The organism is Streptomyces sp. NPDC055815, from assembly GCF_053616475.1.
Genome location: NZ_JBSHDU010000005.1, coordinates 1 through 57,671, shown reverse-complemented (window position 1 = coordinate 57,671; position 57,671 = coordinate 1). Strand labels below are relative to the sequence as shown.

At 71.7% G+C, this 57,671-nt stretch carries 41 protein-coding genes and 1 pseudogene; 18 read left to right on the top strand and 24 right to left on the bottom strand.

The window, feature by feature from the left end:
* Positions 1-22: 22 nt before the first annotated feature.
* Complete coding sequence (locus ACWGN5_RS05585; protein ID WP_453511533.1) at positions 23-1,690, bottom strand: protein kinase domain-containing protein; 1,668 nt, start codon at positions 1,688-1,690, stop codon at positions 23-25.
* Between the two features lie 287 nt (positions 1,691-1,977).
* On the opposite strand from ACWGN5_RS05585, the gene ACWGN5_RS05580 reads away from it, so the two are divergent.
* On the top strand, positions 1,978-3,585 hold the full coding sequence (locus tag ACWGN5_RS05580) for a protein kinase domain-containing protein (protein ID WP_453511531.1): 1,608 nt from the start codon (positions 1,978-1,980) through the stop codon (positions 3,583-3,585).
* Between the two features lie 25 nt (positions 3,586-3,610).
* On the opposite strand, the gene ACWGN5_RS05575 is transcribed toward ACWGN5_RS05580, so the two are convergent.
* The 3 genes and pseudogenes from ACWGN5_RS05575 to ACWGN5_RS05565 all read right to left on the bottom strand — a co-directional run bounded on the left by ACWGN5_RS05575 (position 3,611) and on the right by ACWGN5_RS05565 (position 5,993).
* A complete protein-coding gene (locus ACWGN5_RS05575; RefSeq protein WP_453511529.1) occupies positions 3,611-4,627 on the bottom strand; it encodes a phosphotransferase in 1,017 nt (338 codons plus the stop codon).
* Between the two features lie 150 nt (positions 4,628-4,777).
* Positions 4,778-5,200, bottom strand: a pseudogene (locus tag ACWGN5_RS05570) (pyridoxamine 5'-phosphate oxidase family protein); the annotation flags it as partial.
* 133 nt (positions 5,201-5,333) lie between these two features.
* Positions 5,334-5,993: a response regulator gene (locus ACWGN5_RS05565; protein WP_453511528.1), complete on the bottom strand. Its 660-nt coding sequence runs from the start codon at positions 5,991-5,993 to the stop codon at positions 5,334-5,336.
* 339 nt (positions 5,994-6,332) lie between these two features.
* Between ACWGN5_RS05565 and pdhA the strand changes: the two genes are divergently transcribed.
* From pdhA to ACWGN5_RS05530, 7 genes are all read left to right on the top strand, one after another.
* Positions 6,333-7,517, top strand: coding sequence for a pyruvate dehydrogenase (acetyl-transferring) E1 component subunit alpha (pdhA, locus tag ACWGN5_RS05560; RefSeq protein ID WP_351176671.1), 1,185 nt, complete (start codon positions 6,333-6,335; stop codon positions 7,515-7,517).
* Between the two features lie 2 nt (positions 7,518-7,519).
* Positions 7,520-8,500: an alpha-ketoacid dehydrogenase subunit beta gene (locus tag ACWGN5_RS05555; RefSeq protein ID WP_453511527.1), complete on the top strand. Its 981-nt coding sequence runs from the start codon at positions 7,520-7,522 to the stop codon at positions 8,498-8,500.
* A 13-nt stretch (positions 8,501-8,513) separates the two neighbouring features.
* On the top strand, positions 8,514-9,902 hold the full coding sequence (locus ACWGN5_RS05550) for a dihydrolipoamide acetyltransferase family protein (protein WP_453511526.1): 1,389 nt from the start codon (positions 8,514-8,516) through the stop codon (positions 9,900-9,902).
* A gap of 138 nt (positions 9,903-10,040) precedes the next feature.
* Positions 10,041-14,759 carry a DUF6531 domain-containing protein gene (locus ACWGN5_RS05545; protein ID WP_453511525.1) on the top strand — a complete coding sequence of 1,573 codons (4,719 nt, stop codon included), beginning with the start codon at positions 10,041-10,043 and terminating at the stop codon, positions 14,757-14,759.
* 52 nt (positions 14,760-14,811) lie between these two features.
* Positions 14,812-15,306: a hypothetical protein gene (locus ACWGN5_RS05540; RefSeq protein WP_453511524.1), complete on the top strand. Its 495-nt coding sequence runs from the start codon at positions 14,812-14,814 to the stop codon at positions 15,304-15,306.
* 81 nt (positions 15,307-15,387) lie between these two features.
* Positions 15,388-16,062: a GntR family transcriptional regulator gene (locus tag ACWGN5_RS05535; protein ID WP_453511523.1), complete on the top strand. Its 675-nt coding sequence runs from the start codon at positions 15,388-15,390 to the stop codon at positions 16,060-16,062.
* Positions 16,059-17,351 carry an MFS transporter gene (locus tag ACWGN5_RS05530; protein WP_453511522.1) on the top strand — a complete coding sequence of 431 codons (1,293 nt, stop codon included), beginning with the start codon at positions 16,059-16,061 and terminating at the stop codon, positions 17,349-17,351. Before ACWGN5_RS05535 ends, ACWGN5_RS05530 begins: the two co-directional genes overlap by 4 nt.
* Positions 17,352-17,375: 24 nt before the next feature.
* On the opposite strand, the gene ACWGN5_RS05525 is transcribed toward ACWGN5_RS05530, so the two are convergent.
* On the bottom strand, positions 17,376-18,203 hold the full coding sequence (locus tag ACWGN5_RS05525; RefSeq protein ID WP_453511521.1) for a maleylpyruvate isomerase family mycothiol-dependent enzyme: 828 nt from the start codon (positions 18,201-18,203) through the stop codon (positions 17,376-17,378).
* A gap of 155 nt (positions 18,204-18,358) precedes the next feature.
* Here ACWGN5_RS05525 and ACWGN5_RS05520 point away from each other — a divergent pair, with 155 nt between their 5' ends.
* Positions 18,359-19,156, top strand: a complete 798-nt coding sequence (locus ACWGN5_RS05520; protein ID WP_369145240.1) for a carbon-nitrogen family hydrolase — start codon at positions 18,359-18,361, stop codon at positions 19,154-19,156.
* Positions 19,156-20,304 (top strand): SMI1/KNR4 family protein, encoded by a 1,149-nt coding sequence (locus ACWGN5_RS05515; protein WP_453511519.1) that lies wholly within the window; start codon positions 19,156-19,158, stop codon positions 20,302-20,304. The genes ACWGN5_RS05520 and ACWGN5_RS05515 overlap by 1 nt, the downstream gene beginning before the upstream one ends.
* A gap of 6 nt (positions 20,305-20,310) precedes the next feature.
* Here ACWGN5_RS05515 and ACWGN5_RS05510 read toward each other — a convergent pair whose 3' ends face one another.
* Positions 20,311-20,703: a hypothetical protein gene (locus ACWGN5_RS05510; protein ID WP_453511518.1), complete on the bottom strand. Its 393-nt coding sequence runs from the start codon at positions 20,701-20,703 to the stop codon at positions 20,311-20,313.
* Positions 20,700-20,918 (bottom strand): hypothetical protein, encoded by a 219-nt coding sequence (locus ACWGN5_RS05505; protein ID WP_453511516.1) that lies wholly within the window; start codon positions 20,916-20,918, stop codon positions 20,700-20,702. Before ACWGN5_RS05505 ends, ACWGN5_RS05510 begins: the two co-directional genes overlap by 4 nt.
* Before the next feature lie 118 nt (positions 20,919-21,036).
* Between ACWGN5_RS05505 and ACWGN5_RS05500 the strand changes: the two genes are divergently transcribed.
* On the top strand, positions 21,037-22,221 hold the full coding sequence (locus ACWGN5_RS05500) for a trans-sulfuration enzyme family protein (RefSeq protein ID WP_453511515.1): 1,185 nt from the start codon (positions 21,037-21,039) through the stop codon (positions 22,219-22,221).
* Here ACWGN5_RS05500 and ACWGN5_RS05495 read toward each other — a convergent pair.
* From ACWGN5_RS05495 to ACWGN5_RS05485, 3 genes are read right to left on the bottom strand one after another with little or no spacing between them, the layout of a single operon-like run.
* Positions 22,218-22,709, bottom strand: a complete 492-nt coding sequence (locus ACWGN5_RS05495) for an LURP-one-related/scramblase family protein (protein WP_453511514.1) — start codon at positions 22,707-22,709, stop codon at positions 22,218-22,220. The two genes, ACWGN5_RS05500 and ACWGN5_RS05495, sit on opposite strands and share 4 nt — an antisense overlap.
* Positions 22,710-22,740: 31 nt before the next feature.
* Positions 22,741-23,490 carry a bestrophin-like domain gene (locus ACWGN5_RS05490; RefSeq protein WP_453511513.1) on the bottom strand — a complete coding sequence of 250 codons (750 nt, stop codon included), beginning with the start codon at positions 23,488-23,490 and terminating at the stop codon, positions 22,741-22,743.
* A gap of 2 nt (positions 23,491-23,492) precedes the next feature.
* Positions 23,493-24,809 (bottom strand): DUF7507 domain-containing protein, encoded by a 1,317-nt coding sequence (locus tag ACWGN5_RS05485; protein WP_453511512.1) that lies wholly within the window; start codon positions 24,807-24,809, stop codon positions 23,493-23,495.
* 142 nt (positions 24,810-24,951) lie between these two features.
* Here ACWGN5_RS05485 and ACWGN5_RS05480 point away from each other — a divergent pair, with 142 nt between their 5' ends.
* On the top strand, positions 24,952-26,745 hold the full coding sequence (locus tag ACWGN5_RS05480) for an NHL domain-containing thioredoxin family protein (protein WP_453511511.1): 1,794 nt from the start codon (positions 24,952-24,954) through the stop codon (positions 26,743-26,745).
* Between the two features lie 59 nt (positions 26,746-26,804).
* On the opposite strand, the gene ACWGN5_RS05475 is transcribed toward ACWGN5_RS05480, so the two are convergent.
* Positions 26,805-28,112 (bottom strand): M18 family aminopeptidase, encoded by a 1,308-nt coding sequence (locus ACWGN5_RS05475; RefSeq protein ID WP_369145232.1) that lies wholly within the window; start codon positions 28,110-28,112, stop codon positions 26,805-26,807.
* 142 nt (positions 28,113-28,254) lie between these two features.
* Positions 28,255-30,084 (bottom strand): acyl-CoA dehydrogenase, encoded by a 1,830-nt coding sequence (locus tag ACWGN5_RS05470; protein WP_453511510.1) that lies wholly within the window; start codon positions 30,082-30,084, stop codon positions 28,255-28,257.
* A 354-nt stretch (positions 30,085-30,438) separates the two neighbouring features.
* Here ACWGN5_RS05470 and ACWGN5_RS05465 point away from each other — a divergent pair, with 354 nt between their 5' ends.
* The 3 genes from ACWGN5_RS05465 (at position 30,439) to ACWGN5_RS05455 (ending at position 33,177) form a co-directional block, all read left to right on the top strand.
* The gene (locus ACWGN5_RS05465) at positions 30,439-30,945 is read left to right on the top strand and encodes an SseB family protein (protein WP_453511509.1); all 507 of its coding nucleotides are present in this window, start codon (positions 30,439-30,441) and stop codon (positions 30,943-30,945) included.
* Between the two features lie 124 nt (positions 30,946-31,069).
* The gene (locus ACWGN5_RS05460; protein ID WP_453511508.1) at positions 31,070-32,032 is read left to right on the top strand and encodes a pirin family protein; all 963 of its coding nucleotides are present in this window, start codon (positions 31,070-31,072) and stop codon (positions 32,030-32,032) included.
* 83 nt (positions 32,033-32,115) lie between these two features.
* Entirely contained in the window at positions 32,116-33,177 is a 1,062-nt protein-coding gene (locus tag ACWGN5_RS05455; protein ID WP_453511507.1) for an AI-2E family transporter, read from the top strand.
* Here the strand turns inward: ACWGN5_RS05455 and ACWGN5_RS05450 are convergent.
* Together ACWGN5_RS05450 and ACWGN5_RS05445 are read right to left on the bottom strand one after the other, a co-directional pair.
* Entirely contained in the window at positions 33,174-33,989 is an 816-nt protein-coding gene (locus ACWGN5_RS05450; RefSeq protein ID WP_453511506.1) for an MBL fold metallo-hydrolase, read from the bottom strand. The genes ACWGN5_RS05455 and ACWGN5_RS05450 overlap by 4 nt on opposite strands.
* 437 nt (positions 33,990-34,426) lie before the next feature.
* Positions 34,427-36,547 carry an ATP-binding SpoIIE family protein phosphatase gene (locus ACWGN5_RS05445; protein ID WP_453511504.1) on the bottom strand — a complete coding sequence of 707 codons (2,121 nt, stop codon included), beginning with the start codon at positions 36,545-36,547 and terminating at the stop codon, positions 34,427-34,429.
* 174 nt (positions 36,548-36,721) lie between these two features.
* Between ACWGN5_RS05445 and aspS the strand changes: the two genes are divergently transcribed.
* Complete coding sequence (aspS, locus tag ACWGN5_RS05440) at positions 36,722-38,542, top strand: aspartate--tRNA ligase (protein WP_453511502.1); 1,821 nt, start codon at positions 36,722-36,724, stop codon at positions 38,540-38,542.
* Positions 38,543-39,003: 461 nt separating this feature from the next.
* On the opposite strand, the gene ACWGN5_RS05435 is transcribed toward aspS, so the two are convergent.
* From ACWGN5_RS05435 to ACWGN5_RS05415, 5 genes are all read right to left on the bottom strand, one after another.
* Positions 39,004-39,417 carry a hypothetical protein gene (locus ACWGN5_RS05435; protein WP_453511500.1) on the bottom strand — a complete coding sequence of 138 codons (414 nt, stop codon included), beginning with the start codon at positions 39,415-39,417 and terminating at the stop codon, positions 39,004-39,006.
* Positions 39,418-39,439: 22 nt separating this feature from the next.
* Complete coding sequence (locus ACWGN5_RS05430) at positions 39,440-44,089, bottom strand: putative T7SS-secreted protein (RefSeq protein ID WP_453511499.1); 4,650 nt, start codon at positions 44,087-44,089, stop codon at positions 39,440-39,442.
* Positions 44,089-44,736, bottom strand: a complete 648-nt coding sequence (locus ACWGN5_RS05425) for a hypothetical protein (RefSeq protein WP_453511497.1) — start codon at positions 44,734-44,736, stop codon at positions 44,089-44,091. Before ACWGN5_RS05425 ends, ACWGN5_RS05430 begins: the two co-directional genes overlap by 1 nt.
* Positions 44,733-45,227, bottom strand: coding sequence for an SseB family protein (locus ACWGN5_RS05420; protein ID WP_453511495.1), 495 nt, complete (start codon positions 45,225-45,227; stop codon positions 44,733-44,735). Before ACWGN5_RS05420 ends, ACWGN5_RS05425 begins: the two co-directional genes overlap by 4 nt.
* 172 nt (positions 45,228-45,399) lie before the next feature.
* Entirely contained in the window at positions 45,400-46,128 is a 729-nt protein-coding gene (locus ACWGN5_RS05415) for a hypothetical protein (RefSeq protein ID WP_453511493.1), read from the bottom strand.
* Positions 46,129-46,271: 143 nt separating this feature from the next.
* On the opposite strand from ACWGN5_RS05415, the gene ACWGN5_RS05410 reads away from it, so the two are divergent.
* On the top strand, positions 46,272-46,625 hold the full coding sequence (locus ACWGN5_RS05410; protein WP_453511491.1) for a DoxX family protein: 354 nt from the start codon (positions 46,272-46,274) through the stop codon (positions 46,623-46,625).
* Positions 46,626-46,692: 67 nt separating this feature from the next.
* On the opposite strand, the gene metG is transcribed toward ACWGN5_RS05410, so the two are convergent.
* Positions 46,693-48,300 carry a methionine--tRNA ligase gene (gene metG, locus ACWGN5_RS05405; protein WP_453511489.1) on the bottom strand — a complete coding sequence of 536 codons (1,608 nt, stop codon included), beginning with the start codon at positions 48,298-48,300 and terminating at the stop codon, positions 46,693-46,695.
* 396 nt (positions 48,301-48,696) lie between these two features.
* The gene (locus tag ACWGN5_RS05400) at positions 48,697-50,610 is read right to left on the bottom strand and encodes a VWA domain-containing protein (protein WP_453511488.1); all 1,914 of its coding nucleotides are present in this window, start codon (positions 50,608-50,610) and stop codon (positions 48,697-48,699) included.
* Between the two features lie 235 nt (positions 50,611-50,845).
* Between ACWGN5_RS05400 and ACWGN5_RS05395 the strand changes: the two genes are divergently transcribed.
* Positions 50,846-52,903 (top strand): PhoX family protein, encoded by a 2,058-nt coding sequence (locus ACWGN5_RS05395; RefSeq protein WP_453511486.1) that lies wholly within the window; start codon positions 50,846-50,848, stop codon positions 52,901-52,903.
* Positions 52,904-52,914: 11 nt separating this feature from the next.
* On the opposite strand, the gene ACWGN5_RS05390 is transcribed toward ACWGN5_RS05395, so the two are convergent.
* The 3 genes from ACWGN5_RS05390 to ACWGN5_RS05380 form a co-directional block, all read right to left on the bottom strand.
* A complete protein-coding gene (locus ACWGN5_RS05390) occupies positions 52,915-53,904 on the bottom strand; it encodes a hypothetical protein (RefSeq protein ID WP_453511484.1) in 990 nt (329 codons plus the stop codon).
* A gap of 72 nt (positions 53,905-53,976) precedes the next feature.
* Positions 53,977-55,452: an APC family permease gene (locus tag ACWGN5_RS05385; protein WP_453511482.1), complete on the bottom strand. Its 1,476-nt coding sequence runs from the start codon at positions 55,450-55,452 to the stop codon at positions 53,977-53,979.
* Positions 55,453-55,657: 205 nt separating this feature from the next.
* Positions 55,658-57,610, bottom strand: a complete 1,953-nt coding sequence (locus ACWGN5_RS05380) for an FUSC family protein (RefSeq protein WP_453511481.1) — start codon at positions 57,608-57,610, stop codon at positions 55,658-55,660.
* Positions 57,611-57,671: the final 61 nt, after the last annotated feature.

Sequence of the window (57,671 nt, the reverse complement as noted above, 5' to 3'; positions counted from 1 at the left end):
GGGTGTACGGCGATCCCCCTGGCTACTGCGGCGGGTTGCCCGTCGAGATCTTGAGGGTGAACTCGGCGCCCTCGTCCGTGATGTCCTCGCCGGCCGGCGGGTACTGCTCCAGGACCGTGCCCTCGCCGTACGTGGCCTCGTCCACCGGCGTCTGGGTCATGATCTTCCACCCGGCGGCCTGGACACACGCCTTCACCGACTGGATGTTCTTGTAGGTGAAGTTCGGGACCTCGAACTTGGACGGGTCGTCGCTCGACTCCGAAGGCTGCGTGCACTTCTTCGTGTCGATCGTCTTGGTCAGGTCGGGACCCTTGTGGCCCGGCGCCGCGGACTCGCTCTGCTCGGTCTGCGTGCCGCCCGTGCCGCCCGCCTGCGGGTCCTCCTCTTCCTTGTTCAGGTTGAGCGCGACGAGCAGGCCGCCGATCGCGAGCAGCGCGACGGCGATCGCGCCGACGAGGACCGGGGTGTTCCGCCGGGAGCCGGAGCCGGAGCCGGACGAACCGGAGCCGCCCACGACCGTGCCGGACGCGGGCATCGGCGCCGGCGTGGGGGCGTACGGCGCGGGGGCCGGGGTCGGCGCGTACGGCGCGGGCGTCGGCGCCTGCTGCGGGTAGCCGTACGCCGGGGCGGGCGCCGGGGTCGCGGGGCCGTACGGGCCGGGCTGCGGCGTCGGCGGCAGGTAGGGCTGCTGCACGCCGGGGTGCGGGGTCGGCGGCGGGGTCTGGCCGACGGGCGGGAAGACCGCCGAGCCGACGCCCGCGCCGCTGCTGACCGGACCGCCGCCCTGGACGATCATCGGGGCACCGGTCTGGCCGGCCGCGAGCACCCGCAGGCACTCGTCACGCATCGCGGCGGCGCTCGGGAACCGCTCGTTCGGGTTCTTCCGCAGCGCGCGGGCGACGAGCGCGTCCATCGCCGGCGTCACCGAGCGGTTGACGGAGGACGGGGCAACCGGCTCCTCCTGCACGTGCGCGTAGGCGATGGCGAGCGGCGAGTCGGCGTCGAAGGGCAGCCGGCCCGTCAGCAGCTGGAAGAGCATGATGCCGACCGAATAAAGGTCGGAGCGGGCGTCCACCGCGCGGCCGAGGGCCTGCTCGGGGGAGAGGTACTGCGGCGTGCCCATGACCATGCCGGTCTGGGTCATCGAGGTGACCCCGGACTGCATGGCCCGCGCGATGCCGAAGTCCATGACCTTGACCACGCCGCGCTTGGTCTGCATCACGTTGCCCGGCTTGATGTCGCGGTGGACCAGGCCCATCTCGTGGCTGACCTCCAGGGCGGCCAGCACGTCGGCCGTCACCTTGAGCGCCTTGTCGGCCGGCATCGCGCCGTACTGCTGGACGTCGGCGGCGAGGACCGAGCCGAGCGGCTGCCCCTCCACGTACTCCATGACGATGTACGGCATGACGGCGCCGTCGAGGGTGTCCTCGCCGGTGTCGAAGACCGAGACGATGTTCGTGTGCGACAGCTTCGCGACGGCCTGCGCCTCGCGCCGGAACCGCTCCCGGAAGGACTGCTCCCGGCCGAGCTCCGTGTGCAGCGTCTTGATGGCGACCTGCCGGTCGAGAGCGCTGTCGTACGCCAGGTACACCGACGCCATGCCGCCCTCGCCGAGCAGGTCACGCAGCTGGTACCGGCCGCCCGCGACCGAACCGCCCGCATAGCGGCCCTGTGCGCCGTCCTGGCTCATCTGTGCTTCCCCCTACGCGCGCATGGCGGCGTTGATCCGGAATTTCCTGGCGCAAGTCTGCCGTAGGGCAGTGTCACGTCAAGCCGGGCACCGGTTCGGTACCCGTTCCGTGACCCTCCGCACAGGAAGCTCCCCCGAACCGTTTCCGCACTCTCGGGGGAAACCCGTCGAATTTGCACAGGTGTACATCGAGGGGGTTGGATGGCCGGTCCATCTCGGACCGTGGTGTCGTACGGAGCCTGTAGCGTGACGACTGGACACGGCACGACAGACGACGGCGAGGACTGATGGCACCCGAATCCGGAGCAGGTGGCGGTGTGCCGGACGCGTCGGCGGAATCCTGGGGCGAGGGCGGAGTCGTCGGCGACGGCCGGTACCGGCTGACGCACCGTCTGGGCCGGGGCGGCATGGCGGAGGTCTTCGCCGCCGAGGACGTACGGCTCGGCCGCACCGTGGCCGTCAAGCTGCTGCGCGCCGACCTCGCCGAGGACCCGGTCTCCAAGGCCCGCTTCACCCGCGAGGCGCAGTCCGTCGCGGGGCTCAACCACCACGCCATCGTCGCCGTGTACGACTCCGGCGAGGACCTCGTGGGCGGCCGGCCCGTGCCGTACATCGTGATGGAGCTGGTCGAGGGCCGCACCATCCGCGACCTGCTGCTCAGCGCCGAGGCGCCCGGTCCCGAGCAGGCGCTCATCATCGTCTCCGGGGTCCTGGAGGCGCTGGCCTATTCGCACCAGCACGGCATCGTGCACCGCGACATCAAGCCGGCGAACGTGATCATCACGCACACGGGTGCGGTGAAGGTCATGGACTTCGGCATCGCGCGCGCCCTGCACGGCGCGCAGTCGACGATGACCCAGACCGGCATGGTCGTCGGCACCCCCCAGTACCTCTCCCCCGAGCAGGCCCTCGGCAAGGCGGTCGACCACCGCTCCGACCTGTACGCGACGGGCTGCCTGCTCTACGAACTCCTCGCGCTGCGGCCCCCGTTCACCGGCGAGACCCCGCTGTCCGTCGTGTACCAGCACGTGCAGGACGCGCCGGTCCCGCCGTCCGAGGTCACGGGATCCGTGCCGCCGGAGCTCGACGGCCTCGTCATGCGCTCGCTCGCGAAGGACCCGGACGACCGGTTCCAGAGCGCCGAGGAGATGCGCGGGCTCATCCAGTACGGCCTGCAGATGCTCCAGCAGCAGGGCGGCCACATCGGCACGTGGAACACCGGGCCGGTCGAGGTCTACGAGGGCGGGCACACCCCGGGCGGCGGCATGGCCGCGACGACCGCGATGGGGCACCCGATGCACGGCGAGACCGCGCAGGGCGCGATCCTCCCGCCGATGAACCCGGACGACGGCGGTTACGGCGGCTACGACGGCACGGGCGGCACCGGCGGATACGGCCAGGGCGGATACGGCGCGGGCAACGGCGGCAGCGGCGGCCGGGGCAAGGTGTGGCTGTTCGCCGCGCTCGCGCTGATCGCGGTCGTCGCCGGTGTCGTGTACGCGGTGAACAAGGCGAACGACCCCGGCGGCACGGTGAAGCCGCCCACGACCGTCAGCAACTCGCCCTCCACCGTCTCCCAGGAGCCCACCGCCTCGGAGGAGCCCTCCCAGGAGCCCAGCGAGGAGCCCGGCACGTCGACCGGCGGCTCGACCGACCAGCCGTGGACCCCGCCGTCGACGCACACGCCGACCGAGCCCACCAGCACGCCGACGACCGCGCCGACGAGCGAGCCCACGGACACGGCGACGGCCGAGCCCACGGACACGGCGACGAATACGTCCGCGCCGCCGACCGACAACCCGACCCAGCCGACCGGCGAGCCGACCGACGACTCCTCCGGCGGCAACGGCAACCCGGACACCCCGCCCCCGGGCTCGGGAACCGAGACCGGCTGACCCCGGTGACGCCGCGCCGGCGTGCTCAGCCGGCGAAGGCGTCGCGGACCGCCGCGTACTCGCGCGTCCACCACACCGCCAGGGCCGACACCGCGGGAAACTGCGGGTCGGCCCTGCGGTCGTGCAGCTGGTAGCGCCAGCGCAGGGTCCAGAAGTCGTTGAGCCGCTCCCACCACACCCGGTGCGCCGCCGCCGCCAGCTCGGCGCCGTCCGCGCCCGTCTCGCGCCGGTACGCGCGCGCGTACGCCCGTACCTTCTCCAGGGCCAGCTGCCCCTCCGGCCGTACGAAGAAGATCGCGGCGGCCCTGACCGCCTCCTCGGCCCTGGGGCGGACCCCCAGCCGGTCCCAGTCGACGATCGCGGCGGGTTCCGCGCCCCGGTACAGCAGGTTCAGCGGATGGAAGTCGCCGTGCACCCAGCCGGCGGCGGAGGCGGGCGGCGGCCGGTGGTGGGCGTGCTGGGCGAGCAGCCGGCGCCGCTCCCTGAGCCGGTGCTCGGCGAGCGCGTCGAAGCTGTCGCGGGGGCGGTGCGCGCGGGCGAGCCGGAGCAGCTCCTCGATGGCCCGGAAGGTGTCCTCGGGGCGGGCGCTCTCGTGCTCGCCGCCCGGCGGCGGGGACTCCATGACCTGCTCCAGGCAGGTGTGGACGCGGCCGAGGAGGGTGCCGAGCCGCCGTGAGCAGCCGGTGGACAGCTGGGCGCCGTCGCGGTGGCGGCCGTCGACCCAGGGGTGCAGCGCGTAGCAGTGGCCGCCGACGAGGGCGACCGTGCGGCCCCGGCCGTCGGGGAGCGGCGGGGCCACGGGCAGGCCGAGCGCGTGCAGCCGCTGGGTGGCCCGGTGCTGGCGGGTGATGGTGGCCCGGTCGGAGGTGGGGGCGTCCAGGTGCTGCTTGAGGAAGTAGGCGCCGCGGGTGGTGGAGAGCCGGTAGCCGCGGTTGAGGAGGCCCTCGGTCACGGGGACGCAGGAGAGGGGCTCGCCGACGTCCCGGTAGCGGCGCAGGAGGGGGCCTACGGGCGGAGCGAGGGGTACAGATGAGCGCGGCACTCCGCAGATGTTAGATCACGCTGCGTGGTGAAGATGTCGCTCCCCGGAAAGGCCCTCGGGGCGGGCTTCGGGGCGCTGCTCGGCGCGGGTTTCGGGGCGCTGCTCGGCACGTGCCCCGGTGCGGTCGTCGGACGCGCCCTCGGGGTGGTCGCTGGAGGCGCTCTCGGGCCGCGATTCCGGCTGCCCGCTGTAGTCCAGCTCGTGGACCGTCACGAACTGCGGTTCGATCCGCATGAACACCGGGGTGAAGGGCTCGCCGTCCACGCGCACCGGCTCGGGGCCGAAGGCCGCCAGCTCCTCCTCCGTCGGCTCGACGATCTCCGCGGTGCCGGTGAACTGCACGGACCAGATGCGCTCGGCGCCGGAGTCGCAGTTGTCCGCGCCGTACGCGACGACGCTGCCGTTGCACGCGCGGTGGTAGCCGAGGCCCCGGTGCATCCGGAGCAGGACACGGCCGTCGGCCACGATGTGGCGGGCGGGGGCGACGAACGGCATCGCCCGCATGCTCGTCGCCACCCGGCCGTACGACACACGGCCGAGCAACTCGATGGCGCGGATCTCGTCGGTGGACATGGTCTCCACTCTCCGCCACCGGCACCGTGTCGGAAAAGGGGCCCCTGCCCCGGTTCGACGGGGACGTAGGTCCCGAAACCGGGCCGTCGGCCCCGGCCTGGCCCGTACGGGTGAGCCGGGACCGGCCGGCTCCTCAGTGACGCTCGGCCTGGAGCCGCGCCACGTACGCCGCGGCCTGCGAGCGCCGCTCCATGCCCAGCTTCGACAGCAGGCTGGAGACGTAGTTCTTGATGGTCTTCTCCGCGAGGTGGAGGCGCTCGCCGATGACCCGGTTGGTCAGGCCCTCGCCGATCAGGTCCAGGATCTTCCGCTCCTGCTCCGTCAGGTTGGCGAGCTTGTCGTCGCGCTTCGGGTTGTTGCCGTCGCGCAGCCGCTCCAGGACCCGGGCGGTGGCCACCGGGTCGAGCAGGGACTTGCCGGCCGCCACGTCCCGCACGGCGTGGAGGAGCTCGTTGCCCCGGATCGCCTTGAGCACATAACCCGAGGCCCCGGCCATGATCGCGTCGAAGAGGGCCTCGTCGTCCGCGTACGAGGTCAGCATCAGGCACTTGATCGACTCGTCCTGCGAGCGGATCTCCCGGCACACCTCCACCCCGCTGCCGTCGGGCAGCCGCACGTCGAGCACGGCGACGTCCGGGCGGGTCGCAGGGATCCTGACCAGCGCGTCCGCCGCCGTCCCGGCCTCGCCGACCACCTCGATGTCGTCCTCCACGGAGAGCAGCTCGTGGACGCCGCGCCGCACGACTTCATGGTCGTCCAGCAGAAATACCCGGATTTTTCCTTCTTCGCGCACGCAGTCAGTCTCACATATTGGGTCTTCCGGCGCCCGGGGTGCGCGGGATAACGTGCCGGGTGTTCCGACGACGGCGTCGGGTCGTTGTCCAAGCCGCTGACCAGCAGCGCTTCCCCCATTTCTCGATTTACTTGGAAATCCAAGCAAAATCGCAGGTCAAGTGGGGTTTCGCGGTAATGCCGCGTAATGGGTAACGTGCCTATGACGGCGCTCGCCGGGGCACCTGTCACGCCCGACTCCGGCCGCGTCGCACCCACCCCGTGCGAAGGTACGGACAAGGCGGAGCCGCACTGGCCTCACCGGCGAACCCGGGGGCCGGACCGACGGAGGAGCACGCACGTGACCGTGGAGAGCACTGCCGCGCGCAAGACGACGCGACGCAGCAGCGGCACCAAGCGCACCGCAAGCGCGAGCACGAGCACCACCAAGAAGGCGACGGCCACCACGGCCACTGAGCCCGAGCTCGTTCAGCTGCTGACGCCCGAAGGGGAGCGAGTCCAGCACCCCGATTACGACATCGACCTGAGCGCCGAGGAGCTGCGCGGTCTCTACCGCGACATGGTCCTCAGCCGCCGCTTCGACGCCGAGGCCACCGCCCTCCAGCGCCAGGGCGAGCTGGGCCTGTGGGCCTCGCTGCTCGGCCAGGAGGCCGCCCAGATCGGCTCCGGCCGGGCCCTGCGGGACGACGACTACGTCTTCCCGACCTACCGTGAGCACGCCGTCGCCTGGTGTCGTGGGGTCGACCCCACGAACCTGCTGGGAATGTTCCGCGGTGTGAACAACGGCGGCTGGGATCCCAACAGCAACAATTTCCACCTGTACACGATCGTGCTCGGCTCGCAGACCCTGCACGCCACCGGTTATGCCATGGGCATCGCCAAGGACGGCGCGGACTCCGCCGTGATCGCGTACTTCGGTGACGGCGCCTCCAGCCAGGGCGATGTGAACGAGTCGTTCGTCTTCTCCGCGGTCTACAACGCGCCCGTCGTGTTCTTCTGCCAGAACAACCAGTGGGCCATCTCCGAGCCCATCGAGAAGCAGACCCGCGTCCCGCTCTACCAGCGCGCCCGCGGCTTCGGCTTCCCCGGCGTCCGCGTCGACGGCAACGACGTCCTCGCGTGCCTGGCCGTGACCCGGTCGGCGCTGGAGCGCGCCCGCCGCGGCGAGGGCCCGACGCTCATCGAGGCGTACACCTACCGCATGGCCGCCCACACCACCTCCGACGACCCGACCCGCTACCGCCGGGACGCGGAGCGCGAGGAGTGGGAGGCCAAGGACCCGATCCAGCGTCTCAAGACGTACCTGGAGAACGAGGGCCACGCCGACGCCGCCTTCTTCGAGGAGCTGGAGACGGAGAGCGAGGCGCTCGGCAAGCACGTCCGCGAGGTCGTCCGCGCCATGCCCGTCCCGGACCACATGGCGATGTTCGACAACGTGTACGCGGACGGGCACGCGCTCGTCGACGAGGAGCGGGCGCAGTTCGCCGCCTACCAGGCGTCCTTCGAGGGCGGAGAGGCCGAGTAACCATGGCTGTTCAGAAGCTTCCCCTCGCGAAGGCGCTCAACGAGTCGCTGCGCAAGGCCCTGGAGACCGACCCCAAGGTCCTGATCATGGGCCTGGACGTCGGCAAGCTCGGCGGCGTCTTCCGGATCACCGACGGCCTGCAGAAGGACTTCGGCGAGGAGCGGGTCATCGACACTCCGCTCGCCGAGTCCGGCATCGTCGGCACCGCGATCGGTCTCGCCCTGCGCGGCTACCGCCCGGTCGTGGAGATCCAGTTCGACGGCTTCGTCTTCCCGGCGTACGACCAGATCGTGTCCCAGCTGGCGAAGATGCGGGCCCGGTCGCTGGGCACGGTGAAGATGCCGATCGTCATCCGCATCCCGTACGGCGGTGGCATCGGCGCCGTCGAGCACCACTCCGAGTCCCCCGAGTCGCTCTTCGCGCACGTCGCGGGCCTCAAGGTCGTCACCCCGGCGAACTCCAACGACGCCTACTGGATGCTCCAGCAGGCGATCCAGAGCGACGACCCGGTCATCTTCTTCGAGCCCAAGCGCCGCTACTGGGACAAGGGCGAGGTCGACACCGAGGCCATCCCCGGCGAGCTGCACAAGGCCCGCGTCGCCCGCGAGGGCACGGACCTCACCCTCCTCGCCTACGGCCCGATGGTGAAGACCTGTCTCGAGGCGGCCGCCGTCGCCGCCGAGGAGGGCAAGTCGGTCGAGGTCGTGGACCTGCGGTCGATCTCCCCGCTCGACTTCGACACCATCCAGGCCTCGGTCGAGAAGACCCGCCGCCTGGTGGTCGTCCACGAGGCCCCGGTGTTCTTCGGTTCCGGCGCGGAGATCGCCGCCCGGATCACCGAGCGCTGCTTCTACCACCTGGAGGCCCCCGTCCTGCGGGTCGGCGGCTACCACGCGCCGTACCCGCCGGCGCGCCTGGAGGAGGAGTACCTGCCGGGCCTGGACCGCGTGCTCGACGCCGTCGACCGCTCGCTGGCGTACTGAGGAGAGCACGACCATGACGATCCGCGAATTCAAGATGCCCGACGTGGGCGAGGGCCTGACCGAGGCCGAGATCCTCAAGTGGTACGTCCAGCCCGGTGACACCGTCACCGACGGGCAGGTCGTCTGCGAGGTCGAGACGGCGAAGGCCGCGGTCGAGCTGCCGATCCCCTTCGACGGCACGGTCCACGAGCTGCTGTTCCCCGAGGGCACGACGGTCGACGTCGGCCAGGTCATCATCTCGGTGAACGTCGGCGGCGGCGCCGAGCCCGAGGCGCCGGCGGCGCCGGCCGTGGCCGCCGCCCCCGCGCAGGAGCCGGTGGCCGAGCCGGAGCCGGAGGGCCGCCAGCCGGTCCTCGTCGGCTACGGCGTGGCCGCGAGCTCCACGAAGCGCCGGGCCCGCAGGACGACGGCCGCTCCGGCCGCCGCACAGGCCACCCCGGTGGTCCCCGAGCAGCTGAACGGGCACGCCCCCGCGGCCGCCCGCCCGCTGGCCAAGCCGCCGGTGCGCAAGCTCGCCAAGGACCTCGGCGTCGACCTGGCGACGGTCACCCCGACCGGCCCGGACGGGATCATCACCCGCGAGGACGTCCACCGCGCGGCGGCCCCGGCGCCCGCGCCGGCCGTCGAGGCCCCGGCCCCCGTCGCGGCCCACGCGCCGGTCGCGGCTCCGGCCCAGGCGGCCCCCGCCGTCCCGTCGGACGCCCGGGAGACCCGTATCCCCATCAAGGGCGTACGGAAGGCCACGGCGGCGGCGATGGTCGGCTCGGCCTTCACCGCGCCGCACGTCACCGAGTTCGTGACCTTCGACATCACGCGCACGATGAAGCTGGTCGAGGAACTCAAGTCCGACAAGGACATGGCGGGCCTGCGGGTCAACCCGCTCCTCCTCATCGCCAAGGCCGTCCTGGTCGCCGCCAAGCGCAACCCGGACATCAACGCGGCCTGGGACGAGGCGAACCAGGAGATCGTCCTCAAGCACTACGTGAACCTGGGCATCGCCGCGGCCACCCCGCGCGGTCTGATCGTGCCGAACATCAAGGACGCGCACGCCCAGACCCTGCCCGAGCTCTCGCAGTCCCTGAGCGAACTCGTCGCCACCGCCCGCGAGGGCAAGACGACCCCGGCGGCGATGCAGGGCGGCACCTTCACCATCACCAACGTCGGCGTCTTCGGCGTCGACACCGGTACGCCCATCCTGAACCCCGGCGAGTCCGCGATCCTCGCGGTCGGTGCCATCAAGCTCCAGCCGTGGGTCCACAAGGGCAAGGTGAAGCCGCGTCAGGTCACCACGCTGGCGCTCTCCTTCGACCACCGCCTGGTCGACGGCGAGCTCGGCTCCAAGTTCCTGGCGGACGTCGCCGCGATCCTGGAGAACCCGAAGAGGCTCATCACCTGGGCGTAGTGCCGAGGTTCGTCCGTTTCACGTGAAACATCCGGCGGTGGCTCCTGCCACCGCCGGATGCGTTTCCGCGTCCTTCTCCGTGGTAGGACTGTTCCGCTTCGCGAACGAGACGAAGCACACGGACGCACAGGGGGAAGCATGGCGGTCACGGTGCCCGGCTGGGCGGACACGCTCCTCGATCTCATAGGCGTGGCCTGGCCCAATGTGGACGAGGACGCCTACCGGGACATGGCGGACGCCCTGCGGGAATTCGCCTCCGATCTGGAGGACGACGGACAGCTCGCCAACAACCATGTGCAGCGGCTGCTCTCCTCCGGGCACGGCGAGGCCCTCGACGCCCTCAACGGTCACTGGGGCAAAGTCAAGGACAAGCACATCAAGGACATCGCCTCGGCGGCGCGCACCATCGCCGGCGGTGTCGACGCCGCCGCGACGGCCGTCGAGGTCATGAAGGGCGCGGCTCTCGTCCAACTCGGCTATCTGGCCTCGGAGGCCGGGATCGCCCTCTCCCTCATCCCCGTCACCGGCGGACTCTCCGCGCTGATCGGCGCGGGCGCGATGCGGGCCACCCAGGAGGTGGTCAAGCGCCTCATCAAGGAGTGCATGGAGGAGGCGGTCGCCTACATCGTCTCGGCCATGACCGAGCCGGCCGTCGCCGCCCTGGAGAACCTCGCCGCCGACCTCGTCGTCCAGCTCGGCGCCACCGCCCTCGGCCTCCAGGACGGGGTGAACCTCGACCAGGCCAAGCAGGCGGGCGCGGACGGCTTCAAGGACGGCGTCCAGTCCTCCAAGGACGCCCTGAAGCTCGCCTCCGCGGGCGGTTCGGGCGGCGGCCCCGGCGGCGGCAAGGGCTTCTCCATCGACCACGCCGAGCACGACCACGCCGGCACCCAGCTCAACGGCGTCAGCGTCGCCATCCACGGCAAGACCAGCGGCAAGCTCACCAGGGCCCGGTCGCACCACGGCCGCACCCGGGGCCGCGACTCCATCGCCCAGGCCCTCGACCCGGTCCTCGACAAGGCGATGGACGCCCTCGCCAAGTCCGCCACGACCATGGGCGACCACGTCGGCAAGACGCTCCCCAAGGCCGTCAAACAGATCTCCGTCGACCACAAGAACCACGACGACGACGTCCGCGCCCGCCTCGCCAACGAGCGCCGCAAGCACGAGGACGGCGGCGGCAAGGGCCCCGGGGGCGGCCCGAACGACAAGCGCGGCCCGTCCGCCGTGAAGCCCGACTCGATGAAGGACGCGAAGGACGACCCGCGGGGCAAGGGCACCCCCGTCAACACCCGCCGCTGCGCGACCGACCCGGTCGACATCGCCTCCGGCGAGATGGTCCTCGCCCAGACCGACCTGGCCCTGCCCGGCGTCCTCCCCCTGATCCTGCGCCGCACCCACCTCTCCGGCTACCGCTACGGCCAGCTCTTCGGCCGCAGTTGGGCCTCCACCCTCGACGAACGCATCGAACTCGACCCCCGGGGCGGGGCCCTCCTGGCCCGCGAGGACGGCTCCGTCCTCGTCTACCCGAGGCTCCCGCAGGCCGAGGACGACGAGGTCTGGCCGGTCGAGGGGGCCCGGCTGCCGCTCTCGCTCGCCGACGCGGGCGCGCTCGGCGACGTCACGTACGCGATGCGCGACCCGCACGCCGGAATCACCCGCCACTACACCGGCAACCCCTTCCGCGGCTCGCTCTACTACTGGCTCCGCTCCATCGAGGACCGGCACGGCAACGTCGTCCACATCCAGCGCGGCGACGACGGCCTGCCCTCCTCCGTCGTCCACGAGGGCGGCTACCGCGCCCTCGTCCTCACCGACCCGGAGGCGGGCCGGGTCACCGGCCTCTCCCTGTACGCCCCGGAGGGCGCCAGGACCCTCGCCTCCTTCGGCTACGACCCCTTCGGCAACCTCGACACCGTCACCAACTGCTCCGGCCGCCCGCTCCGGTTCACCTACGACGACCAGGCCCGCGTCACCTCCTGGACCGACCGCAAGGGAGCCGTCTACCGGTACGTGTACGACGCCGCCGGCCGGGTCGTCGAGACCATCGGACCCGACGGCTTCCTCTCCTCCCGCTTCTCCTACGAGACCGACGCCGCCACCGGACACCGCCTGACCCGCTTCACCGACTCCACCGGGGCCGTCGCGGTCGTCCGGCTCAACGAGCTCGGCCAGGTCGTCGCCGAGACCGACCCCCTCGGCAACACGGTGCTGCGCACCTGGGACCGCCACGACAACCTGCTCTCCCGCACCGACCCGCTCGGCAACGAGGCCCACTTCACCTGGGACGACCACGCCGACCTCACCCGCATCCGCTTCCCCGACGGCACCGAGGCCACCACCGCCTACGACGCCCTGCACCTGCCGGTGGCGGTCACCGGACCGGACGGCACGACCTGGCGCCAGACCTTCGACGCCCGCGGCAACCGCACCGAACTCCTCGCCCCGGACGGCGCGGTGACCCGCTTCACCCACGACGCCTTCGGCGCGCTCACCGCACGCACCGGCCCGGACGGCGCCACCGAGCGCTTCACGACCGACGACGCCGGGGTCACCCTCACCGCCACCGACGCCCTCGGCCACACCTACGCCGTCGCCCGCGACGCCTACGGCCGCCCGGTGCGCGGCACCGACCCGACCGGCGCCGTCACCGCCATGGAGTGGACGCCGGAGGGCTGGCTCTCCCGCCTGACGGGCCCCGACGGCAGCACCGAGAGCTGGACCTGGGACGAGGAGGGCAACTGCGCCTCCCACACCGACGCGACCGGCGCCACCACCCGCTTCGAGTACGGCCACTTCGACCTGCTCACGGCCCGCACGGGCGCGGACGGGGCCCGCTACGCATTCCGCTACGACACCGAGCTACGGCTCACCGAGGTCCTCGGCCCGCAGGGCCTGACCTGGACGTACGTCTACGACAAGGCCGGCCGGCTGGTCTCCGAGACCGACTTCGACGACCGCACCGTCCACTACGCCTACGACGCCTGCGGCCGGCTCGTCGGCCGCACCGGCCCGCTCGGCGACACCACCACCCTCACGTACGACGTGTGCGGCCGGCTCCTCACCAAGGAGATCGCCGGCCGCACCACCCGCTACGGCTACGACGCCGCCGGCCGGATCACCTCGGTCACGGCCCCCGACTCCACCCTGACCCTGGAACGGGACGCCCTCGGCCGGGTCCTCGCCGAGACCGTCGACGGCCGCACCCTCCGCTACGAGCGGGACGCGGCGGGCCGGGTGGTGTCCCGCACCACGCCGACGGGCGCCGTGTCGACCTTCGCCTACGACGCCACCGGGCAGCGCACCGAGCTGGTCAGCGGCGGGCACGCGCTGCGCTTCGGCCGGGACGCCCGCGGCCGTGAGCTCAGCCGGGTCTTCGGCGAGGCCGAGCGGCCCGTGACGCTGGCCTCCGAGTGGAACGCCGCAGGCCGACTGGCCGCCCAGACCCTCACGGGCCCCCAGGGCGAGCTGCGCTCGCGCGGCTACGCCTACCGGGCCGACGGCTGCCCGGAGGAGGTGACCGACCGGCTGACCGGCCGCGTCACCCTCTTCGGCCTCGACGTGGTGGGCCGCCCGACCGAGGTGACCGCGGACGACTGGTCGGAGCGCTACACCTACGACGCCATGGGCAACCAGACCCACGCCGAGTGGCCGGACCGGGCGCTGCGCGACGAGGGCCGGGGCGCGCGCAGCTACGGCGGCACCCGGGTGCTCGCCGCCGGCGCGGTCCGCTACGAGTACGACGCCGCCGGCCGGGTGGTGCTGCGGCAGCGGACCCGGCTCTCCCGCAAGCCGGAGACCTGGCACTACACCTGGGACGCCGAGGACCGGCTGACGGCCTGCCGGACACCGGACGGCACGCTGTGGACGTACGCCTACGACCCGCTGGGCCGGCGCACGGCCAAGCACCGGATGGCCGAGGACGGCCGGACGGTCGTGCAGTCGGTCCGGTTCACCTGGGACGGCAGCCGACTCGTCGAGCAGACGGACTCGGGCCAGGGCACCGCGCTCACCTGGGACTACGACGGCCGCCGCCCGCTGGCCCAGCTGGAGCGGCGCACGGACAGCGAGGAGAGCCGCTTCTTCGCCATCGTCACGGACCTCATCGGCACCCCGAGCGAACTCGTCGACGAGGGCGGGGAGGTCGCCTGGCACAGCCGGACCACCGTGTGGGGCCACACCACCTGGAACCGGGACGCCGTCGCGTACACCCCGCTGCGGTTCCCCGGCCAGTACGACGACCCGGAGACGGGCCTCCACTACAACCTGCACCGGCACTACGACCCGGCGACCGCCCGCTACACCAGCCCCGACCCGCTCGGTCTCGGCCCGGCGCCCAACCCGGTCGCCTATGTGCTCAACCCGCACGTCCGGATGGACCCCGAGGGCCTGATCGCCAAGGGGTGCACGGAGGACGGCGGCTGGTACAGCGGGCTCCAGCCGGCGAACCTCAAGAACGACGACGGGACGCGGCGCACCGACGTCGACATGGAGATCAACCACATCCCGGCGAAGGACTCCTACGCCCATCTCGACCAGGCCGGCTTCCGGAAGACGAAGAGCGGCGGCGCGGGCATGGGCCCGGCGATCCGCATGGAGTACGACGACCACCGCGGCGTGACGAGCACGGGCTCCAGCAAGGAGGCCGACCAGTGGCGCGCGGACCAGCGGGCGCTCATCGACGCGGGCCGCTGGGACGAGGCGATGATGATGGACATCAACGAGATCCGGGACCTCTACGGCGACAAGTACGACACCCATATCGCCGATATGATCGAGAGCCTCAAACACAACCGCAAATTCCAGAAAATGCTGGCCGACCGCGGCTGGACGATCGACTACGACATCCTGAAATAGACCGTTCCCGGAAAGCTCCGGAGTTCCTGGAACAGAAAGGCATGGTTGGGGAATGGACCTGCTGCTCGAACCCCCGCACGGTGTCGGGCCGGTGCGGCTCGGGATGACGCTCGACGAGGCGGTCGCGGCCGTGTCGCCCTGGGGCGAGCCCCGGGTCCGCACCCGCCCCAACCGTGTCCTGGTGACCATCTCGACGAAGTGCGACAAGGTGGGCGTGGAGGTGCTCCTGGAGGAGGAGAACACCGTCACGGCGATCGAGCTGTGGTGGCCGGGCGAGGGGCGGGAGACCTCGACCCGGGTCCTGCTCGACGGCGAGGACGTGTTCCGCGTCCCGGCCGACGAGCTCCTGGCCCGGGCGGTGGAGCGCGGCTGGACGGTCGACGCGGAGAATCCGGAGAATCCGGTGGTCCCCGGTGTCTCGCTCGGTTTCACGCGGCAGACCTCGCAGGAGGTCCCGCGGAATGCGGACGGAATTCCGGTCCATTTCACCTCCGTTCTCGTCGCGGGGGAGAAGTACTACGACTACCGCTACGAGAACGCGGGCTGAGACCGCCGTTCGCGGCGCGGGCCCCGTCCACGATGTGGACGGGGCTCTTTCTTGTACCTCTGTTGTATCTATGCTGTGCGCATGCCATCAGCGCCCGCCGGTCCCGCCCCGCAGCCCACCAGGCAGCCCCCCGCCGCCGACCGCGTCTACATGCACGTCAAGCAGGCCGTACTCGACCGGCGCTACGAGGGAGGCACCCTCCTCACCGAGGGCGAACTCGCCCAGGCCGTCGGGGTGTCCAGGACCCCCGTCCGCGAGGCGCTGCTCAAGCTGGAGATGGAAGGCCTCCTCAAGCTCTACCCGAAGAAGGGCGCCCTCGTCCTCGCCGTCTCCGCCCAGGAGATCGCCGACGTCGTCGAGACCCGGCTCCTCGTCGAGGAGTTCGCCGTCCGCCGGGCCGTGCCCGCCCCCGCCGGCCTGATCGCCCGGCTCGAAGAGCTCCTGGAGGAGCAGAAGCGGCGCGCCGAGGCCGGGGACCTCGCCGAGGTCGCCGTCACCGACCGCTGCTTCCACGCCGAGATCGTCCGGCACGCCGGCAACCAGATCCTCTCCCGCCTCTACGACCAGCTCCGCGACCGGCAGTTGCGCATGGGCGTCGCCGTGATGCAGTCCCAGCCCGACCGCGTCGCCAAGAACATCACCGAACACGCCGAGATCCTCGACCGCATCAAGGCCGGCGACGTCGAGGGCGCCGCGCACTGCGTCCGCCAGCACCTCAGCTGGGTCAAGGTCCTGGTCCGGGGGGACGAGCGATGAGCTCGGTCAGCCTGCCCGGAGACCCGCCCGGCGGCCGTCGCGCCGCCCTCGTCTGGGGCGTCGGCGTCGCCGTCTACTTCGTCGCCGTCATCTTCCGCACGTCCCTGGGCGTCGCCGGACTCGACGCCGCCGACCGCTTCGACGTCAACGCCTCCGCGCTCTCCACCTTCTCCATACTCCAGCTGCTCGTCTACGCGGGCATGCAGATACCCGTCGGCCTCCTCGTCGACCGGCTGGGCACCAAGAAGGTCCTGACCCTCGGCGTCGTCCTCTTCACCGTCGGCCAGCTGGGCTTCGCGCTCTCCCCCTCGTACGGCACGGCCCTCGCCTCGCGCGCCCTCCTCGGCTGCGGTGACGCCATGACCTTCATCAGCGTCCTGCGGCTCGGCAGCCGCTGGTTCCCGGCCCGCCGCGGCCCGCTCATCGCCCAGCTCGCCGGGCTCATCGGCATGGCCGGCAACCTCGTCTCCACCGTCTTCATCGCCCGCGCCCTGCACGGCCTCGGCTGGACGGCCACCTTCGTCGGCAGCTCCCTCGCCGGTGTCCTCGTCCTCGTCCTGTTGCTGCTCTTCCTCAAGGACCACCCCGAGGGGTACGAGCCGGAGCCCTCCGCCCACGCGGGCGCCGCCTTCGTCCGCCGCCAGATCGCCGAGTCCTGGCGCGAGCCCGGCACCCGGCTCGGCATGTGGGTGCACTTCACCACCCAGTTCCCGGCCATGGTGTTCCTGCTGCTCTGGGGCCTGCCCTACCTCGTCGAGGCGCAGGGCCTGTCCCGCTCCACCGCCGGGACCCTGCTCACCCTGGTCGTGCTCTCGAACATGGTCATCGGCCTCGCGTACGGGCAGATCATCGCCCGCCACCACGCGGCCCGCGCCCCGCTCGCCCTCGGCACGGTCGCGGCCACCGCCCTGCTGTGGGGGACCACCCTCGCGTACCCCGGCCACGCGCCGATGTGGCTGCTCGTCACCCTCTGCCTGGTCCTCGGCGCCTGCGGCCCGGCCTCGATGATCGGCTTCGACTTCGCCCGCCCGGCCAACCCGCCGGAGCGTCAGGGCACCGCCTCCGGCATCGTCAACATGGGCGGTTTCATCGCCTCGATGACGACGCTCCTCGCCGTGGGCGTGCTGCTCGACGCGACCGGCGACAACTACCGGATCGCGTTCTCCTCCGTCTTCGTCCTGGAGACCCTCGGCATCGTGCAGATCCTGCGCCTCAAGGCCCGCACCCACCGCAGGGAACGGGAACGGCTCGTCGCGAGCCGCGTCGAGGCCGTGCACGTACCCGTGTAGGCCCCGTACAGAGAGCGCCGCGATCTATCGGGGCGTCACCGCGAAGTTGTCCAGGATCGCCGCCGCGAGGTCCGCGTCGCCCTCGACCTTGACCCGGTCGGCCACCTCGGCCGGCCGGACCCGGCCGCAGGCGAGCCGTACGAACGTCTCCCAGTCCGTCGCGAGCGTCACCGCGGGGCCCAGCGACGGCGCGCCGTCGATCGAACCGCGGCCGTCCGCGTCGACCCGTACCGTCCGCAGGAACTCCACCGGACCGGTCACGTCGAGCACCACCGCCGAGGACGCGGGCGCCCCGGCGTCCTTCGCGACGACGTCCGGCAGGGCCTCCAGGAGCACGTCCCGGGCCACCAGCGCACCCGCCGAGTCCAGGTTCCCCGGCACTCCGAGGGCCGTCCGCAGGTCCTGCTCGTGCACCCACACGTCGAAGGCGCGGTCCCGGTAGGCCAGTTCGAGGGACTGCTCGGCGCCGAGGGGAGCGCGGATCAGATGCTCGGGGGAGCGGTTCTCGTTGCGGAGCTGCCGGGCCCGCCGGATGAGGATGTACTCCAGCTCCGAGGTCATCTCCGGGGCCGTGTGGTGCCGCCGCACATCGACCTGGACCTCCATGTAGCGCGCGAAGTCACTGCGCACGTGGTACAGGTCGCGGGGCAGGGAGTGGATCGGCCGGGGATCGCCGAGCATCTCCGTCTCCATGCCGATCACATGGGACACGATGTCCCGCACCGACCAGCCGATGCACGGGGTCGGCCGGTTCCACTCGCCCTCCACGAGCGGCTGCACCAGCTCGGCTATCGCCTCGATGGAATGGGTCCAGGCGTCGGCGTAGTTCTGGAGGCTGGGATGGACGGTCACGGGACCCCTCGGCGGTTCTTCGGTGCGCGGGCTGAAAACACGACTGGGTGGGAGGCTCGGACGCTAAGTTACGCTGCCCGAAGGCACCCCGGCAGTGCTTTCGTGTGACGATCGTAGGCCGGTGTTGACGGCTCGAATGCCAGGACGGTGGTAGTGTGCGCGCCTCGCTGATCCAGATCGCGGTAGACCCGGACGAACCGGTCGATGCCCGTCGTGCCCGCGTGGCGCGTCTCGTACGGGAGGAATCCGGCCGCGCGGACCTCGTCGTCCTGCCGGAACTGTGGACCGTCGGCGCGTTCGCGTCCGACCTCTTCGCCGCCGAGTCCGAGCCGCTGAACGGCCCCACCCACCGGGCGATGGCGGCCGCCGCCCGCGACGCCGGCGTCTGGCTGCACGCCGGCTCCTTCGTCGAGGCGGAGGGCGGCGCCCTCTACAACACCTCGCTCGTCCTCTCCCCCGACGGGGAACTCGCCGCCTCCTACCGCAAGATCCACCGCTTCGGCTTCGACAAGGGCGAGGCGGTCCTCATGGCCGCCGGCGAGGACCTCGTCACCGTCGACCTGCCGACCCTCACCGTCGGCGTCGGCACCTGCTACGACCTGCGGTTCCCCGAACTCTTCCGCGGCCTCGTCGACGCGGGCGCCCAGGCCTTCGTCGTCCCCGCCGGCTGGCCCGCCCGGCGCCGCGCCCACTGGACCCTCTTCGCCAAGGCCCGGGCCGTCGAGAACCAGGCGTACGTCCTCGCCTGCGGCACCGCCGGCACCCACGCGGGCGTGGAGCAGGCCGGGCACTCCATCGTCGTCGACCCCTGGGGCGAGACCCTCGCGGAGGCCGGCCCGGACGAGGAGATCCTCCGGGTCGTCCTCGACCCGGCGAAGGTCCGCACGACCCGGGAGGAGTTCCCGGCACTCAAGGACCGGGTCCTGGGCATCGCGGCGCCGAGGCGCGCCTGATGCCCCACCCGGACGAGGCCGCTGCCGACGCTGCCGACGATGCCGCTGCCGCCGTCGCCGCCTTCGCAGAGCTCTTCGGGCCGCCCCCCGAGACGCCCGCCCCGCCCGTCGACTGGGACGCCGTCGAGGAGTGGCTCGGCCTGCGGCTGCCCGCCGACTACAAGGCGATCGCCACCGCGTACGGCCCCCTCGACATCGGCGAACGGCTCTGGCTGCACACCCCCTTCGCCACCGACGCCCGCCTCTTCGACTACGGGAGCTTCGTCGAGGAAGGCCGCCGGGACGCCCCCGGCGTCCTCCCCTTCGGCGCCACCCGCATGGCCGACACCCTCTACTGGGACACGAGCGCCTCCCCCGACCCGGACCAGTGGCCCGTCGTCGTCCACGTGCAGAACCTCGCGAACGCCGGCAAGGACCCCTGGCTCCGCCCCGGCACCACCCTCCTGCCCACCCTCACCGGCTTCGTCTCCGACGGCCTGCGCCCGAGCCTCGCCCGCAGCGGCCTCGCGGGCGGCGAACTGTCCGCCTGGACCCCGCCGCCCCGCCGCCCCGAACCGACCCCCGCACAGCGGGCCGCGCTCCTCTCCGGCGGCACCGGCCTCGACACGCTCACCGCGCTGATCCCGCCGCCCGCCGAGCCGTACCTCGGCTCGGAGAGCTGGGAGTGGCTGTACGAGCGCCTCGGCACCCGCCTCCCCACCGAGTACGTCCGCCTGATGGAGACGTACGGCGGCGGCGAGTGGTGCCAGTGGCTCCGGTTCAGCACCCCGCTCGGCACCGGGCGCTACGACCTGGCGGGTACGGAGGACTGGTACGGCGACGCCTACCGCGGCCTGCGCGCCGACCACCCCCAGTACCACCCGCTGGCCGTCTGGCCCGAACCCGGCGGCTTCCTCCCCTTCGCCGACTCCATCGACGGCGACCAGCTGTGCTGGCTCACCGAGGGCGCCACCCCCGACGACTGGCCCCTGATCGTCATCCCGCGCCACGCCGACCAGGGCCCGCCGCTCCCCGGCACCCTCACCGCCACCCTCCTCGCCTGGCTGCGCGGCGAACTCCGCACGGAGGGCCTCCCCGGCCTCGTACGCCCCCACGAGGACCCGCTGGACGTCATCGACTTCGAGGGGTACGGCCCGAGGGCGGACTAGCCCGGCTCAGTACTGGGACTCGGTCCAGAAATGGGTGGTGCGGGAGAGGCCCGCCCGCACCGCGCCGATCCGCGTCAGCGCGGACCGGTCGACGCCCGCGAAGACCAGGCCGAGGGCCAGGTCCCCGCCCTCGGCACGCCCGTCGACGTGCACGGAGAGCCTGCGGCCCTTGCCGCGCCCGGTCTCGCGGACGGTGATCCGGACGCCGGGGTCCTCGTCGTCCGCGGCGCGGGTGAGGACGTAGCCGTGCTGGTCGAGGGCCGCGAGCCGGTACCGGTCGCCCGCGTACCGCATCTCCAGGGCGCGCTGCTCCAGCGTGGCGCCGAAACGGTTCCGCGTCACGTACACGACCCGGTCGCCGACGCGCAGCGTGGACCGGTTCAGGCCCGGCAGCCTCATCCCTCGACGTGCGCCCCGCGCGCCTCGAAGGAGGCGGTCGGCAGCCGCCCGCCGCGTACCTCCGAGACGAGCGACTCGGGAGACGTACGGGGGAGGGGACAGGTCAGGGTGATCTCGCCGAACTCCGGCGAGACCCCCTGCCAGCCGGCCCGGTGGTCGTGCCGGTTCCCCGCCTTCCAGGCCCGGAGGTCGAAGGGGGTGACGTGGAGGTGCATCAAGGTGTCCCGAGGTCGAGGTCGAGGTCGAGGAGGACGCGTGGACCGGCTCCCTCGTCGAACCAATCTGCCGGGATTGGACCTGTGAAGGCAATCGGCTTCTGCCCAGACTGAGTTCATGAGCAGTGACATCAGTCCCGAGACTCTCGCCGTCCACCCGCCCCACGTCGAGGTCACGGGCAGCAGGCCCCTCGGCGTCCCCCTCCACCAGGGCCACGTCTTCGCCTTCGACTCGGCCGACGCCCTCGCCGAGGGCTTCACCTCCCCGGACGCCTTCCTCTACGCCCGCCTCGGCAACCCCACCGTCCGCACCCTGGAGGACGCCGTCGCCCGCCTGGAGGGCGGCGCCGCCGCCCGTTCCTTCGCCTCCGGCATGGGCGCCATCAACGCCGTCCTCCTCGGCCTGCTCGGCAGCGGCGACCACGTCATCGCCCAGTCCTGCCTGTACGGCGGCACGTACGCGGTCCTCACCGACCTCGCCGCCCGCTGGGGCGTCGACGTCACCTACGTCTCCGGCACCGACCCCGAGGAGGTACGGGCGGCCCTGCGCCCCGAGACCCGGCTCCTCTACCTGGAGACCATCGCCAACCCCACCACCCGCGTCGCCGACGTCCCCGCGCTCGCCGCCGTCGCCGCCGAGGCCGGCATACCCGTCGCCGTCGACAACACCTTCGCCTCCCCGCTGCTCTTCCGCCCCCTCGACCACGGCGCCGACATCGTCGTCCACTCCGCCACCAAGTACCTGGCAGGACACGGAGACGTCCTCGGCGGCATCGCCGTCTTCAAGGACGCCGAGCTGCACGGCCGCGTCCGTCACCACGCCGTCGAACAGGGCGCGTCCACCGACCCGTTCGCCGCCTGGCTCACCCTGCGCGGCATGCAGACCCTCTCCCTGCGCGTGGAGCGCCAGTGCGCGAGCGCCGCCGAGCTCGCCGCCCGCCTCGAAGCGCACCCGGCGGTCGAGGCCGTCCGCCACCCGGCCCTCGCCGGCCACCCGGACCGGGCCGTCGCCGCGCGCCTGCTGCCGGCCGGGGGCGGCGGGGTCGTCTCGCTCGACCTCGCGGGCGGCCGGGAGGCGGGCCGGGCCTTCGTCGAGGCGGTACGGCTCGCCTCCCTCAGCGTCTCCCTCGGCGATGTGAAGACCCTGGTCATGCACCCGGCGTCCACCTCCCACCACCAGCTCGACGCGACGGCGCTCGCTGCGGCCGGCATCGGCGCGGGCACGGTCCGGCTGTCGGTCGGCATCGAGCACGTGGAGGACCTGTGGGCGGACCTGGAACAGGCGCTGACGAAGGCCTCCTAGTCCTCCCTCTCCCGCTCCGCCATCCGGATGACGCACACGGCGACCGCGATCTGCAGCGCCGGGTCCGCGTCCTCACGGACCACGTTCACGGCGTACGTCTCACGGACGTGGAACCACTGCCGGGAGATGTGCGCCAGGAGCTCGCCCTCGTACTCGACGGTGAACTCCCGGTCCAGGATCCGGCCGCTGACGTCCAGTCCGGTGCCGTCGACGAGCGTCACCCGGTAGTGGTTGCGGAGCAGGGAGAGCCGCTTGCGGCGGACGGTCGCGAGCGGCCGCTCGTCGCGCTCGATCGTCATCGCGTCCCGCAGGCTGAACATCTTCTGCCGCAGGGTGACGAGGACCCGCCCGTCGGGGTCCTTCAGCTCCAGGGTGTCGCGCAGCCGCAGGGCCTTGCCGTCGACGAGGAAGGCGTGGCGGCCCTGCTCGTCCTCGATCCAGTAGTCGTCGCCGATCGCGAAGATCTTGTCCCGTACGAGATATTTCACGGCCCTATGTCTGCCCGGCGCCGCCGGTTTCTCACCCGAAGTACCGGGTGAACGGATCCGGCGTCGCGCCGAGCATCGACCCGAACGGCGCGTCGAGCTGATTGATCAGCAGGACGGTGAAGGCGATGAACCCGGAAAGGCCCATCACCATCACCACGTGCGTCGTACTCCTCTTGATCCCGAAGAGGAACATGAACGCCAGCGTCAGCGCACCGCCGATCAGCAGCCCCGTCCACAGCACCGGCGACAGCCGCTCCTGCGCGGCCGCCTCCCGCCCCCGCCGCGCGTCGTCGACGTAACCCAGCTGCGCGAGCACCTCCTGGGCCGCGATCTGCTCCGGCACCTTGGCCGACTCACCGACCTCGCCCGCCTTCCGGAGGTCGGCGAGCAGCTGCCAGCCGGCGGGGTCGAGCGGCTCGCGCTCCGCCATCGCGGGCCACTCGACGCCGACGACGTGATCGGCGTACGTACGGGCCGCTTTCCGCAGCGGCTGCCGCTGGGCGGTGGGAAGCGCGTCCGCCAGCAGGTACGTCTGGTGCAGGGCGCTCGCCTCGGCCTGGACGTTGTCGGCGGCGTCGGAACGGGTGTCCCAGACGGACACCAGACAGAGCCCGAGCACCACCGCGTACAGCACCGACACCATCATGGCGATGTACTCGGCGACGTCCTCGCGCGGCTCCTCGTCCTCGGCGGCCGGGAAGAGCCTCGTCTTGGCGAAGACGGCGAGGGCGGCGACGAACGCGACGCCGAGCACGACGACGAGCGTCTCGAACAGGACCACGGTCAGTTCCCCCGGTTGCCGAGGAGCGCTGCCGCGACGGCCGCCGGGATCAGCAGCAGCAACAGCATCGCCACGACCCCGAACTCATGCGCCTCCCGCGCCCGCCGCCGCAACCGCCCGACGAACCCCTCGTCCCCGGCCACGGCGAGCGGACGGGACGCGTCCGTGAGGGCGCGGGGCGGGGCGACTGGTACGGGTACGGGTACGGGGGCGGGGCCGGCGGCCCGGGACGGCGCGGGCGAAGCGCCTTGCGGACCGGCAGGAGCTCCGGGCACGGCACCAGAGCCGGCAGAGCCACCAGAGGCCCCGGAAACACCGACGCCCCCGACTGAAGCAACACCCCCACCACGGGCAACGGCCCCGGCCCCACCCCCAGAACCCCCACCGGAACCGGGCACCCCACCCGCCCCAACTCCCGGAGCCCCACCCCCACTGCCCCCGCTCCCCCCACTCCCCCCACTCCCCCCACGCCCGTCCGCCCCGGGACTCCCCCCAACCCCCCTCGCCGCGGCTGCCCGTGGCGGGGCGATGGTGAAGGCGGCGGAGGAGCGGGCGGTGAGCGTCGGCGCGGGAAGGAGCCGGCCCCCGGCGTCAAAGGTCGGAACCCGGTCGCTGCCGGTGGCGAGCCCGGTGCTGCGGTGGGTCCCGGGCGGGCGCCGGACGCCGGCGGTGCAGCGGACGGAGGCGCCGGGGGAGAGCAGGGCCGCGGGGGCGGGGCAGCGCACGGCGCCGGGCCCGAGCCGCAGGGCGGGGTCCTCGACGCGGACGGCGTGGACGGGCCGGTTGCCGCGGTTGGTCACGGTGTAGGTGACGGTCGCGGTCCCGTCGGGGGCGCGGCCGACCGACCGCCCCACGGCGCCCGCACCACCGCTGCCGACGGAGACCCGCTCGGCGAGGGCGAGGCCCCCGGAGACCCCGGCGTACCCGGAGCGGGTGGTGGCGTGGATGCGCCGTCCGAGGGAGGGGATGTCGCCCTCGGCCCGTGCGGTGGCGAGGCGCGCCCCGGGCAGGGCCCGGAAACGGGCGACGCACTCCATCTCGCCGAGCGCGGCGAGCGGCAGCCGGGGGCACGGTACGGCCCCGCCGGGCACGCCAGGGTCGAGGACCCGCACCCCGTACAGATGCGCCTCGCCGTGGTTCACCAGCCGGTACCGCTTCACGACCTGCGTCCCGACCCGTACGGCCGGCGGCCGCGCCCCGCCGTCGGCGAGCCCGTTCACGGTCACGTCCATCCGCAGGGCCCCGTCCCCGGCGCCACCGGCGCGGGCGACGGCTCCGGGCAGCAGGAGCAGCACCACCACGAGCAGCCCACCGCTCACCCGACGGAGGTGGTAGTCCGATGATCTGCCCGCACACGTCATGCGCCCCATGCCACCGTCCGCCCCCACCCCACCCCCACCCGGGACACGCCCCGTCCCCCCACCCGGCCCCGCTTTTCCACCCGTACGGCACCCTTGAACCATGAACGACTCCGCGCCCACCCCCGCGCCCCGACGTGCCCGTGTCCGCGCCCCCGAGCTGATCGGCAAGGGCGGCTGGCTCAACACGGGTGGAGAAGAACTGACCCTCGCCGACCTGCGAGGAAAGATTGTTCTGCTCGACTTTTGGACGTTTTGCTGTGTGAACTGCCTGCATGTCCTCGACGAGCTGCGGGACCTGGAGGAGAAGCACCGGGACACGCTCGTGATCGTCGGGGTGCACTCGCCGAAGTTCGTGCACGAGGCCGAGCACCAGGCGGTCGTCGATGCCGTCGAGCGGTACGAGGTGCACCACCCCGTGCTCGACGACCCGGAGCTCGCGACCTGGAAGCAGTACGCCGTGCGCGCGTGGCCGACGCTCGTCGTGATCGATCCCGAGGGGTACGTCGTCGCCCAGCACGCCGGTGAGGGGCACGCCAACGCCCTCCGGACGCTCGTCGAGGAGCTGGAGGCCGAGCACGAGGCCAAGGGGACGCTGCGGCGCGGCGACGGGCCGTACGTGGCGCCCGAGCCCGTCGCGACCGATCTGCGTTTCCCCGGGAAGGTCATCACGCTCCCGTCCGGGAACTTCCTCGTCTCCGACACCACCCGGCACCAGCTCGTCGAGCTCGCCGAGGACGGCGAGACCGTCGTGCGGCGGATCGGCGAGGGTGTCTTCCGGGAGCCGCAGGGGCTCGCGCTGCTTCCCGGTGGCAAGGTCGTCGTCGCCGACACCGTGAACCACGCCCTGCGGACGTACGACCCGGAGACGGGGGCCATCGAGCTCGTCGCCGGTACCGGGAAGCAGTGGTGGCAGGGGTCCCCGACCTCGGGCCCCGCGCTCGAGGTCGACCTGTCCTCGCCGTGGGACGTCGCCTGGTGGCAGGGCAAGGTGTGGATCGCCATGGCCGGTGTGCATCAGCTGTGGACGTACGACCCCGAGACCGGGACCGTCGAGGTCGCCGCCGGGACCACCAACGAGGGTCTCGTCGACGGCCCGGCCGCCGAGGCCTGGTTCGCGCAGCCCTCCGGGCTCGCCGCCACCGAGGACCGGCTGTGGATCGCCGACTCCGAGACCAGCGCCGTGAGGTGGATCGACGCCGAGGGAGTCGTGCACACGGCCGTCGGCACCGGGCTCTTCGACTTCGGGCACCGCGACGGCGCCGCCGACCAGGCGCTGCTCCAGCACCCGCTGGGCGTGACCGCCCTGCCCGACGGCTCGGTCGCCGTCGCCGACACGTACAACCACGCCCTGCGCCGCTTCGATCCGGCGACGGGTGAGGTCACCACGCTCGCCACCGATCTGCGCGAGCCGAGCGGCGCCGTGCTGGTCGGCGGCGACATCGTGGTCGTCGAGTCCGCCCGGCACCGGCTGACCCGGCTGCGGCTGCCCGAGGAGGCCGTCCAGGTCGAGTCCGCCGCCTACCGGACGCAGCGCGAGGCCACCGAGGTCGCCCCCGGCCGCCTCCGCCTCGACGTCGTCTTCCAGGCGCCGACCGGGCAGAAGCTGGACGAGCGCTACGGCCCCTCGACCCGCCTCCTGGTCTCCTCGACCCCGCCGGAGCTGCTCCTCGGCGGCGAGGGGACCGGGACCGATCTCTTCCGCGAGCTCGACCTCGACCCGGAGGTCACCGAGGGCGTGCTGCACGTGTCCGCGATGGCCGCGTCCTGCGACGACGACCCGGCCAACGAGTACCCGGCCTGCCACGTCCACCAGCAGGACTGGGGCGTCCCGGTGAAGGTCACGGCCGAGGGCGTCGCGCGCCTTCCGCTGATCCTCGCCGGCATGGACGGCTAGTCGGCGGCGATCGCTTGGTGCCTGGACGGATGCCCCTCGGCCCCGTCCAGGCGCCGGCCTCAGCCCTCCAGGAACGCCACCAGGGCGTTGGCCAGGAGGTACGGGTCGTCCGCGCCGCAGAGTTCGCGGGCGCTGTGCATGGACAGGATCGCGACGCCGATGTCGACCGTCGAGATGCCGTGGCGGGCCGCGGTGATCGGGCCGATCGTGGTGCCGCACGGCATGTCGTTGCTGGAGACGAAGGACTGCCAGGGCACCCCCGCCTTCTCGCAGGCGGCGGCGAAGACCGCGCGGCCGCTGCCGTCGGTGGCGTACCGCTGGTTGACGTTGACCTTGAGGATCGGGCCGCCGTTGACGCGCGGGTGGTGCGTCGGGTCGTGGCGCTCCGCGTAGTTGGGGTGGACGGCGTGGCCGGTGTCGGAGGAGAGGCAGACGGTGCCGGCGAAGGCGCGGGCCCGGTCCTCGTAGGAGCCGCCGCGGGCGTAGACGGAGCGCTCCAGGACGTTGCCGAGGAGGGGGCCCTGGGCGCCGGTGTCGGCCTCGGAGCCGTTCTCCTCGTGGTCGAAGGCGGCGAGGACCGGGATGTACGGGAGGTCGTCGCGGCCGGCGAGGGAGGCGAGCGCGGCGGTGGCGGCGTGGACGGACAGCAGGTTGTCCATGCGCGGGCCGGCGAGGAGTTCGCGGTCGCGGCCGAGGTACGCGGGCGCGTCGACGGCGTGGACCATGAGGTCCCAGCCGGTGACGTCCTCGGCGTCGACGCCGGCCTCGGCGGCGACGAACTCGATCAGGTCGCCCTCGTGGACCTGGCCGATGCCCCAGATGGGCTGCATGTGGCGCTGGCGGTCGAGCTTGAGGCCGTCGTTGACCTGGCGGTCGAGGTGGATGGCGAGCTGGGGGACGCGCAGCAGCGGCCGGTCGACGTTGACGAGGTGGTGGCTGCCGTCGCGGAGGGTGAGGCGGCCGGCGAGGCCGAGGTCGCGGTCGAGCCAGGTGTTGAGCAGGGTGCCGCCGTAGATCTCGACGGCGACCTGGCGCCAGCCCTGGGCGCCCATGTCGGGCTGCGGCTTGACGCGCAGGTTCGGCGAGTCGGTGTGGGCGCCGACGATCCGGTACGGGGTGTGGGCGGCGGCGCCCTCCGGCACGTACCAGGCGATGATCGCGCCGCCGCGGATCACGTACTTCCCGCCGCTCGTCCCGTCCCAGGCCGCGGTCTCCTCGACCCGGCGGAAGCCGACCTTCTCCAGGCGCTCGGCGGCGCTCGCGACCGCGTGGTACGGCGAGGGGGAGGCCGTCAGGAAGGCCATGAGGTCGTCGGTGTGTCCGCGGTCGAAGGGGCCGGCGGTGGGACGGGAAGCTGCGCTGCTCATGGGTTCACCATACGCAGGGACCGGAATTCGAATACGGGACCCCGGAAATTGGTGATCGGGGCGTGACGGGCCCGTCCCCGGGCAGCAGAACGGCCCGCCCCCCTCCCCGGGGACGGGCCGTGTCTGCGGAGCGAGGCGCGTCCTAGAACGCGGCCTCGTCCAGGTCCATGAGCGAGCCGTCGATGGCCTCGGCCAGCGCGCGCTCGGCGGAGACGCCGGGCAGGACGTTGGCGGCGAAGAACTTCGCGGCCGCGATCTTGCCCTGGTAGAAGGCGACGTCCTTGCCCGTGGCGCCCTCGGCGAGCTTCTCGGCGGCGACCGCCGCGCCCTTGAGGAGCAGGTAGCCGACGACGACGTCGCCGGAGGCGAGCAGCAGGCGGGTGGTGTTGAGGCCGACCTTGTAGATGTTCTTGACGTCCTCGCCGGTGGCGGTGAGGTCGGTGATCATCTTGCCGACGATGCCCTCCAGGTCGACGGCGGCCTTGGCGAGCGCGTCGCGGGCACCGGCCAGCTCCTCGCCGCCGGTGCCGACCGCGAGGAACTTCTTGATCTCCTCGGACAGCGCGTTCAGGGAGGCGCCCTGGTCGCGGACGATCTTGCGGAAGAAGAAGTCCTGGCCCTGGATGGCCGTGGTGCCCTCGTAGAGGGTGTCGATCTTGGCGTCCCGGATGTACTGCTCGATCGGGTACTCCTGCAGGAAGCCGGAGCCGCCGAAGGTCTGGAGCGACTGCGCGAGCTGCTCGTAGCCCTTCTCGGAGCCGTAGCCCTTCACGATCGGGAGCAGCAGGTCGTTCAGGCCGTGCAGGGCCTTGGCGTCCTCGCCGGCCGCTTCCTTGACCGCGATCGAGTCCTGCACGGAGGCCGTGTAGAGGACGAGGGAGCGCATGCCCTCGGCGTACGCCTTCTGCGTCATCAGCGAGCGGCGGACGTCGGGGTGGTGCGTGATGGTGACCTTGGGCGCGGCCTTGTCCATGAAGTTGGCCAGGTCGGTGCCCTGGACGCGCTCCTTGGCGTACTCCAGGGCGTTGAGGTAGCCCGTGGAGAGGGTGGAGATCGCCTTCGTGCCGACCATCATGCGGGCGAACTCGATGATGAGGAACATCTGGCGGATGCCGTCGTGCTTGTCGCCGATCAGCCAGCCCTTGGCGGGGTGCTGGTCGCCGAAGGTCATCTCGCAGGTGTTGGAGGCCTTGAGGCCCATCTTGTGCTCGACGTTGGTGGCGTAGACGCCGTTGCGGGCGCCCAGCTCGCCGGTCTCCCAGTCGAACTCGTACTTCGGGACGAGGAAGAGGCTCAGGCCCTTGGTGCCGGGGCCGGCGCCCTCGGGGCGGGCGAGGACGTAGTGGAGGATGTTCTCCTCCATGTCGTGCTCACCGGAGGTGATGAAGCGCTTGACGCCCTCGATGTGCCAGGAGCCGTCCTCCTGCTGGATGGCCTTGGTGCGGCCGGCGCCGACGTCCGAGCCCGCGTCGGGCTCGGTGAGGACCATGGTGGAGCCCCAGCGCTTCTCGACGGCGATCTGCGCGACCTTCTTCTGCGCCTCGTTGCCCTCGTTGTAGAGGATGCCGGCGAAGGCCGGGCCGGAGGAGTACATCCAGATGGCCGGGTTCGAGCCGAGGAGGAGCTCCGCGTAGGCCCAGATCAGGGAGCGCGGGGAGACGGTGCCGCCGATCTCCTCGGGGATGCCCAGGCGCCAGTACTCGGACTCCATGAAGGCGTTGTACGACTTCTTGAAGGTGGCCGGGACCGGGGCGGTGTTGGTCTCCGGGTCGAAGACCGGCGGGTTGCGGTCGGCGTCGGCGAAGGACTCGGCCAGCTCGTTCTCGGCGAGACGGCGGATCTCGTCGAGGATGCTCTTGGCGGTCTCGACGTCCATCTCCTCGAACGGACCGGTGCCGTACACCTTGTCGCGGCCGAGGACCTCGAAGAGGTTGAACTCGATGTCGCGGAGATTCGACTTGTAGTGCCCCATGGCGACGGCTCCGTAAGGCTCGGGGAGGCAGGTTCCTCGTACACGTACCAGCGAGTAGCAACACGCTCTCTCCGATGATGCTACCCACCGGTAATAAGAAGCAACCCCTATCCGGCCATCTGTGACGTCCGCGACGTCCCGCGCCGCCGTCAACCCTGGTCAGGGGCTCGCCGACGCAAGGGTGAATATTTCGGGCGAGCGGGGCATCCTGCGTAACCGATCGGCTACGGTACGTGACGGAGCGCCCGTCCCTGTGTGCCGGCGGGCGGCCACCCCCCTCCCCTCCTCCCCAGGAGAACCCTCCATGCCCCGACGTGTAGAGGTGCGCGAACGCGTCTCGATAGGCTTGGACCCATGTACGGCTACGAGCAGAACCCGGGTGCCCAGCAGCAGTACGCGCCGCCCCAGCAGGGGCAGTACGCCCCGCCGCAGGCCGGAATGCCGGGCGGCATGCAGGGCGGTGGGTACGCCCAGCAGCAGCCCCCGCTCTACCCGGAGCCCTCGCCGCCCTCCCTCGCGGACGCCGTGCGCGCCTTCACGACCGGCACCCTCGCCGCCGAGGACTTCCAGCAGATCTTCGCCACCTCCAAGGTCTACTGCCCGCGCGGCGACAACCCCGGCTTCCTGGCCCTGCACAACACCCAGCAGCCGGTCATCCCGATGTTCACCTCGCTCAAGGAGCTGCGGCGGTACGCGGGCAAGGAGTCGAAGTACTTCGTGATCACCGGCGCCGAGGTGATCGACCTGCTGCCGACCGGCTACGGCTTCGTCCTCGACATGGAGGGTGATCACCGCATGGTCTTCGACGCGAAGGCCGTGGAGCAGATGGTCGACTTCGCGATGCGGCGGATGTACGGCTGACGGAGGTCGTGTGCGACGGGGGCGCCCGGGGGGAATTCCTCCCGGGCGTTCCGCGTTCCGGGTGGCAAGAAGTTCAGCGTTCAACTAAAGTGGTCGTACAAGGTCGCACCTAGGAGGTCCGGTCATGCCCGCTGTGACTGTCGAGAACCCGCTCACCCTGCCGCGCGTCGCCGCCGCCGCCGATGCCGTCGCCCGCCCCGTGCTCGCCGTCACCACGGCGCCCTCGGGCTTCGAGGGCGAGGGCTTCCCGGTGCGCCGCGCGTTCGCCGGGATCAACTACCAGTACCTCGACCCGTTCATCATGATGGACCAGATGGGTGAGGTGGAGTACGCGCCCGGAGAGCCCAAGGGCACGCCCTGGCACCCCCACCGAGGCTTCGAGACCGTCACCTACATCATCGACGGGACCTTCGACCACCAGGACTCCAACGGTGGCGGCGGCACCATCACCAACGGCGACACCCAGTGGATGACCGCCGGCTCCGGCCTCCTCCACATCGAGGCCCCGCCGGAGTCCCTCGTCGTCAGCGGCGGCCTCTTCCACGGCCTGCAGCTGTGGGTGAACCTGCCCGCCAGCGACAAGATGATGGCCCCCCGCTACCAGGACATCCGCGGCGGCCAGGTCCAGCTCCTCACCTCCCCCGACGGCGGCGCGCTGCTCCGCGTCATCGCCGGCGAGCTCGACGGCCACCAGGGCCCCGGCATCACCCACACCCCGATCACGATGATCCACGCCACCCTGCGCCCCGGCGCCGAGATCAGCCTGCCGTGGCGCGAGGACTTCAACGGCCTCGCGTACGTGCTCGCCGGCCGCGGCACGGCCGGTGCCGAACGGCGGCCGATCCACATGGGCCAGACCGCCGTCTTCGGCAAGGGCGGCGTGCTCACCGTCCGCGCGGACGAGAAGCAGGACGGGAACACCCCCGACCTGGAGGTCGTGCTCCTCGGCGGACAGCCGATCCGTGAGCCGATGGCCCACTACGGCCCCTTCGTGATGAACACCCAGGCCGAACTCCGCCAGGCCTTCGAGGACTTCCAGGCGGGCCGCCTCGGCACGATCCCGGCGGTGCACGGGATGGGCGAGTAGGTACACGAGCCCGATGACGGGCCGTCACCCGGACGGCCCGTCAGCAGGCGACGACACACCGACGGACATGGTCCGGTGAGGAGGTGCAGACCAGCCGAGCGCCGCTCCTCCCCGAACCCGCCCGCCGGTTCGCCGCCTGGTGCGTCGTCCTGCTCCTCGCCGCCGGGGTCGCCGCCGTCTTCGTCTGGCTCTGCGTCGTCTTCAAGACGGCCGTCACCCCCGTCCTGCTCGCGATCCTCGGCACCGCCCTCCTCGGCCCGCTCCACCGGCGCCTGGTCCGGATGAAGGTCCGCAGGTCGCTCGCCGCCGCGCTCACGGTCGTCGCCGTCCTCGCGGTCGTCGGCGGCGCCACGTACATCGTCGTCGCCGCCCTCGTCGAGACCGGCGACCAGATCATCGCCTCGCTCCGGCAGGCCGCCACCGACATCGCCGATCACTTCGGCGCGGCCGGGACCTCCCTCGGCGACCTCGCCAAGAACGCCAGGACGCTCCTGGAGAGGTTCGGCGCCACCGCCGCCTCCGGGGTCATCAGCGGCATCAGCGTCGTCGGCGAGTTGCTCGCCACCGCCGTCCTCGCCCTGCTGCTCATCTTCTTCTTCCTCAAGGACTCCGACCGGGCCGCCGGCGCCCTGCGCTCCCTCGCCCCGCACGCCACCGGCGACCTCGTCGAGGCCATGGCGCGCCGGGCGTTCGAGGCCGTCGAGGGCTTCATGCGCGGTACGACGTTCGTCGCCCTCGTGGACGCCGTCCTCATCGGCGTCGGCCTGGTCGTCCTCGACGTGCCCGGCGCGGTCGGGCTCGCCGCGCTCGTCTTCGTCACCGCCTACATCCCGTACCTCGGCGCCTTCCTCTCCGGCGCGGTCGCCGTCCTCGTCGCCCTCGCCGACCGGGGCTTCGTCATCGCGCTGTGGGTGCTCGGCATCGTCCTGGCCGTCCAGGTCATCGAGGGGAACGTCCTCCAGCCCATGGTGCAGAGCCGGACCGTGCAGATGCACCCGGCGGTGGTGATGCTGGCGATCACGGCGGGGGCGTCCGTCGCGGGCGTGCTCGGCATGCTGCTCGCCGTACCGCTGACGGCGGCGGCGACGGGCATCCTGGGCGAGCTGCGCACGAGGTACGGGACGCCCCCGGACGAGACCTCCTAGGCCGGCGCGAGCCCACCCGGTTCGAACGAGGCGAGGAGCTGTTCCAGAGCCGCCTGGTCCGGTCCCACGAACGGGTCGGCGTCCGGGGCGGCCGCGATCGTCTCCAGCATCCGGTCCATCATCCGTACGGCCGGCGGCAGATGCGTGCACAGCAGGATCTCCGGGTTCAGCTGCGCCAGCGGCGCGAGCGTCGCCCGGTACTTCTCCGGGTCCACCAGGTGCACCCACGGGCTGTCGAGCGTCGCCCACAGCAGCTGCGCCCGGCGCAGCTCCTCCGGCTTCAGATCGCTCGCGTGCCCGCTCTCGGCGATCTCGGCGCTCGGCATCGGGCCGCCGAAGCAGTCGGAGCTGAAGCAGATCCGGGTCCGGTCGTCGTAGAAGCCGACGGTGGCCGGGCTGTCGAAGAGCGGCGGCCGGAAGGCGTGCAGCGCCCGGTCGCCGACGTCGAGGGACTGGCCCGGGTTGAGGAAGTACACCCGGTCCATCGGCAGCGGCCGCTCGGTCGTCATGATCCCGAAGCCGAGGAAGGTCGTGACCACGCGCGCGCGTGGGGCGGCGTCGAGCAGGTCGAAGATGCCGCCGGTGTGGTCCCGGTCGGGGTGGGTGAGCCAGATCCAGCGGACGTCGGCCGGGTCGATGACCCCGCTGAGCGTGGTGAGGAAGTCGCGGTCCTCGATGGAGAGCCCGGTGTCGACGACGACGGGTTCGGCGGCGGTGAGGACGTAGGCGTTGACGGGGATGTGTCCGATGCCCGGAATGTCGAGGCTGTCGGCGAGCACCGTGGTGTCGCTGCCGACCTTGTGGGTGTCCATGGCGCACTCCGTGGTCCCCCCGGCGGCCGTACGACACCAGTCTGCGCCCCGCGGGGATCCCACGCCCGGTCGGGCGGCGCGGGGATCCCGCGCCCGGTCGGGCGGCGCCCCGGCCGACGTGCGACCTGCGCCCGCGCTGGGCGGTGCCCCGGCCCACCGCCGTGTGGGGCTCGCGCCCGGCTGGGCGGCGCCCCCGCCCACCGCCGTGTGGGCAATCGTCCCGCAGGGCGGGACGGGTGGGCACACGGGACGGCGCGCCCAGCGGCGCCTCCGCGTTCCGCGCCTGGGCCCGCACCCCGTGCACCGAGCTGGTGGTGCGGGTTCAGGCGCGGGAGCCTCGGGCGCCGGCAGGGGCGCCGTTCCGTTGTGCCCACCCGTTCCGCCCCTTGCGGAACGCCTGCCCACAACGGGCGGGGCGCAGGCCCACAACGGGCGGGCTAGCCGCAGCAGCCGTCGGCCGACTCCGGTTCGTTCAGTTCGAACCAGATCGCCTTGCCCTCGCCCCGCGGGTCCACCCCCCACGCGTCCGCGAGCATCTCCATCAGGACCAGTCCCCGCCCGCTCGACGCCATCTCCCCCGGGTGCCGCTTGTGCGGCAGTTCGTCGCTGCCGTCCGAGACCTCCACCCGCAGCCGCCGCGACTTCTCGCCGCACGCCACCTCGGCGACGAGGAGCGCGTCGCCGTCGGTGTGGACGAGGACGTTCGTGACCATCTCGGAGACCATCAGGACCGCCGCGTCCAGCTGGTCCTCGTCCGACCAGTCGTGCAGCAGCTGCCGTACCTGCTCGCGGGCCTCGGCGATCCGCTCCGGTTCCGCCTGGGCGATGGACATCAGGGTGCGGCGGGGGGCTTCCCGTACGGTGCCGGCGGGCCGGCGGGAGAGCAGCAGGACGGCGATGTCGTCCTCGCGGCGGTCGGCGAGCGGGCCGGTCGTGTGGTGCGAGCCGGGCCCGTGGACGGCCTCCACGAGGGCGTCGGCGAGCCCCTCCAGGTCCTCGCCGTCGTGGGACTCAAGGAGCTCCCGTACCCGCTCCCAGCCGCTGTCCAGGTCGTGCCCGCCGGTCTCCAGGAGCCCGTCGGTGCAGATCATGAGGGTCTCGCCGGGGTCCAGGGTGAGCCGGGTCGTCGGGTAGTCGGTGTCGGGGTCGATGCCGAGTGGCAGCCCCCCGGCCGTGGGCCTGAGGAGAACCGTTCCATCGTTCATCCGTACCGCCGGATCCGGATGCCCGGCCCGCGCGATGTCGACCGACCCCGTCTCCAGGTCGACCTCCAGATAGAGGCAGGTCGCGAAGCGCGGTCCGCCGTTCTCCTCGGCGTCGTCCCCGTCCGTGATCCCGTACAGGAAGCGCGAGGCCCGGGCGAGCACCGCGTCCGGCCGGTGGCCCTCGGAGGCGTACGCGCGCAGGGCGATCCGCAGCTGCCCCATCAGACCGGCCGCCCGCACGTCGTGCCCCTGGACGTCGCCGATGACGAGCGCGATCCGGCCCGGGCCGCGCCCGCCGGTGCGGGTGGAGCCGCCGGGCAGCCGGATCATGTCGTACCAGTCGCCGCCGACCTGGAGCCCGCCGCCGGTCGGCACGTACCGCGCGGCGACCTGGATGCCGGGGATGCCGGGGCCGAGGACCGGCATCATCGTCCGCTGGAGTCCGAGCGACAGCTCGCGCTCGGACTCGGCCACGCCCGCGCGTGCGAGGGCCTGCGCGAGCATCCGCGCCACCGTCGTCAGCACCGAACGCTCGTCGGGCGTGAACGCCACCGGGTGCTTGAAGGCCGCCATCCAGGCCCCCATCGTCCGCCCGGCGACGACCAGCGGCACGAAGGCCCAGGAACGGCGCCCGAACCGCTGCGCGAGCGGCCACGTCATGGGGAACCGCCGCAGGTACTCCTCCGGCGTCGGCAGATAGATCGCCCGCCCGGTCCGTACGACCTCCGCCGCCGGATAGTCCGTGTCCAGCGACATCGACGAGAACGGCCCCTCGTCGCCCTCGCTGTGCCCGTGGTGGCCGATCACCGTCAGCCGCTCGCCCGCCACGCCGAAGACGGCGAGTCCGTCCGGCGAGAAGCCCGGCATGGACAGCGAGGCCGCCACCCGCAGGACTTCGGCCGTCGACCGCGCCTCGGCGAGCGCACGGCCCGCGTCGAGCAGGAAGGCCTCCCGGGAGCGACGCCAGTCGCCGGTGATGGGCGTCCGGGCCGCGGTGCCCGGCACCTGCTCGGCGACCTCCTGGAGCGTGCCGACCAGCTGGTAGTCGTTCCCCTCGATGAGCGGCTTCGACCTGCTCCGTACGGTACGGATCACCCGGCCGTGCTCGTCCATGATCCGCAGCCGGGCCTCGGCGAGGGTGCCCTCGGCGACGGCGAGGTTGACCACCCCGTCGATCTCGTTCCAGTCGACCGGATGAAAACGCGACCGCACGGCCGCCTCGGAGAGCCGCACGGGCTCGGAGGGCAGCCCGAGCAGCCGGGCGGCCTCGGCGTCGAGCGAGACGATCCCGGACGCGTTGTCCCAGCGCCACAGGCCGGTCGCGATCGCGGCCAGGACGTCCTCGGTGCGCATTGCCCCACTTTATGAATATCGGACAGCAGGTCGCCACCGACACTATTCGAAATGCGATCTTGGCCTGGCCGGTACTCTGGGTGGGTCTGCCCTCGTGTCCTGTGACATCTGTGACAGTGGTCACGGCCGGCCGGCGCCCCACGACCCAAGATCCCGAAGACTGGATGAACGACGATGCATCGGTACAGGTCCCACACCTGCGGCGAGCTCCGCGCCTCTGACGTCGGCACCGACGTCCGGCTGAGCGGCTGGCTGCACAATCGGCGCGACCTGGGCGGCATCCTCTTCATCGATCTGCGCGACCACTACGGCATCACGCAGCTCGTCGCCCGGCCCGGCACCCCCGCCGCCGAGGTCCTCGACAAGCTGACCAAGGAGACCGTCGTCCGCGTGGACGGCAAGGTCGTCTCCCGCGGCGCCGACAACGTCAACCCGGAGCTCGCCACCGGCGAGATCGAGATCGAGGCCGCCGAGGTCGAGGTCCTGGGTGCCGCGAAGCAGATCCCCTTCACCATCAACGCCGACGACGGCGTCAACGAGGAGCGGCGCCTGGAGTACCGCTTCCTCGACCTGCGCCGCGAGCGCATGCACCGCAACATCATGCTGCGCTCCGCCGTCATCGCCTCCATCCGCTCCAAGATGGTGGCCCTCGGCTTCAACGAGATGGCGACCCCGATCCTCGCCGCGACCTCCCCCGAGGGCGCCCGCGACTTCGTCGTCCCGTCCCGTCTGAACCCGGGCAAGTTCTACGCGCTGCCGCAGGCGCCGCAGCAGTTCAAGCAGCTGCTGATGATCTCCGGCTTCGACCGGTACTTCCAGATCGCGCCCTGCTTCCGCGACGAGGACGCCCGCGCGGACCGCTCGCCGGGCGAGTTCTACCAGCTCGACGTCGAGATGTCGTTCGTCGAGCAGGAGGACGTCTTCCAGCCGATCGAGAAGCTCATGACGGAGCTCTTCGAAGAATTCGGCGGCGGCCGCCACGTCACCTCCCCCTTCCCGCGCATCCCCTTCCGCGAGTCGATGCTGAAGTACGGCAACGACAAGCCGGACCTGCGCACCGACCTCGAACTCGTCGACATCTCGGACGTCTTCGAGAACTCCGAGTTCAAGGCCTTCGCCGGCAAGCACGTCCGCGCGCTCGCCGTCCCGAACACCGGCGACCAGCCGCGCAAGTTCTTCGACCAGCTCGGCGACTTCGCGGTCTCCCTCGGCGCGAAGGGCCTGGCCTGGGTCCGCGTGGGCGAGGAGAACGCCCTCACCGGCCCCATCGCCAAGTTCCTCACCGAAGAGAACATCAAGGTCCTGACGGAGCGCCTCGGCCTCGCTCCCGGCCACGCGATCTTCTTCGGCGCGGGCGAGTTCGACGAGGTCTCCAAGATCATGGGCCCGGTCCGGGTCGAGGCCGCCAAGCGCGCCGGCCAGTTCGAGGAGAACGTCTTCCGCTTCGCGTGGATCGTCGACTTCCCGATGTACGAGCGGGACGAGGAGACCGGCAAGATCGACTTCTCGCACAACCCGTTCTCCATGCCGCAGGGCGGCCTCGAGGCCCTGGAGACCCAGGACCCGCTGGACGTCCTCGGCTGGCAGTACGACATCGTCTGCAACGGCATCGAGCTCTCCTCCGGCGCCATCCGGAACCACGAGCCCGAGATCATGTTCAAGGCCTTCGAGATCGCGGGCTACTCCCGCGAGACCGTCGAGTCCGAGTTCGCCGGCATGCTCCGCGCCTTCGAGTACGGCGCCCCGCCGCACGGCGGCATCGCCCCGGGCGTCGACCGCATCGTGATGCTCCTCGCCGACGAGCCGAACATCCGCGAGACGATCGCCTTCCCGCTCAACGGCAACGCCCAGGACCTCCTGATGGGCGCCCCGACCGAGCTGGACGAGTCCCGCCTGCGCGAACTGAACATCCAGCTCCGCAAGCCGGTCGAGAAGAAGGCCGTCACGGAGGACCGCCCGGTCACGGAGTCGGTCCACCCGGACGCGGGCCGCTAAGCCCACCGCACGTTCATGAAGGGCCCGGAATCCTCACGGATCCGGGCCCTTTCGTGTTGCGCCATCAGACCGCACGGAGCCGACGGAACTCATGTGGAGCGCGGGGAAAGAGGGAGGAGAGGATGTCCGAGTGAAGTTCCCCGGCAAGCGAAGACGCGAGGAACTGCGTGCAGGAAACGGAGAAGTGCTCCCACCTGTCGCCACGCGCCTCGTTCACCATGACCGTCCACTCGTCCGGCCGGAGCTCGGACCACGCCCCTTCCTCGCCGCGATACCACGAAGGGATGACGGGCCCGGTCGACCTCGTCGTGTGTCGAGCCGATGCGGAGACCATGCAGCTCCAAGGCGGTGATGAAAGAGGCGAGGAATTCAACGCCGGTCACGGCCAGTTCTCCGGTTTGTCGATCAGCGCTTGCATCTCACGTGAACGATCAGCGGTCCTGACCTCCGGCCGCGACAGCTCAGCCCTCGTGCGGGTTCTCCCGCGCGGCGGTGAGCACGCCCAACGTCCGTATGATCGCGTCGAGGTCGTCCCACGCCTGCGCGCAGAAACTCTGGTCCCGCGTGGCCGTCTCGACGCGTTCGTTGAAGGCGGGTGAGGCGGCCGGGTTCGCACCGCCTCCCAGGATGCGTGCCGGAGCGAGGAGCCAGTTCCTCCGGGACGTGTCCACGCGCCAGTCCACCTGGGTAGGTGTCGTGCGCACGGCCTCTTCAACGAACTGGAGCTTCGAACTGCTGGGTTCGGCGAACCGCCAACCGATGTAAGGCACTTGAAGATGGCCGAGGTCGGGGTGACGAATCACAGGGAGTTTGAACCACTTCAAAGCCCCAAGACGGCTGATTGTCTCGCCCGCCACATGGAAACGTGTCGACATGCCTCCGATACCTTTCTCTTCGTCACCAGAGAGGGCCGTCGTATCCGCCGTTGCCGACGATCAGTTTCTTCCCAGGGTTATTCAGTCGAATCGCGCGTTCATAGTCTCCGTAGGGAATGGGGTCGCTACTCATTGCGGGGTCGTATACGTACTTGCCATCCGTGTATACGTCATGATATCGATACCCCGATACATCTGAACCCATATCCTCCGGGATGTTTATATCGTCGCCTCCTCTAAGTGTGAAGTTGATGATCTTCCCGTTGCCGCTAGAACCCTCGAGTACTCGTTCCGCAATCTCCGAGCAATCGATGTTTCCACCGCGTGGGGCGGACCTCATGGCGTCCACGGCAGCCTGGTCAGGCGGAAACTGAGGGTTTGGTTGTCGGAAATCGTACTTACCGCGTTCGTCGGGACAGGGTGAGAGTCCTAGTGGGTCGCTCCACCTGTGTGGGTTGTGGACGTATGTAGCCGGATTCGGGGCAGGGGTCAGCCCCAGGGGGTCCTGGCTGAGGTAGCGGGCCGATTCCGAGTCGTAATAGCGGAAATAGTTGTAATGCAGGCAAGATTCGGGGTCGAAGTACTGGCCCGGGAAGCGCAGCGGGGTGTATGCCGTGGCATCGCGGGTCCACGTCGTCGTACCCCAGAGTGTTGCGCGAGTGCGCCAGGCCAGCTCGCCGGACTCGTCGACCAGTTCCGTCGGGGTGCCGATCAGGTCCGTGACGATGGCGAAGAAGCGCTCGTCGGTGGAGTCCGTGCCCGTGCGGCGTTCCGTCTGGGCCAGGGGGCGCAGGCCCACGTGGTCCCAGGTGAGGGTGACTTCGGTCGTCGTCTGTTCGCAGAGGGTTGAGCTGTCCCAGGTGAAGTGGACCGTCTCGAAAGGGGACTGCTTCGATATTCGGCGGCCCAGGGGGTCGTACCTGTACCGCCACACCGTGCCGTCCGGCGTCGTCACCGACGTCAGGCGGTCTTCCGCGTCCCACTCGTAGCGCCAGGTGTCCGGCTTTCGGGAGAGGCGGGGCTTCTGGCGCAGGACTATTCGGCCCTGGGCGTCGTGTTCGTAGCGGATGGAGCCCGCGGTCGTGATCCGTGTCCCTGCGTACGCACGTGCCCCTGTCGCCGAGTGGGACGGGTGCGTCGACGGCCAGGACGCCTCCGTCTGGTTGCCGGCGTCGTCGTAGGCGTACTGCTCCGTCCAGTTGTGGGCGTGGACTGCCGTGACACGGCCGGCCGTGTCCAGGTCGAAGCGGCGGGCGCCCGAGAGTTCGTCCGTTATGCCGATGAGGCCGCCGTCCGCGCGGTACGTGTACGCGCGGTGCTGGAGGCGGCGCCCCGAACCGCCCGTGACCTCCTGCGCGGTGAGGTGGCCCATCGTGTCGAACGAGGACGACAGGTTCGCGAAGTCGCCTATTCGGCGGGACGTTTCGCGGCCCAGGGCGTCGTGAGCGAAGGAGAGTGTTCGGCCCGACGAGGTCAGTTCGGTACGGCGGCCCGCCGCGTCGTACGACCACGTGCTCGTCGAACCGCCCGGTGTCGTCCGACCCGTACGCCGACCCAGCGCGTCGTGCGTGAACGAGAGCCTGCGGCCGTTCACGGTCTCCGAGACGAGGCGGCCGTAGCGGTCCCGGAGGCGCGCCAGCTTCGCGTCCGGGCCGGTCGCGGTCGTCAGTTGGTCGAAGACGTCGTACTCGTACGTGCTGACCGCACCTTCGACGTCCTTGTGGACGATGCGGCCCAGGCTGTCGCGCTCGAAGCGGATCTCCTGCCCGAGGCCGTTCCTGCGGGAGGTCAGCCGGCCCGACTCGTCGTACGCGTAGCCCAGCGTCCTGCCGTCGAAGTCCGTCTCCGTGACCAGCCGGCCCGCCGCGTCGTACGCGTAGTCCCAGATCAGGCCCTGCGGGGCCGTCACCCGTGTCAGGCGCAGGTTCGTGTCGTGGGCGAACTCGTAGCGGACTCCGTCCGGGCCCGTGCGGGAGGTCAGGAGGTCGAAGTCGGTGTACGTGAAGCGTGTCGTGCCGCCCAGCGCGTCCGTGTGGCTGAGGCAGTTGCCCTCGCCGTCGTACGTCCAGGACTCCACCGTGCCGTCGGGTGCGGTGCGCCGGGACGGGTGGCCCTCGACCGTCCACTCCAGTCGTGTGACCGCGCCCAGGGGGTCCGTGACCTGGACCGTACGGCCGAAGGCGTCGTAGGAGTAGTGGGTCGTGGCGCCCAGGGGGTCCGTGATCTCGACGGGGAGGCCGCGGGCGTCCACGACCAGTCGCGTCGTGGCGCCCAGCGGGTCCGTCACCGAGGTCAGCCGGCCCGACTCGTCGTACGCGAACTCCGTCCGGGCGCCCGAAGGGGCCGTCACCGACGTGCGGTTGCCGCGTTCGTCGAAGGTCTGGCGGGTGACGTTGCCGTCGGTGCCCGTGATGCGAATCGGGTAGCCGCATTCGTCGTACTCGGCCCGCGCCTGGCGACCGTCCGGGCGTTCCAGCGCCGTCGGCCGGCCCTGGTCGTCGTAGGTGGTGCGGCTTACGTGGCCCAGCGGGTCCGTCCGCGACAGCAGGCGGTTGTGGCGGTCGTACTCGAAGCGGGTGACCCCACCCAGGGCGTCGATCTCGGCGACCACCTGCGCGCGGTCGTTGATCAGGTGGCGTTCGGTGTGTCCGAGGCCGTCGGTGAGGGTGGTGATGCGGAGGCCGGTGGCCGGGTCCACGTCGTCCCAGGTGAACGTGGCTTCCAGGTGGCCGTTCGTGCCCGACTGGTACGTGCAGCGGTCCTGGTCGTCGTAGACGTAGTCGAAGCGGCTTCCATTGGTGTCGGTCCACGAGGTGATGCGGCCGTGCTCGTCGCAGCCGAAGCGCAGGGGACGGCCCGAGGAGTTCACGACCTCGGTCAGGTGGCCGTCCGTGTAGCCGTAGCGCAGGATCTCCTGGTCCGCGAGGTGGAGGGCCGTCACGCGGCCTTCGCTCGTCGTGAGTTTCAGGTGGTACCCGCCGTGGTGGACGATCGCCGTCGGGGCACCCGACTCGTCGTGCTCGAACGTGATCCAGCGGCCGTTGCGGTCGTCCATCTGGGCCAGGAGGGCGAGTTCGTCGCTGTGCTCGACGAAGTGCCAGACCCTCCCACTGTCCGGGTCCGTGATCGTGTAGCCGTCCTCCACCCGGTCCAGTGGCCACCGCCGGCCGTGCGTGGGCATGACGGGGACGCCCGGTGCCGGATGCGGGTAGGCCAGGAGGCTGCCCTCGTCGCAGCTGAAGACGACGCCTTCCGAATCGATCTCCAGCCTCTGGTCCACCGTGCTCGACCACGTCGGGCCGAACCAGCGCCCCGAGCGGCGCGAGGAGTCGAACGTGCGCCGGAACACGAGGGGCAGCGAGCCGGGCAGGGCGATGTCGGTCTGCGGCAGCAGCATCCGGCCCGTCGCGATGTCGATCGGGTCCTTCTTGCACTTCGTCTCTCGACCCGCCTTGCCGGCGGTGTGCGGATCCTTCCCCTGATCCCCGCGGACACCGCCCGGCTTGTCCACCTCCGGCAGGTGCTTCGCGCCGGTCTTCACCCCGGCGCGCACGCCTCCCCGGATGAGGCCCGCGCCCTTCGAGCCGATCAGCTCCGGCGCAAGCCGGCCGAAGAACTCCGACGGGTCGCCCTTCGCCGAGTCCCAGGCGTTCTTGAGCGCCCGGTCCGGGTTCGCAGCCGTGGACACCAGGCCGGCGAGCGTCATGTTGACGCCCTTGTAGTACTCCGCCGGATGGGTCAGGTTGTAAGGGTCCACCGGGTTCACCGAGCGGACGAAGTTCAGCAGTCCGGCCGTGCCCTTGACGATGCCGCCGCTGAAGTGGGCCAGCTCGATGCTCTGGCCCAGGCCGTAGTCCACCAGCTCGGCCTTGAGCCGCTCGCGGCCCGTCGGCTCCTTCGGCGCGTGGGCCAGTGCGGCTCCGACCGCCGCCTTCGCCGTCTCCGCGGCCTCGTCGCGGGCCTTCCGCGCGTCGTTCAGGATCTCCTGGGCCCGCGCCCGCTTGGCCGTGCCGGGGTCGGAGAAGGCCCCGGGGTCCGGCAGCGGCTTGTCGCCGTCGCGTGCCGTGTTGTAGGCGTCGACCTTCTTGTTGTACGTGTCGACCGCAGCCTTCGAGTCCTGGTCGCCCTCCCTGAACAGGGCTATCGCCTCACGCGCCTTGCCCTGCGCGCTCACGACCGCCTGGGAGTACGTCTCCAGCGCCTTGGCCGCGTGCTCCATCGCGTCCGCCGCATGCAGCCAGTCCGTCGGAAGCGTCTGGAACCTCTCCCGGAACGCCTCGGCCGCCTCGCCCTTCCAGTGACTCGCGTCCAGCTTCCTCATCCCGCCGCCGACCAGGTCGAAGGCCTTCTGGAAGTCCCTGAGGTTCTTGACCGACTCGGCGATCTTCTCGGGCTTGCCGTGAACGAGCTCGTCCGCGTCCTCGGTCTGGCCGAGCTGCTTCTCCCCGACCTCCGCACCGAGGGACGAGGCGGTCTTGTCGCCCCAGTCCTCGACCCCGTCCGCCCAGTCGTGCCTGCCCAGGCTGTCCAGCCCCTGGCCGGCCTTGTCGGTGATGTAGTCGACGCCCTCGCCGAGGATCTCCTTGCCCTTGTCGATGCCGTCGCCGAGCTTGTCGATCCCCTTGTCGACGCCTTCGCCGAGCTTGTCGGCCAGACCGTTCCAGTCCACCATCAGCGGTTCTCCCCCCACCGCGGCTGCTCGGCCTGCTCGATGGTGGCCCGGTCGGGATCGAGCAGGTCCCTGAGCCTTCCGTCGGCGCTCTCCCGCCGCTCCGGGTCCAGCGCACCCGTGCGTTCCAGCCCGTCGAGCATCGAGTCCTCGACGTCGTACGCGGTGTTCCTCCAGGTCTGCTCGACCTCGTCGTGCGCCGCGGAGAAGGACTCACCGCTCCAGTCCGCGTCGTCCCACGCCGCCTGGTCACGGATGGTGTCCCAGCTCTTCTGCTTGACCTCGTCCTCGGACAGATGCGGGTTGCCGTTGAGGGAGTTCACGCCGATCTTGATCGAGTCCTTGATGTACCGCTCCTGCTCCGCGAAGGAGCCGGCGGACAGGCCGACCGCCTGCGCAAAACCGTTTCCGCGCAGCGTGAGGGCCCGGACGCCCCACTCCCAGCGGTCGCAGAACGTCTCGAACTCCGACGTCAGACCTCCATGCCCCAGTTCGAGCCCGGAGAGGGAGAGGTCGGAGAACCCGCGGCCCGCTGACGCCTCGCCGATCATGCCGAGCTCCTTCAGCTCGGCATGGGCCAGGTCGATGCCCTTCGCTATCGCCGCCAGCGCCGCGGCCGGCGCCGCGAGATCAGGCTCGTTCCCGCTCATCGTGCCCCTGTTCCCGTTCCCCCGAGATCCACCGCCGCCTCGTCCGGGACGATCCCCGCCACCGGCGGGAACAGCGCCCCGTCCGCACTCCCCGCGTCCAGCGCGACCCCGCCGGGACCCGGCAGCAACGGCACCATCGCGTCGAGCAGCCGCGCGCCGAGGATCGTGCGGTACGTCCACTCCCGCTCGGCCTCTCCGCGCGCCACCGCGAACCGGGCCAGAGCCTCCTCGTCCGAGAACGCGCAGATCCACCGCACCCCGTTGAGGTCCGCCGTCCACAGACTTCCGCGCTCGTCGAAGGGCACCACCACGGCCGTACGCCGGAATTCGCCGAGCAATCGCGCAAACTCCCGCCGCGCCACGGCCTCCTCATCGACGGGATCCGGCCGCGGCGTCGCTGTCGGCTGCGCGGTCGTCGCCGGTCCTTCCGCCAACTCAGCGAGCCTGGAAAGCGGTTGGCCCTCCGGTCTGTCGTCCCCCTCAGCAGTCATCCGCGCAGGCTGTCATGCGTTCATTCGCGTGAGCAACGAGGAACGGGCCACCCTGTCAGGTCCTTCTGGGCTGTTCTGTCACGCCGTCCGCACGTGGCGCGCGGAGGAACCCACAGCCCGTTCTCACGTTTTCACCAGCCACGCCCGCGCGTGCCCGCCGTCCGCGCGGTCCTCAGGCCTCTTCGGTGAAGTGGTGCAGGATGATCCACGTGTCGTACTCCTCCGCGGACACGGCGCACATCGTCCGCCCGTCCGCGGAGACCGCCAGGAAGTCGTGCTGGTCGGCGCCCGTCAGCATGCGGGAGGGCAGGTCGAGGCCGACGGGGTCCTGGACGCGGACCCAGCCGGTTCGGGGTACCGGGATGCAGAACTCCCAGTTCGGCGTCATGAGGCCGACGGATGCCGTGAGGGCGTTCCACTGGCGGTCCAGCTCTTCCGTGGCGTCGGGGCGCGCATAGGGGACCGTGACGGTGGGGACCGCCTCGTAGCCGGCGTAGGCCTGGTGGGCCTTGCGGACGTCGGGCAGGTCGGGGGACGTGTCGGGGCCCAGGATCCGTAGTCCGCATGCTTCGAGCCGCTGTTCCCACGTGGGGGCCGGGCGGGAGACGAGGACGTCCCCCTCCCGGAGCCGTGCGAATGCCTTGCCGGAGACGTGGACATGCGCCCAGTTCGTCGCGTCGCAGAACTTCAGGTCCCGCCCGTCCCGCTCGATCCGCTCCAGCGTGAGCCCGCCGTCGGGCCCCTCCGTGCCCGCGCCCGACTCCGGGACGAACACCTGCCCGACCGCGGCGCCGCCCCCGAGGCAGGTGACGCCGCACATTCCTCCGTCGGAGCGGTCGCTCTCCTCGAGGGAGAAGATCTTGAGTCTGCTGAGCGACACGTGGTTCTCAGTGGCGGGCAAGGGCGTCTCCCGGTCGACGGTTCGGTGGCTTGACGCACATCCTGAAGAAATTCTCCGGCCGCTGTCACACATCCCGTCCGGCCTCCGTCAGCGCAGTGTCCGGCTCGAACGAGGCGGATACGGGAAAGGCCGAAGGAGCCGAGATGTTCGCCGAGATGTCCACCACCGCCATCGTCGTCACCGCCGTCGCCGCGTTCATGGCCGGGTTCTCCGGGGCGTCGATCTTCTTCAAGGCCAAGTTCACCGTCGAGCCCCTCGCCCAGTACGGGGTTCCGCAGGCCTGGTGGAACTGGCTCGGGGCCGCCAAGGCCGCCGGGGCCGTCGGTCTCGTCGTCGGGTTCTACGTCCCGGTCATCGGGACGCTCGCCGCGATCGGGCTCATCCTGTACTTCCTCGGTGCGGTGATCACCGTGATCCGCGCCCGCGCCTACGGCCACGCCGCCTTCCCGGTCGTCTACATGGCGCCCGCCGTCGCCGCCCTGGCCCTGACCTGGTGACCCGTACGGGAAAGGCCGCCGCCCCGGATCGACACCGGGACGGCGGCCTTCTTCGTACGTCGGTACGTCAGTCCTTCTTCGGGTCCTCCAGGCGCGGGAACAGCACCGCGCCCTTCGTCACCGTCGCACCGGCCGGCAGCTGCCCCCACGTGCCCGAGGACTGGACCGGCTGCGCCGCCAGGGTGCCCAGGGACGCCTCCGCGCCCAGGGACTCCCAGAGGGCCTGCGAGGTCTCCGGCATGATCGGGTTGAGCAGGACGGCGACGGCGCGGAGCGACTCGGCGGCCGTGTAGAGGATGGTCGCCAGGCGGGCCTTGCCCTCCGGAGAGTCGTCCTTCGCGACCTTCCACGGCTCCTGCTCCGTGATGTAGCCGTTGACCTGCTTCACGAAGTCGAAGATCGCCAGGATGCCGCCCTGGAAGTCCAGCTCCTCGCCGATCTTCGCGTCGGCCGCCGCGACGGCCTTCGCCAGGCCCTCGTGGACCGCCTTCTCCGCGTCGCCGTCGGCCGTCGACGCCGGCAGCTCGCCGCCGAAGTACTTGCCGACCATCGCCGCGACGCGGGACGCGAGGTTGCCGTAGTCGTTCGCCAGCTCGGACGTGTAGCGGGCGGTGAAGTCCTCCCACGAGAACGAACCGTCCTGGCCGAAAGCGATCGCCCGCAGGAAGTACCAGCGGTACGCGTCCACGCCGAAGTGCGAGGTCAGGTCCTGCGGCTTGATGCCCGTCAGGTTCGACTTCGACATCTTCTCGCCGCCGACCATCAGCCAGCCGTTGGCCGCGACCCGGCCCGGGACCGGCAGGCCCTGCGCCATCAGCATCGCCGGCCAGATCACCGCGTGGAACCGCAGGATGTCCTTGCCGATGAGGTGGACGTTCGCCGGGAAGGTCTCGTCGAACTTCTCCGGGTTCTCGTTGTAGCCGACCGCCGTCGCGTAGTTCAGGAGCGCGTCGATCCACACGTAGATGACGTGCTTCTCGTCCCACGGGATCGGGATGCCCCAGTCGAACGTCGAGCGCGAGATGGAGAGGTCCTCCAGGCCCTGCTTGACGAAGTTCACGACCTCGTTGCGGGCCGACTCCGGCTGGATGAAGCCCGGGTTCGCCTCGTAGAACTCCAGCAGCTTCGGGCCGTACTCGCTCAGCTTGAAGAAGTAGTTCTCCTCCTTGAGGATCTCCACCGGCTTCTTGTGGACGGCGCACAGCTTGGTGCCGTCCTCGGCCTCGATGAGATCGCCCGGGAGCTTGTACTCCTCACAGCCCACGCAGTACGGGCCTTCGTACCCGCCCTTGTAGATCTCGTCCTTGTCGTACAGGTCCTGCACGAACTCCTGGACGCGGTCGGTGTGACGCTTCTGCGTGGTGCGGATGAAGTCGTCGTTCGCGATGTTCAGGTGCTCCCAGAGGGGCTTCCACGCCTCCTCGACGAGCTTGTCGCACCAGGCCTGGGGCGTGACGTTGTTCGCCTCGGCCGTGCGCATGATCTTCTGACCGTGCTCGTCCGTGCCGGTGAGGTACCACACCTTCTCGCCGCGCTGACGGTGCCAGCGCGTGAGCACGTCGCCTGCGACGGTCGTGTAGGCGTGGCCCAGGTGAGGAGCGTCGTTGACGTAGTAGATGGGGGTCGTGACGTAGAACGCCTTCGCCCCCTGCTTCTCGGATCCAGTGGCCGCCATGGTCGAAATCCTAACGGCCCGACGAAGATCCACTCACATCCATGACCGGGAGGGGCGGAGCCCTACGGCTGCGACGGGATCTGCCGCGCCGCGGCCGGGCCCGCAGCACGCCGCGCTCCTGGCGGCCCGGCTCCTCGGCCACGCCGCCGTCTTCCCCGCGCAGCAGTGGCTGCGCCTGCGCCGGGTAGCCGCCCGGCGACCGGCGGTGGCCCGCCGCCACGCCCGCCCGCCGCCACGTCCGCCCGGCGGTCGTCATCGGCGCCGCGGCCGCCCTGGCCGGGCGCGGGGTCAAAGTGCCGGTGGTCGGAGCCGGCCTTCCGGAGCAGCGGAGCTCCTGTGGTGAGGATGTCCTGGAGGACACACCCCTTCCACAGGAGCTCCGCTGCCTCGTTGCTCCTAGAACTCCAGGTCGGCGAGCAGACCCCGGTAGAACGCGGCGTGCGCCGTCTCGACGGGGGTCACGCCCGCGAAGTACGTGCCGGTACGGGGGGTGCCGTCGAGCTTCCGGAGGTAGTCGAAGGCCTTGTTGTCCTCCTCGCCCCAGGCCACGAACCGCCAGTGCAGCGGGCGGTCGGCGGCCTCGGCCAGCGCCTGCGTGGCCGCCGTCTTCGACTCCGGAGCGCCGTCCGTCTGGAACACCACGAGCGCCGGGCGGGCCGGGTCGTTCTTCTCGTGGTGCGCGAGGACCTCTTCGACGGCCCGGTGGTAGTTCGTACGGCCCAGGCGGCCGAGGGTCGCGTTGACCTCGTCGACGCGGGTGGGGGTGAGGTCGGCGGGGGTCAGGTCGACCGTGCCGTCGATGTCCGTCGAGAAGAACACGGTCGTGACGGTGGCGGACTCGTCGAGGTGCGCCGCGAGCGCGGTGACCTGCTCGGCGAGGCGCTGCACGGAGCCGTCCTTGAAGTACCCGCGCATCGAACCGGACCGGTCGACGACGAGATACACGGCGGCCCGCGCCCCCGTGAGCCCCTGCTTCTTGAGCTGCGCCCCGGCGGCCTTGTACGCGTCGACGAGCTGCGGGGCGGCGGCCTTGAGGGCGGGGAGGGGGAGGGCGGGGGCGCCGGACTCGGCGGTGACCTCGTCGGCCGGGGCCTCGTCGGCCTGGGCCTCCGGCTCGGGGGCGACCTCGGCCTCGGGCTCCGCAGCGGCGACGGCGACGGGCTCGGCCGGGGCGGCGGCCTCGGGCTCGGCGACCTCGGGCTCGGCGACCTCGGGCTCGGCGGCCTCGCCCTGCGGCTCCTCCGCGGCGTACGCCTCGGGCTCGGTGGTCTCGGCGGCCGGGGCCGCCACCTCCTCCTGCTCCTGCGGAGCGATTTCGGACGCGTCGGCGTCCGCGGCGACAGCCGCCTCCGGCTCCGCCGGGGTCTCGGGCTCGGCCGTCTCGTCGGCGGGCGCCTCGTCCTGCTGCTCCGCAGCAGCCTCGGGAGCCTTCACCTCGGCGGCCTCCGCCTGCGGCTCCTCCGCAGCCTCGGCCTCCGGCTCGGTGGTCTCGGCGGCGGGCTCCGCCGCCTGCTCCTGCTCCTGCTCCTGCGGAGCGAGTTCGGACGCGTCGGCGTCCGCGGCGACGACCGCCTCCGGCTCCGCCGTGGCGGCGGCCTCGGCCTGCGGCTCGTCCGCAGCCTCGGCCTCCGGCTCGGTGGCGGGCTCCGCCACCTCCTCCTGCTCCGCCGTCTCGGCGGCGGGCGCCTCCTGCTGCTCCGCAGCAGCCTCGGTGGCCTCGGCCTGCGGCTCCTCCGCGGCGTCCGCCTCCTGCTGCTCCGCAGCAGCCTCGGTGGCCTCCGCCTGCGGCTCCTCCGCAGTCTCGGCCTCCGGCTCGGCAGCCTCGGCGGCGGGCTCCGCCGCCTCCTCCTGCACCTCCGCAGCGAGTTCGGGCTCTTCCTCGGCGACCGCCGTCTCCGGCTCCGCCGCAGCCGCGACCTCCGCCACCGGCTCCGCCGCAGCGGCGACCTCCGATTCCGCCGCCGCCTCCGGCTCCGCGCCCTCGCCCCGCTTCCCCAGCTCCGGTTCCGCCGTCCTCGCCTTCGGGATCTGCGGGTTGTCGAACGCCGCCGCCACCAGGTCGTCCGCCGCTCGGCGCGCCGCCGCTTCCGGGGTCGCCCGGGGCGCGGGGGCATCCGAGGTCGCCCGGGTCGCCGGGACGTCCGGGGTCGCCGCGGCCTCCGCGGCCTCCGGGGCGTCCGGGGTCGCCGGGGTCGGCTCCGGTGTCGTCGTGGACTCCGGGGTCTCACGCGTCTGGGGCGGGACGGAGGTTGCCGGGGATTCCTCGCGGTCCCGGCCGAACACCTTGCGCAGCATGCTCCGAATACCCATGGGCGAACCCTTTCGCATGAGTGGGGGTGCAGTGTGAATGTCCGTACTGGGCGTTTCGGGACGTTCATCCCTGGCCAGGGCGGACACGTAAGGTTAGCGGCCGCCCCGTCCTCCTCCGGTGACCCGGTCGCCCCCGGATGCCGCGCATTCATGCGGTGTTCACTCCTGCGCCGTCCCTGTGCAGATCTACGCACATAGCGTCGCCGCCGAAGTGATCCGACACCAGGAGGACGAAGTGCGCAAACTGCTGCCCCTGCTGAGCATGAACCCCCACGGCGGCGGCCGTTCCGCTCTCACCTGCCGGTTCCGCTGCGGCGACGCCTGCTTCCACGAGGTGCCGAACACCAGCGACAACGAGTACGTCGGCGACGTCATAGCCGGCGCGCTCTCGCGCCGTTCCGCCCTGCGCGCCGCCGCCGTGGTGACCGTCGCCTCCGCCGTCGGCGGGGCCGTCACCCTCGGGAACGCCCCCGCGGCCGAGGCGGCCGCCCCGCAGAAGGCGCAGCCCGTCGACGGCGCCCGCGGCCTGCGGTTCGCGCCCGTCGCGCCCAACACCGACGACCGGGTCACCGTCCCCGCCGGGTACGAGCAGAACGTGGTCATCCGCTGGGGCGAGCCCATCCTCCGCGGTGCGCCGGCCTTCGACTCCGAGAACCAGACGGCCGCCGCCCAGGCCGGCCAGTTCGGTTACAACAACGACTTCCTCTCCCTCCTGCCGCTGCGCCACGAGCCGCACCGCCAGGTCCTCGTCGCCAACCACGAGTACACCGACGAGGTGCTGATGTTCCGGGGGTACGACCCCGAGAACCCGACCCGTGAGCAGGTCGAGATCGCCTGGGCCGCCCACGGTCTCGGCGTCGTCGTGGTCCAGGAGGAGCACCGCACCGGCAAGCTGACCGCCGTCAACCGGCACCGGCTCAACCGGCGCCTGACCGCCACCTCCGAGTTCGAGCTGACCGGGCCCGTCGCCGGCAGCGACCTCGTGCGGACCTCCGTCGACCCGGAGGGCCGTACCGTCCTCGGCACGCTCAACAACTGCTCCGGCGGCACCACCCCCTGGGGCACCACGCTCCACGGCGAGGAGAACTTCAACCAGTACTTCGCCAACGGGTCGTCCGCCACCGACAAGCGGTACGGCATCGGCACCGGCGCCTCCGAGCGCAAGTGGGAGCGGTTCGACAAGCGCTTCGACCTCAAGCAGGAGCCGAACGAGTCGCACCGCTTCGGCTGGGTCGTCGAGCTCGACCCGTACGACCCGGAGTCCACGCCCCGCAAGCGCACCGCGCTCGGCCGCTTCAAGCACGAGGCCGCGCAGCCCCGGCTCACCGAGGACGGCCGTCCCGTCGTCTACATGGGTGACGACGAGCGGTTCGACTACCTCTACAAGTTCGTTTCCTCGAAGCGGATGAAGAAGGGGTCCTCCCGGGCCGCCCACGAGCACAACCTCACCCTCCTCGACGAGGGCACCCTCTACGTCGCCAAGTTCACCGGTGACTCGCCCGCCGCGGAGATCGACGGCACCGGCAAGCTCCCGAACGACGGGGAGTTCGACGGGTCCGGCGTCTGGATCCCGCTCGCGACCGCCGGTCCCGACGGTGCCGTCTCGCACGTGCCCGGCATGACCGCCGAAGAGGTGTACGTCTTCTCCCGGGTCGCCGGTGACAAGGTCGGCGCCACCAAGATGGACCGGCCCGAGGACGTCGAGCCGTCCCCGCGCAGCGGCCGCGTCTACGTCGCGCTCACCAACAACTCCAAGCGCGGCACCACGGGCAACGCCCCCGCCGACGAGGCCAACCCGCGCAACGTCAACAAGCACGGCCACATCCTGGAGCTCTCCGAGCACTGGGACGACCCGGCGAGCGACGGCTTCGCCTGGCGGCTGTTCCTCGTCGCCGGCGACCCGAACGACCCGGCCACCTACTTCGGCGGCTTCCCGAAGGACCGGGTCTCGCCGATCTCCTGCCCGGACAACGTCGCCTTCGACCCGCACGGCAACCTGTGGATCTCCACCGACGGCAACCAGCTCGGCTCGCACGACGGCCTGTTCGGCGTCGCCACGCGCGGCGAGCGGCGCGGTGAGCTCAAGCAGTTCCTGACCGTGCCGACCGGCGCCGAGACCTGCGGCCCGCTCATCCAGGACCGCCGCGTCCTGGTCTCCGTGCAGCACCCGGGCGAGATCGACGGCGCCTCCGTCGAGAAGCCCGCCTCGGTGTGGCCCGACGGGCCCGGCAAGATCGTCCGCCCGGCCGTCGTCTCCGTGTGGCGCAAGGACGGGCGTGACATCGGCGTCTGAGTCCGAGCCGATCAGGTCACGTCGAGACCTTCCCTGAAGCGGACGAACTGCTCCTCGGGATCCCCGGTGTACGCCCACGGCACCCATGCCGCGCGCGTCCCGAGCATCCCGAGGAGCTCTCGCGCTATCTCCACCTGCCCCGCGTAACAGGCCGCGTGCGCCAGGAAGTTGAGGTCCGCGACCTCCTCCGGCGCCACCGGCCGCTCCGGGTCCCTGCCGCCGATCCAGCGGGCGTGCGTGCGGCGCAGCTCCGTCACCGCCAGCTCGTGCTTCCAGTGCTGGTCGAAGCCGCGCACCGGACCCCGGCCGAGCGCCCCGTCCGCGATGTACCGGTACTCCTCGACCCGGGCCACCTGCACCAGGACCGGCAGCGGCGAGCCGGGCGGTGCCACGCCCGCCGCGTCACGGGCGAAGTCGTACATGCTGCCGTGCGTGCCGTGCCACCGCGCCGACCAGTAGCGCAGCACCTGGATGTGCCCCTCGGTGTTGTACGGGTCGCGGCGCCGCAACTCGTCGAACCAGTGCCGCAGTTCCCGGCGCGGCACCCCGCCCTCGTACAACCGCGCCACCGAGAGTAGCGACACCCAGGGCATGGGGTCGGCCGGTGCCGCCTCGGCCGCGCCCCGGCAGGCGTCGACGGCCGCGTCGATCCGGCCCCGTTCCAGGGTGGCGCCCCGCCCGGCCGCGATGGCCGCGTCGAAGACCCGTACCACCTCGGTCGCCGCCCGCAGCACGGCCGCGTCGGGGTTGCCCGGTTCGGCGGCCCGCCAGGTCTCGACGGTGGAGCTGCCGGCGGCGGCATGCGACAGGAGCCGCAGCCGGTGCGTGCGGCGCGCCCAGTCCGTACCGGTGGCGGCGAGCAGATCCCGTACGCCCTGCCAGCGGCCGATGACGATGTCGTGGCGCGCGTCGGTCAGCGCCCGGTCCCCGAAGTCCGGGTCGAAGTCGGGCGCGAAGCGCTCCGGACGTGCCGGGCGCGCGGAGCGGCGGCGTACGGCCATCGGGGGCCTCCTTCGGGTTCGGCTGCCGTAGGAAGAAGTCGCTGAGCCTCGTGCTCGTGAAGAGGTGGTGCGTCAGAAATCGGTCGCGTAGCTCTTGTCGCGGGGTCCGGTACGCGGGCGCGTGGCCGGGGCCGAGCCCTCCGCCGCCTCCAGGGCGCGGACGGCGTCCAGGCGGGCCGGGCGGTAGTAGTCGCTGCCCTTGCGCCAGTACACGAGCAGCGGGACCACGCCGAGGAGCAGTCCGCCGAGGCCGATGGTGACGGCGGTCGTGGAGAGTTCGCCGAGCGATTCGACGAAGGCCCACAGCATGAACGCGGAGCCGAGCAGCGGCCACAGCCCGCCGAGGATCAGGTTCCGTGCGGAGCGGAACAGGACCGACTTGTAGGCGACGACGGCGGCGATGCCCGCGAGGCCGTAGTAGAAGGCGATCTGGAGGCCGATCGCGGCGACGGCGTCGCTGAGGATGCGCTGGACGGAGCCGGCGGCCGCGGCCGCGCAGAACATCAGGAGGGCGGCGCCGCCGACGGCGGCGATCGCGACCCACGGGGTGTTCCAGCGGCGGTGCACGAGGCCGAGCGCGGCGGGCAGGGTCCGGTCGCGGCCCATCGCGAAGAGGGAGCGGGTGACCTGGAGGAGGGTGGTCTCCAGGGTGGCGACCGTGGACAGGAGGACGGCGACGACGAGGAGCTTGCCGCCGACGCCGGGCCAGATCTCCTGGCCGAGGACGGCGAGGACGTTGGGTCCGGCGTCCCGGATCTCCTCGGCGGTCAGCAGGACGTTGACGGCGACGGTGAAGGCCTCGAAGAGGAGGAAGACGAAGCCGACGCCGACCAGGGCGGCGAGCCCGGCCGTGCGGCGGCTGTCGCGGGTCTCCTCGCTGAGGTTGCTGGTGACGTCCCAGCCCCAGTAGTAGAACGCGGCGATCAGCGCCCCGGCGGCGAAGCCCTCGGGCCCGTGGAAGCGGTCCAGGGCGAACCAGGACCAGTCGAAGGCGGTGGCCCGGCCGCGGTGCGCGACGGCGGCGAGGACGAAGGCGAGCAGGATCAGCATCTCGACGCCGGACATCACGAGTTGCGCCCGTACGGTGAGCCGGGCGCCGCCCAGGACGACGAGCAGCATCATCAGGAACCAGCCGGCGCCGACGGCCGCCGCGAGCGGGGTCGAGTCGGCGAGCCCGGGGCTGATCAGCGAGAGCGTGAGGGTGCCGGCGGGCAGCGAACCGGCCACCATGAACACGGTGGCGGCGAAGACGAGCGCCCAGCCGGACAGGAAGCCGAGGAAGGGGTGGAGGGTGCGGCCCACCCAGGAGTACCCGGCGCCGGCGTTGACGTCGATGCGGCCGAGGCGGGCGTACGCGAGGACGATCCCGAGCATGGGTATCGCGCAGTAGAGCAGGGCGGCGGGTCCGGCGAGGCCGACCGCGCCGAAGAGGACGGCGGTGGTCGCGGCCAGCGAATAGGCGGGGGCGCTGCCGGCGACGGCCATCACGATCGTGTCGAAGGTACCGAGGACGTTGGGCTGGAGCCCTCTGTTCGTGGTGGTGCGCATGGCGGGTCCTCGGGGGCGGGGAGGCGAGGCGGGGCAGGGCACGACTGAGTGGCGGGCTCGCCGGGCCGGTTGCCGACGGCGGCGGGCGCGGATCACGGTGAATCGAGCGCATCGTAGTCGCCCGAGTGGCTTCCGGTAACGGCGGTGGGGAGGGTTCCGTTCCGTGACCGCCGGTAAGTTCTCCCGTACGCCCCCTGGGGGAGGTTTACCGCAGGTCGGGACCGGCGATGGCGCGGGCCGCGCCGACCTCCTGGCGGAGGGGTGCCAGGACTCCGTTCTCGTCGCCGTGGAGCTCCGTGCGGACCTCCACGAGGGTGTCGGTGCCGCGCAGTCCGTCCGCGAGCTCCCGCAACTCCCGCTCCACGGCGGCGACCTCCGCCGGGTCGGGCGCGGGGGCGCCGTGGTTGACCCGGATCCTGGCCGCGGTCGTCGCGTCCACGATCCGCTCCACGGCCACCACGAGCGGCCACCAGGCGGCGGCGCGGGTGCCGGTGGGCGGCGGCTCGGTCAGGGCCCGCTGGAACTCGGAGCGGACGGTGGACAGATCGCGGTAGAGCTTCCGCCGGGCCCGCAGCCTGCCGGGCTTGTCGGTGTCACCGTCGAAGGCCCGCGCCACGTACGCGGCGGTGTCGGCGACCGCGTCCGCGAGCCGGTCCCCGATCCGGGTGTGCCAGGACTCGGGCCAGAGCAGATAGCCGGCGACCAGGGCGATCCCGCAGCCGATGAGCGAGTCGTACAGGCGGGGCAGGACGAGGTCGAAGCCCTGGTGGTTGAGCAGGTCGGAGAGGAGCAGGATGACCGGGGTGATGGCCGCCGTCTGGAAGGCGTACCCCTTCGCGGAGAAGGCGGGGATCAGTGCCGCGAGCACCGCCATCACCGGCACGTCCCACCAGCCGCGCGGCACCTGGGAGAGGACCAGGGCGGCGAGGACGAGCCCGGCGGCGGTGCCGGCGGCGCGGAGCACGGCCCGCGAGAAGACCGAGCCGAAGTCGGGCTTCATGACGAAGGTGACGGTCAGCGCGACCCAGTACGAGCGGGGCACGGCGATCAGCGACACCAGGGCCTGCGCGAGGCCGATGCAGAGCGCGAGCCGCAGGCCGTACCGCCAGGACGCCTCGGAGAGCAGCACGGCGCGGGTCGCCCGGCGGGCGCGGACGCGCAGGGCGGCGGGGCGGCCGAGGCGGTCGTCGACGTTGTACGGGTCGGGGTCGGCCTTATAAACGACGGCGGCCGCGTGGCGCAGGGCGTGGTCCACGGCCTTCTCGGCGGGCCGCTCGGGCGTCGGCAGATCGAGTACGGGGGTGCCGGTGCGGCCCTCCTCGACGGCGTCGGCGAGCTCCCGCACCGCGGCCGGGATCGCGGGGGACAGCGGCCCGAACAGCTGGGCCCGCAGATGGGCGGCCGGCGCGGCCTCGACGAGCGGGATGAGGACGTTGAGCTGCGCCAGGATCCGCACCAGGGAGGGGGCGCGGCCGTGCTGGCGGGCCCGGCGGGCGAGGACCAGGTCGTAGGACTGGTTGAGGGAGGCGGTGACGGCCTGCCGCTTCTCGTCGTACCCGGCGGTGCCGGTGGCCTCGTACAGCTCGGCGACGGCGCGGTAGGCGGCGGCGACGGCCTCCCGCTCGGGCGCGGCACGGCGCATGGGCCAGCCGAGGAGGGTGAGGACGAGGACGAACAGTCCGCCGAGGGTGAGGAGCAGGGGCGCCTTCCACCAGGGGTCGGGCATGGGGAGGCCGGCGCCGACGACGGCGTTGAGGAGCAGGAGGAGGCCGGAGACGGAGGCGACGGCGCCGATCGAGGAGATCATCCCGGAGACGAGGGCGACGAGGGTGAGCACGAGGACCGCGAGCCAGCCCTCCCCGAAGACCAGGGTCCCGAGGGTCACCCCGAGCGCGCCGAACAACTGCGGCACGGCGATGTTGAAGACCCGCATGCGGTAGGCGTCGGCGGTGTCGCCGATGACACCCGAGAGGGCGCCCATGGAGACGAGCGCGCCGTACGTGACCTGGTCCGTGGCCATCCCGACGGCGAGCGGCACCGACATCGCGACGGAGGCGCGGAGGACGGCGGCCCAGGGGACGGGCGCGGGGGCGGGCCTGAGGCCGGCGGTGAGCCAGGGGGGTGGGGTGATCCGTACGGGTCCTGCGGGACGAGCCATGCGACCAACGTACGACGCGCCCCGTTGTGGGCCCGCGCCCCGCGCCCGTGTGGGCAATCGT

Coding starts and splice junctions, on each gene's coding strand:
- ACWGN5_RS05585 (WP_453511533.1), bottom strand. CDS start 1,690: ATGAGCCAGGACGGCGCACAGGGCCGCTATGCGGGCGGTTCGGTCGCG.
- ACWGN5_RS05580 (WP_453511531.1), top strand. CDS start 1,978: ATGGCACCCGAATCCGGAGCAGGTGGCGGTGTGCCGGACGCGTCGGCG.
- ACWGN5_RS05555 (WP_453511527.1), top strand. CDS start 7,520: ATGGCTGTTCAGAAGCTTCCCCTCGCGAAGGCGCTCAACGAGTCGCTG.
- ACWGN5_RS05550 (WP_453511526.1), top strand. CDS start 8,514: ATGACGATCCGCGAATTCAAGATGCCCGACGTGGGCGAGGGCCTGACC.
- ACWGN5_RS05545 (WP_453511525.1), top strand. CDS start 10,041: ATGGCGGTCACGGTGCCCGGCTGGGCGGACACGCTCCTCGATCTCATA.
- ACWGN5_RS05540 (WP_453511524.1), top strand. CDS start 14,812: ATGGACCTGCTGCTCGAACCCCCGCACGGTGTCGGGCCGGTGCGGCTC.
- ACWGN5_RS05535 (WP_453511523.1), top strand. CDS start 15,388: ATGCCATCAGCGCCCGCCGGTCCCGCCCCGCAGCCCACCAGGCAGCCC.
- ACWGN5_RS05530 (WP_453511522.1), top strand. CDS start 16,059: ATGAGCTCGGTCAGCCTGCCCGGAGACCCGCCCGGCGGCCGTCGCGCC.
- ACWGN5_RS05515 (WP_453511519.1), top strand. CDS start 19,156: ATGCCCCACCCGGACGAGGCCGCTGCCGACGCTGCCGACGATGCCGCT.
- ACWGN5_RS05510 (WP_453511518.1), bottom strand. CDS start 20,703: ATGAGGCTGCCGGGCCTGAACCGGTCCACGCTGCGCGTCGGCGACCGG.
- ACWGN5_RS05505 (WP_453511516.1), bottom strand. CDS start 20,918: ATGCACCTCCACGTCACCCCCTTCGACCTCCGGGCCTGGAAGGCGGGG.
- ACWGN5_RS05500 (WP_453511515.1), top strand. CDS start 21,037: ATGAGCAGTGACATCAGTCCCGAGACTCTCGCCGTCCACCCGCCCCAC.
- ACWGN5_RS05480 (WP_453511511.1), top strand. CDS start 24,952: ATGAACGACTCCGCGCCCACCCCCGCGCCCCGACGTGCCCGTGTCCGC.
- ACWGN5_RS05475 (WP_369145232.1), bottom strand. CDS start 28,112: ATGAGCAGCGCAGCTTCCCGTCCCACCGCCGGCCCCTTCGACCGCGGA.
- ACWGN5_RS05470 (WP_453511510.1), bottom strand. CDS start 30,084: ATGGGGCACTACAAGTCGAATCTCCGCGACATCGAGTTCAACCTCTTC.
- ACWGN5_RS05465 (WP_453511509.1), top strand. CDS start 30,439: ATGTACGGCTACGAGCAGAACCCGGGTGCCCAGCAGCAGTACGCGCCG.
- ACWGN5_RS05460 (WP_453511508.1), top strand. CDS start 31,070: ATGCCCGCTGTGACTGTCGAGAACCCGCTCACCCTGCCGCGCGTCGCC.
- ACWGN5_RS05450 (WP_453511506.1), bottom strand. CDS start 33,989: ATGGACACCCACAAGGTCGGCAGCGACACCACGGTGCTCGCCGACAGC.
- ACWGN5_RS05445 (WP_453511504.1), bottom strand. CDS start 36,547: ATGCGCACCGAGGACGTCCTGGCCGCGATCGCGACCGGCCTGTGGCGC.
- aspS (WP_453511502.1), top strand. CDS start 36,722: ATGCATCGGTACAGGTCCCACACCTGCGGCGAGCTCCGCGCCTCTGAC.
- ACWGN5_RS05435 (WP_453511500.1), bottom strand. CDS start 39,417: ATGTCGACACGTTTCCATGTGGCGGGCGAGACAATCAGCCGTCTTGGG.
- ACWGN5_RS05430 (WP_453511499.1), bottom strand. CDS start 44,089: ATGGTGGACTGGAACGGTCTGGCCGACAAGCTCGGCGAAGGCGTCGAC.
- ACWGN5_RS05425 (WP_453511497.1), bottom strand. CDS start 44,736: ATGAGCGGGAACGAGCCTGATCTCGCGGCGCCGGCCGCGGCGCTGGCG.
- ACWGN5_RS05420 (WP_453511495.1), bottom strand. CDS start 45,227: ATGACTGCTGAGGGGGACGACAGACCGGAGGGCCAACCGCTTTCCAGG.
- ACWGN5_RS05410 (WP_453511491.1), top strand. CDS start 46,272: ATGTTCGCCGAGATGTCCACCACCGCCATCGTCGTCACCGCCGTCGCC.
- metG (WP_453511489.1), bottom strand. CDS start 48,300: ATGGCGGCCACTGGATCCGAGAAGCAGGGGGCGAAGGCGTTCTACGTC.
- ACWGN5_RS05400 (WP_453511488.1), bottom strand. CDS start 50,610: ATGGGTATTCGGAGCATGCTGCGCAAGGTGTTCGGCCGGGACCGCGAG.
- ACWGN5_RS05390 (WP_453511484.1), bottom strand. CDS start 53,904: ATGGCCGTACGCCGCCGCTCCGCGCGCCCGGCACGTCCGGAGCGCTTC.
- ACWGN5_RS05385 (WP_453511482.1), bottom strand. CDS start 55,452: ATGCGCACCACCACGAACAGAGGGCTCCAGCCCAACGTCCTCGGTACC.
- ACWGN5_RS05380 (WP_453511481.1), bottom strand. CDS start 57,610: ATGGCTCGTCCCGCAGGACCCGTACGGATCACCCCACCCCCCTGGCTC.